This is a genomic window from Alterirhizorhabdus solaris (assembly GCF_007785815.1).
GTDB classification, from domain to species: Bacteria; Pseudomonadota; Alphaproteobacteria; order Sphingomonadales; family Sphingomonadaceae; genus Alterirhizorhabdus; species Alterirhizorhabdus solaris.
Map to the genome: position 1 here is coordinate 1 of NZ_VNIM01000008.1, position 56,234 is coordinate 56,234.

General features: G+C 68.9%; 53 protein-coding genes (1 of these 53 running past the window's edge). 26 read left to right on the forward strand and 27 right to left on the reverse strand.

The annotated features are described in order from the left end of the window. Positions 1–51 precede the first annotated feature (51 nt). Complete coding sequence (locus FOY91_RS03475; protein WP_145148176.1) at positions 52–555, forward strand: MarR family winged helix-turn-helix transcriptional regulator; 504 nt, start codon at positions 52–54, stop codon at positions 553–555. 3 nt (positions 556–558) lie between these two features. On the opposite strand, the gene FOY91_RS03480 is transcribed toward FOY91_RS03475, so the two are convergent. Beyond that, a complete protein-coding gene (locus FOY91_RS03480) occupies positions 559–822 on the reverse strand; it encodes a hypothetical protein (protein ID WP_145148178.1) in 264 nt (87 codons plus the stop codon). Between the two features lie 150 nt (positions 823–972). Between FOY91_RS03480 and FOY91_RS03485 the strand changes: the two genes are divergently transcribed. Next, positions 973–2,568, forward strand: a complete 1,596-nt coding sequence (locus tag FOY91_RS03485) for a phospholipase D family protein (RefSeq protein ID WP_238995219.1) — start codon at positions 973–975, stop codon at positions 2,566–2,568. A 19-nt stretch (positions 2,569–2,587) separates the two neighbouring features. On the opposite strand, the gene FOY91_RS03490 is transcribed toward FOY91_RS03485, so the two are convergent. From FOY91_RS03490 to FOY91_RS03525, 8 genes are all read right to left on the reverse strand, one after another. Then, positions 2,588–3,517, reverse strand: a complete 930-nt coding sequence (locus FOY91_RS03490; protein WP_275265929.1) for a Gfo/Idh/MocA family protein — start codon at positions 3,515–3,517, stop codon at positions 2,588–2,590. Continuing rightward, positions 3,514–4,506 carry an AraD1 family protein gene (gene araD1 / locus FOY91_RS03495; RefSeq protein WP_145148182.1) on the reverse strand — a complete coding sequence of 331 codons (993 nt, stop codon included), beginning with the start codon at positions 4,504–4,506 and terminating at the stop codon, positions 3,514–3,516. The genes FOY91_RS03490 and araD1 overlap by 4 nt, the downstream gene beginning before the upstream one ends. Next, the gene (locus FOY91_RS03500) at positions 4,503–6,035 is read right to left on the reverse strand and encodes an aldehyde dehydrogenase (NADP(+)) (RefSeq protein WP_145148184.1); all 1,533 of its coding nucleotides are present in this window, start codon (positions 6,033–6,035) and stop codon (positions 4,503–4,505) included. Before FOY91_RS03500 ends, araD1 begins: the two co-directional genes overlap by 4 nt. Positions 6,036–6,045: 10 nt before the next feature. Next, positions 6,046–7,353, reverse strand: coding sequence for a sugar MFS transporter (locus tag FOY91_RS03505; RefSeq protein WP_145148186.1), 1,308 nt, complete (start codon positions 7,351–7,353; stop codon positions 6,046–6,048). Positions 7,354–7,514: 161 nt separating this feature from the next. Then, positions 7,515–9,857: a glycoside hydrolase family 3 N-terminal domain-containing protein gene (locus tag FOY91_RS03510; RefSeq protein ID WP_238995220.1), complete on the reverse strand. Its 2,343-nt coding sequence runs from the start codon at positions 9,855–9,857 to the stop codon at positions 7,515–7,517. A gap of 40 nt (positions 9,858–9,897) precedes the next feature. After that, positions 9,898–12,564, reverse strand: coding sequence for a glycoside hydrolase family 2 TIM barrel-domain containing protein (locus FOY91_RS03515; RefSeq protein ID WP_145148188.1), 2,667 nt, complete (start codon positions 12,562–12,564; stop codon positions 9,898–9,900). Positions 12,565–12,634: 70 nt separating this feature from the next. Continuing rightward, on the reverse strand, positions 12,635–14,332 hold the full coding sequence (locus FOY91_RS03520) for an alpha-N-arabinofuranosidase (RefSeq protein WP_238995221.1): 1,698 nt from the start codon (positions 14,330–14,332) through the stop codon (positions 12,635–12,637). Positions 14,333–14,535: 203 nt separating this feature from the next. Beyond that, on the reverse strand, positions 14,536–15,456 hold the full coding sequence (locus tag FOY91_RS03525; RefSeq protein ID WP_145148190.1) for an alpha/beta hydrolase: 921 nt from the start codon (positions 15,454–15,456) through the stop codon (positions 14,536–14,538). Between the two features lie 167 nt (positions 15,457–15,623). Between FOY91_RS03525 and FOY91_RS03530 the strand changes: the two genes are divergently transcribed. Continuing rightward, complete coding sequence (locus tag FOY91_RS03530) at positions 15,624–16,421, forward strand: sugar phosphate isomerase/epimerase family protein (protein WP_145148192.1); 798 nt, start codon at positions 15,624–15,626, stop codon at positions 16,419–16,421. 23 nt (positions 16,422–16,444) lie between these two features. On the opposite strand, the gene FOY91_RS03535 is transcribed toward FOY91_RS03530, so the two are convergent. Beyond that, the gene (locus FOY91_RS03535; RefSeq protein WP_145148194.1) at positions 16,445–17,245 is read right to left on the reverse strand and encodes an enoyl-CoA hydratase/isomerase family protein; all 801 of its coding nucleotides are present in this window, start codon (positions 17,243–17,245) and stop codon (positions 16,445–16,447) included. 316 nt (positions 17,246–17,561) lie between these two features. Between FOY91_RS03535 and FOY91_RS03540 the strand changes: the two genes are divergently transcribed. From FOY91_RS03540 to FOY91_RS03550, 3 genes are all read left to right on the forward strand, one after another. Continuing rightward, positions 17,562–17,855 carry a hypothetical protein gene (locus FOY91_RS03540; RefSeq protein WP_145148196.1) on the forward strand — a complete coding sequence of 98 codons (294 nt, stop codon included), beginning with the start codon at positions 17,562–17,564 and terminating at the stop codon, positions 17,853–17,855. 111 nt (positions 17,856–17,966) lie between these two features. Then, the gene (gene msrB, locus FOY91_RS03545) at positions 17,967–18,467 is read left to right on the forward strand and encodes a peptide-methionine (R)-S-oxide reductase MsrB (protein ID WP_145148198.1); all 501 of its coding nucleotides are present in this window, start codon (positions 17,967–17,969) and stop codon (positions 18,465–18,467) included. 23 nt (positions 18,468–18,490) lie between these two features. Beyond that, positions 18,491–18,718 (forward strand): hypothetical protein, encoded by a 228-nt coding sequence (locus tag FOY91_RS03550; protein ID WP_238995222.1) that lies wholly within the window; start codon positions 18,491–18,493, stop codon positions 18,716–18,718. 51 nt (positions 18,719–18,769) lie between these two features. Here FOY91_RS03550 and FOY91_RS03555 read toward each other — a convergent pair whose 3' ends face one another. Then, positions 18,770–18,964, reverse strand: coding sequence for a hypothetical protein (locus FOY91_RS03555; protein ID WP_145148200.1), 195 nt, complete (start codon positions 18,962–18,964; stop codon positions 18,770–18,772). Positions 18,965–19,234: 270 nt separating this feature from the next. Between FOY91_RS03555 and FOY91_RS03560 the strand changes: the two genes are divergently transcribed. Then, positions 19,235–20,473 carry an MFS transporter gene (locus tag FOY91_RS03560; protein ID WP_145148202.1) on the forward strand — a complete coding sequence of 413 codons (1,239 nt, stop codon included), beginning with the start codon at positions 19,235–19,237 and terminating at the stop codon, positions 20,471–20,473. Between the two features lie 4 nt (positions 20,474–20,477). Here the strand turns inward: FOY91_RS03560 and FOY91_RS03565 are convergent, their stop codons facing one another. The 5 genes from FOY91_RS03565 to FOY91_RS03585 form a co-directional block, all read right to left on the reverse strand. Further along, positions 20,478–21,296 carry a coniferyl-alcohol dehydrogenase gene (locus tag FOY91_RS03565; protein WP_145148204.1) on the reverse strand — a complete coding sequence of 273 codons (819 nt, stop codon included), beginning with the start codon at positions 21,294–21,296 and terminating at the stop codon, positions 20,478–20,480. 16 nt (positions 21,297–21,312) lie between these two features. Next, positions 21,313–22,218, reverse strand: a complete 906-nt coding sequence (locus FOY91_RS03570; RefSeq protein WP_162527114.1) for a TIGR03619 family F420-dependent LLM class oxidoreductase — start codon at positions 22,216–22,218, stop codon at positions 21,313–21,315. Between the two features lie 159 nt (positions 22,219–22,377). Beyond that, positions 22,378–23,223 carry a sugar phosphate isomerase/epimerase family protein gene (locus FOY91_RS03575; RefSeq protein ID WP_145148208.1) on the reverse strand — a complete coding sequence of 282 codons (846 nt, stop codon included), beginning with the start codon at positions 23,221–23,223 and terminating at the stop codon, positions 22,378–22,380. A 29-nt stretch (positions 23,224–23,252) separates the two neighbouring features. Then, positions 23,253–24,392: a thiolase C-terminal domain-containing protein gene (locus FOY91_RS03580; RefSeq protein ID WP_145148210.1), complete on the reverse strand. Its 1,140-nt coding sequence runs from the start codon at positions 24,390–24,392 to the stop codon at positions 23,253–23,255. Positions 24,393–24,395: 3 nt separating this feature from the next. Beyond that, on the reverse strand, positions 24,396–24,800 hold the full coding sequence (locus FOY91_RS03585; protein ID WP_145148212.1) for a Zn-ribbon domain-containing OB-fold protein: 405 nt from the start codon (positions 24,798–24,800) through the stop codon (positions 24,396–24,398). Positions 24,801–25,130: 330 nt separating this feature from the next. On the opposite strand from FOY91_RS03585, the gene FOY91_RS03590 reads away from it, so the two are divergent. Then, positions 25,131–26,183 carry an aromatic ring-hydroxylating oxygenase subunit alpha gene (locus FOY91_RS03590; RefSeq protein ID WP_145148214.1) on the forward strand — a complete coding sequence of 351 codons (1,053 nt, stop codon included), beginning with the start codon at positions 25,131–25,133 and terminating at the stop codon, positions 26,181–26,183. 153 nt (positions 26,184–26,336) lie between these two features. Next, entirely contained in the window at positions 26,337–26,894 is a 558-nt protein-coding gene (locus tag FOY91_RS03595) for a nuclear transport factor 2 family protein (RefSeq protein WP_145148216.1), read from the forward strand. A gap of 6 nt (positions 26,895–26,900) precedes the next feature. On the opposite strand, the gene FOY91_RS03600 is transcribed toward FOY91_RS03595, so the two are convergent. Together FOY91_RS03600 and FOY91_RS03605 are read right to left on the reverse strand one after the other, a co-directional pair. Further along, complete coding sequence (locus FOY91_RS03600) at positions 26,901–28,148, reverse strand: MFS transporter (RefSeq protein ID WP_162527115.1); 1,248 nt, start codon at positions 28,146–28,148, stop codon at positions 26,901–26,903. Positions 28,149–28,182: 34 nt separating this feature from the next. Further along, positions 28,183–29,427 carry an MFS transporter gene (locus FOY91_RS03605; RefSeq protein WP_145148220.1) on the reverse strand — a complete coding sequence of 415 codons (1,245 nt, stop codon included), beginning with the start codon at positions 29,425–29,427 and terminating at the stop codon, positions 28,183–28,185. A 202-nt stretch (positions 29,428–29,629) separates the two neighbouring features. On the opposite strand from FOY91_RS03605, the gene FOY91_RS03610 reads away from it, so the two are divergent. Further along, positions 29,630–30,106, forward strand: coding sequence for a nuclear transport factor 2 family protein (locus FOY91_RS03610; RefSeq protein WP_162527116.1), 477 nt, complete (start codon positions 29,630–29,632; stop codon positions 30,104–30,106). Positions 30,107–30,146: 40 nt separating this feature from the next. Continuing rightward, complete coding sequence (locus FOY91_RS03615) at positions 30,147–30,599, forward strand: nuclear transport factor 2 family protein (protein WP_145148224.1); 453 nt, start codon at positions 30,147–30,149, stop codon at positions 30,597–30,599. 422 nt (positions 30,600–31,021) lie between these two features. Here FOY91_RS03615 and FOY91_RS03620 read toward each other — a convergent pair whose 3' ends face one another. Further along, a complete protein-coding gene (locus tag FOY91_RS03620; RefSeq protein ID WP_145148226.1) occupies positions 31,022–32,464 on the reverse strand; it encodes an aromatic ring-hydroxylating oxygenase subunit alpha in 1,443 nt (480 codons plus the stop codon). 305 nt (positions 32,465–32,769) lie between these two features. On the opposite strand from FOY91_RS03620, the gene FOY91_RS03625 reads away from it, so the two are divergent. Then, positions 32,770–34,974, forward strand: a complete 2,205-nt coding sequence (locus tag FOY91_RS03625) for an acyl-CoA dehydrogenase family protein (protein WP_145148229.1) — start codon at positions 32,770–32,772, stop codon at positions 34,972–34,974. Between the two features lie 42 nt (positions 34,975–35,016). On the opposite strand, the gene FOY91_RS03630 is transcribed toward FOY91_RS03625, so the two are convergent. Genes FOY91_RS03630 through FOY91_RS03650 form a run of 5 tightly spaced genes read right to left on the reverse strand, consistent with a single transcriptional unit; the run spans position 35,017 to position 38,845 of the window. Beyond that, complete coding sequence (locus tag FOY91_RS03630) at positions 35,017–36,099, reverse strand: cyclase family protein (RefSeq protein WP_203234483.1); 1,083 nt, start codon at positions 36,097–36,099, stop codon at positions 35,017–35,019. Then, positions 36,096–36,671 carry a hypothetical protein gene (locus tag FOY91_RS03635; protein WP_145148231.1) on the reverse strand — a complete coding sequence of 192 codons (576 nt, stop codon included), beginning with the start codon at positions 36,669–36,671 and terminating at the stop codon, positions 36,096–36,098. Before FOY91_RS03635 ends, FOY91_RS03630 begins: the two co-directional genes overlap by 4 nt. Continuing rightward, entirely contained in the window at positions 36,649–37,605 is a 957-nt protein-coding gene (locus FOY91_RS03640; protein ID WP_145148234.1) for an alpha/beta hydrolase, read from the reverse strand. Before FOY91_RS03640 ends, FOY91_RS03635 begins: the two co-directional genes overlap by 23 nt. Beyond that, complete coding sequence (gene budC / locus FOY91_RS03645; RefSeq protein ID WP_145148236.1) at positions 37,602–38,396, reverse strand: meso-2,3-butanediol dehydrogenase; 795 nt, start codon at positions 38,394–38,396, stop codon at positions 37,602–37,604. The genes FOY91_RS03640 and budC overlap by 4 nt, the downstream gene beginning before the upstream one ends. A gap of 20 nt (positions 38,397–38,416) precedes the next feature. Then, complete coding sequence (locus FOY91_RS03650; protein ID WP_162527117.1) at positions 38,417–38,845, reverse strand: acyl-CoA thioesterase; 429 nt, start codon at positions 38,843–38,845, stop codon at positions 38,417–38,419. Between the two features lie 110 nt (positions 38,846–38,955). On the opposite strand from FOY91_RS03650, the gene FOY91_RS03655 reads away from it, so the two are divergent. Beyond that, positions 38,956–39,834 (forward strand): MaoC/PaaZ C-terminal domain-containing protein, encoded by an 879-nt coding sequence (locus FOY91_RS03655; RefSeq protein WP_145148240.1) that lies wholly within the window; start codon positions 38,956–38,958, stop codon positions 39,832–39,834. A gap of 20 nt (positions 39,835–39,854) precedes the next feature. On the opposite strand, the gene FOY91_RS03660 is transcribed toward FOY91_RS03655, so the two are convergent. Further along, positions 39,855–41,252: an FAD-binding oxidoreductase gene (locus FOY91_RS03660; RefSeq protein WP_145148242.1), complete on the reverse strand. Its 1,398-nt coding sequence runs from the start codon at positions 41,250–41,252 to the stop codon at positions 39,855–39,857. Between the two features lie 225 nt (positions 41,253–41,477). Between FOY91_RS03660 and FOY91_RS03665 the strand changes: the two genes are divergently transcribed. The 8 genes from FOY91_RS03665 to FOY91_RS03700 all read left to right on the forward strand — a co-directional run bounded on the left by FOY91_RS03665 (position 41,478) and on the right by FOY91_RS03700 (position 49,409). Further along, positions 41,478–41,858, forward strand: a complete 381-nt coding sequence (locus FOY91_RS03665; protein WP_145148244.1) for a nuclear transport factor 2 family protein — start codon at positions 41,478–41,480, stop codon at positions 41,856–41,858. A gap of 36 nt (positions 41,859–41,894) precedes the next feature. After that, positions 41,895–42,776, forward strand: coding sequence for an SMP-30/gluconolactonase/LRE family protein (locus tag FOY91_RS03670; protein ID WP_162527118.1), 882 nt, complete (start codon positions 41,895–41,897; stop codon positions 42,774–42,776). Between the two features lie 154 nt (positions 42,777–42,930). Further along, complete coding sequence (locus FOY91_RS03675; RefSeq protein ID WP_145148249.1) at positions 42,931–43,905, forward strand: acyl-CoA dehydrogenase family protein; 975 nt, start codon at positions 42,931–42,933, stop codon at positions 43,903–43,905. 1 nt (position 43,906) lies between these two features. Next, positions 43,907–45,085, forward strand: a complete 1,179-nt coding sequence (locus FOY91_RS03680) for an acyl-CoA dehydrogenase family protein (RefSeq protein ID WP_145148251.1) — start codon at positions 43,907–43,909, stop codon at positions 45,083–45,085. Continuing rightward, a complete protein-coding gene (locus FOY91_RS03685; protein WP_145148253.1) occupies positions 45,082–46,188 on the forward strand; it encodes a Gfo/Idh/MocA family protein in 1,107 nt (368 codons plus the stop codon). Before FOY91_RS03680 ends, FOY91_RS03685 begins: the two co-directional genes overlap by 4 nt. A gap of 19 nt (positions 46,189–46,207) precedes the next feature. Continuing rightward, entirely contained in the window at positions 46,208–46,900 is a 693-nt protein-coding gene (locus tag FOY91_RS03690) for a hypothetical protein (RefSeq protein WP_145148255.1), read from the forward strand. 8 nt (positions 46,901–46,908) lie between these two features. Further along, positions 46,909–48,552, forward strand: a complete 1,644-nt coding sequence (locus FOY91_RS03695) for an AMP-binding protein (RefSeq protein WP_162527119.1) — start codon at positions 46,909–46,911, stop codon at positions 48,550–48,552. After that, entirely contained in the window at positions 48,549–49,409 is an 861-nt protein-coding gene (locus FOY91_RS03700) for an enoyl-CoA hydratase (RefSeq protein WP_145148259.1), read from the forward strand. Before FOY91_RS03695 ends, FOY91_RS03700 begins: the two co-directional genes overlap by 4 nt. Positions 49,410–49,451: 42 nt before the next feature. On the opposite strand, the gene FOY91_RS03705 is transcribed toward FOY91_RS03700, so the two are convergent. Further along, positions 49,452–50,189: an SDR family NAD(P)-dependent oxidoreductase gene (locus FOY91_RS03705; protein WP_162527120.1), complete on the reverse strand. Its 738-nt coding sequence runs from the start codon at positions 50,187–50,189 to the stop codon at positions 49,452–49,454. Between the two features lie 169 nt (positions 50,190–50,358). On the opposite strand from FOY91_RS03705, the gene FOY91_RS03710 reads away from it, so the two are divergent. After that, the gene (locus tag FOY91_RS03710) at positions 50,359–51,282 is read left to right on the forward strand and encodes a LysR substrate-binding domain-containing protein (protein WP_162527121.1); all 924 of its coding nucleotides are present in this window, start codon (positions 50,359–50,361) and stop codon (positions 51,280–51,282) included. 33 nt (positions 51,283–51,315) lie between these two features. Here the strand turns inward: FOY91_RS03710 and FOY91_RS03715 are convergent, their stop codons facing one another. Then, on the reverse strand, positions 51,316–52,653 hold the full coding sequence (locus FOY91_RS03715) for an alpha/beta fold hydrolase (protein ID WP_145148265.1): 1,338 nt from the start codon (positions 52,651–52,653) through the stop codon (positions 51,316–51,318). A 129-nt stretch (positions 52,654–52,782) separates the two neighbouring features. Between FOY91_RS03715 and FOY91_RS03720 the strand changes: the two genes are divergently transcribed. The 4 genes from FOY91_RS03720 to FOY91_RS03735 form a co-directional block, all read left to right on the forward strand. Next, entirely contained in the window at positions 52,783–53,118 is a 336-nt protein-coding gene (locus tag FOY91_RS03720) for a hypothetical protein (protein ID WP_145148267.1), read from the forward strand. A gap of 109 nt (positions 53,119–53,227) precedes the next feature. Beyond that, positions 53,228–54,409, forward strand: coding sequence for an amidohydrolase family protein (locus tag FOY91_RS03725; protein WP_145148269.1), 1,182 nt, complete (start codon positions 53,228–53,230; stop codon positions 54,407–54,409). Positions 54,410–54,481: 72 nt separating this feature from the next. Next, positions 54,482–55,561 carry an NADP-dependent oxidoreductase gene (locus tag FOY91_RS03730; RefSeq protein WP_145148271.1) on the forward strand — a complete coding sequence of 360 codons (1,080 nt, stop codon included), beginning with the start codon at positions 54,482–54,484 and terminating at the stop codon, positions 55,559–55,561. After that, positions 55,561–56,234, forward strand: partial view of an aldehyde dehydrogenase family protein gene (locus FOY91_RS03735; protein WP_145148309.1) — the 5' portion only. 823 nt of this gene lie beyond the right edge of the window; 674 of the gene's 1,497 nt are visible here — the first part of the coding sequence; the start codon lies at positions 55,561–55,563; its stop codon lies beyond the right edge, outside the window. The genes FOY91_RS03730 and FOY91_RS03735 overlap by 1 nt, the downstream gene beginning before the upstream one ends.

The following is a 56,234-nucleotide window of genomic DNA, read 5'->3' on the forward strand; positions in this document are numbered from 1 at the left end:
GCACCCCACCGCGCCCCCGCCCGGCCCCTTCCCGACCGGCGCGGCTGAACGATGGCCGCGCTTCCGCCCGCCGTCGAGGATGCCCCGGAACAGGTGCTTCCCGACAATCGCCACCCGCGCTCGATCGGTCTGAAGATCACGGTGCTCGCACGCCAGATGCGCCAATGCTTCGACGAGCGCGTCGGGGAGATCGGCGTGACGCGCGCGCAATGGTCGCTGATCGCGGCGGTGGCGCGCAATCCCGGTGCCACCCAACGCACCATCGCCACCCAGCTCGAAGTCACCGACGTGACCGCGGGCCGGATGATCGACCGGATCTGTTCCGACGGCCTGCTCGAACGGCGCGAGCATCCGACTGACCGGCGGGCCTATTGCGTCTACCTCACCCCGGCGGCGCAGCCGGTGCTGCAGAAACTGATGGCCGTGGCCGAGGAGCATGAACAGGCCCTGTTCGCCTCACTGGAGAAGGCGGACGTCGATCGGCTCAACGAACTGCTCGATACGCTGTCGCACAATGTGGCCATGCTGCGCGGCATCGGCCGGCCCCGGCCATAGCGCCTATTGCAGTGCCGTCACCTCGCGCCGGGACAGCGAGGTCCGCAGCCTGCCGTCCAGCGCGGAGACGGTTGCGACCGGGATCGTGACCAGCCGGCCCGCGATGATGATCTGCGGCGATCCGTCCACCGCCACGCGGTACACCGGGGCAAGCCGCGCGGCGGTGACGCTGCGGAGCATCTCGCCGCGCATGGGCGCAACGGTCGGCAGGGCAAGTGCAGGCGTCGCGACGAAGGCCAGCACGGCGGCGAGGAAGACCCTGTTCATGCGAAACTCCACAATGGCGCAACAAATGTATTACGTCGCTTATACTAAGCAGCGTTACTGTTTGATGAACAGGCTCGTGGCTCGTTCGGCCGGATGCGGTAGCGGACGCCGGATCATCCCGGCTCGCGAGGCGTCGCCACGGAGATGTCGATGATGATCGTGAAGATACTGGCCGGCTTGCTGGCGGCGGTGGCCGTCGCGGGCGTCTCGATCAGGCTGCTCTATCCGCTGCCCGCGCTCGAACCGCGTCCCGTATCGCAGGCGTTCACCGATACCGCCGACACCCCGCTCGGTCGCGGGGCGCAATGGCAGAACCGCGCGCACCCCGGCCTCAGCGGCCTCCACCTGCTGAACGACGGCCGCACCGCTTTCGCCGCGCGCGTCCTGCTGGCCCGCGCCGCCACCCGCAGCCTCGATGTGCAATATTACATCTGGCACGGCGATCTTTCCGGATCACTGATGCTGGAGGAGATGCACCGCGCTGCCGATCGCGGCGTCCGCGTGCGGATGCTGCTGGACGACAACGGCATCACCGGCCTCGATGCGACACTGGCGGCGCTGGACGCGCACCCCAATGTCGAGATCCGGCTATTCAACCCCTTTACCGTCCGCTGGCCCAAGCAGATCGGCTATCTCGCCGATTTCGCCCGGCTGAACCGGCGTATGCACAACAAGAGCCTCACCGCAGACAATCAGGCGACCATCATCGGCGGCCGCAACGTGGGCGACGAATATTTCGGTGCGCGCGACGAGGGGCTGTTCGCCGACCTCGACGTGCTGGCGGTCGGCCCCGTGGTGGCCGACGTGTCGAGCGACTTCGATCGCTACTGGCGCAGCGGCTCGGCCTATCCCGCCGCGCGCATCCTGCCGCCGGTCCTGCCCGAGCGCATGGCCGAACTCGCCGCCGCCGCCGCGACCGCCGAGCGTGATCCGCAGGCCCGCGACTATCTGGAGGCGGTGCGATCGCTGCCGATCATCCGGCAGGTGCAGGACGGCTCGCTGCGGTTCGAGTGGGCGCGCGTGAAGATGGTGAGCGACAACCCCGCCAAGGGCCTGGGCAACGCGCCGGAGGATGGAACGCTCTGGGCCAAGCTGACGGCGGCCATCGGCGTGCCGCACCGCGCGGTCGACCTCGTCTCGGGCTATTTCGTGCCGACCGCGGCCGGCACCGCCGCCTTTGCCGACCTCGCCCGCAAGGGGCTGGCGATCACGATCCTGACGAACGCCTACGAAGCGACGGACGTGGGCATCGTTCATGCCGGCTACGCCCAGTATCGCAAGGCGCTGCTGCGGGCCGGGGTGACGCTGTACGAGCTGCGCTCGCCCGCCGGTGGATCGATCACCCCGCCCGCCCGCCGCCTGATCGGAACGGGATCGGGATCGAAGACGGGGTCGGGGCGGGTGCTGCGCTCGTCCGGCTCGACGCTCCACGCCAAGACCTTCGCGGTCGACGGGCGCCGGCTGTTCGTCGGCTCGTTCAACTTCGATCCGCGCTCGATGCACCTGAATACCGAGCTTGGTTTCCTGATCGACAGCCCGCCCCTCGCCGCCTCGCTCGACCGGGCGTTCGCGCAAGGGGTGCCGCAGCGGGCCTATCAGGTGGTGCTGACGCCGACGGGCGACCTCGCGTGGATCGAGCGGACCGGGGAGCGCACGATCACCCACCACACCGAGCCGGGCACGTCGCGAGTGAGTCGCGCGACGATATGGCTGCTGTCGAAACTGCCGATCGAGTGGATGCTGTAGCACCGTCGAACGACCGCGATCAGTCCTCGAACGCCTCGACCGTCTCGCGCTGGCCGCGCAGGAAGGCATCGGCCACCAGCCGGAACGGCGCGATATCGACATCGCTCGTCCCCGCTTCCACCAGCTCGGCGAAGCGGCGATAGAGACCCGGATACTCGCGATCCTCGTCGTGCCGCGTCTCGCCCGGCACGGTGAACACCGCGCCGCCGGACGACAGAGCGAGCATGCCCCCGTCGGTCTCGACGGTGATGTCCCAAGTTTGCGTGCCGGTCTGGCGCCAGTCGAGGTCCATCGTCATGGCGGTGCCGGTGGCGTCGCGAAGGGTCAGGTCGGCGGCGATCGGCGCGGCGCGGTTGGCCGGCAGCGACAGGGTGGCGCTTTCGAGGAACAACGGCCGCGGCCAGATCCGCGTCGCGATCGACAGCGCGTTGATCCCCGGATCGAACACGCCAAGGCCACCCGCCTCCCAGATCCACGCCTGCCCCGGATGCCAGTGGCGCACATCCTCGCGCCAGACGATGCGGCCGCCCAGAATGCGCTTGCCGGCAAGCCAGGCGCGCGCCGGCTCTACCCCGGCGGCGTAGCGCGAATGCCAGCTCGCGAACAGCGTGACCCCGGCCGCCCCGGCCAATGCCTCCAGCGCCGCGACCTCGCTCAGCGTCGCGCCCGGCGGCTTTTCGAGGAACACATGCTTGCCGGCCGCGATGGCCGTGGCGGCCAGCCCGTAACGCACCTGCGGCGACGAGCAGAGCGCGACCGCATCGACCTCCGCCTCCGCAAGCAGCGCCTCCAGCGTGCGGAAATGCGGCACGCCCTCGACACCCGGGCTGTTCGGGCTGCTCGTGGCGGCCAGCACCAGCCCGGCATCGGCGGCGATGGCGGGCAGATGCTGGTCGCGGGCGATCTTGCCCATGCCCACCAGGCCGATCCGCAGCGGGGCCGCGCTCACAGCGTTTTCACCGCCACCGTCTCCCCGGCGGCGCGGGCGAGCGGGTTGCGCAGCGGCAGGGTGAACGGCGCCGCCTCGATCTCGAACACGTCGCCCTGCTCGGTGCGGATCCCGTCGCTGAACGACAGCGTGGCCGTACCGAAGAAGTGGACGTGAATGTCACCGGGACGACGGAACTGGCCGTATTTGAAGTGATGCGCCTCGAGGTTGGCAAGGCTGTGCGACATGTTGGCCTCGCCCGAGAGAAACGGCTTTTCCCACAGCACCGCGTCGCCCCGGCGGATGCGGCTGCTGCCCTCGACGTGCGCCGGGGGTTCGCCGACCAGCAGTTCCGGGCCGAGCGCCGCCTGACGCAGCTTGGAATGCGCCAGCCACAGGTAGTTGTGGCGCTCGGTGACATGATCGCTGAACTCGTTGGCGAGCGCGATGCCCAGCCGGAACGGCGTGCCGTCCGGCCCGATCAGATAGATGCCGGCCAGTTCCGGCTCCTCGCCGCCATCCTGCGCGAAGGCGGGCATGGTCAGTGCCTCGCCGGGGCCGACGAGATGCGCGCCATCCCCCTTGTAGAACCATTCGGGCTGCTGGCCGGTCTCGCCGGCTGCGGGCTTCCCGCCCTCGACACCTTCGAGAAACATCCGCATCGAGTCGGTCTGCTGCGCGGCGGCGGCGGCATCGCGATGCATCTTGTCACGTCCTTCGGCAGAGCCGAGGTGGGTGAGGCCGGTGCCGGCCAGCGTCAGATGCGCCGGGTCGGCATGATCGATCGGTGCGATCAGCCGGCCGGCGGCGAGTTCTGCGACAATATCGACCGCCGCCCCCTCGCCGCAGGCCGCGGCCGCTTCGGCAAGCCCGGTGCCGGCGGCGATGGCGCGTTCGGCGAGCGCGCGGACGCTTTCCACGCCGGGCAGGATGTGCGCGCGATCACCATTGGCGGCGATCACGGCGCGGCGGCCGTCGGCATCACGGTGCTGGAGGAGACGCAACGTCATCGTGCGCCGCCAGCCGGCTTGCCGTCGACAAGCCGGGGCCAGCCGGCCGCGCCATCGTCGCGCAATGCTGGCGGCAGCAGGTCGGCCGGCAGGTTCTGGTAGGAGACGGGCCGCAGGAAACGATCGATCGCGAGGCTGCCGACCGAGGTGGTGCGCGCATCCGACGTGGCCGGATAAGGGCCGCCGTGCACCATCGCATGCGTCACCTCGACCCCCGTGGGCCAGCCGTTGGCGAGGATGCGCCCGGTCTTGCGTTCGAGCAGCGGGATCAGCCGGGCCGCGAGGGGCGTATCGCCGGCATCCAACTGCAACGTCACGGTCAACTGGCCCTCGAGGTGCGCCAGCACATCGAGCAGCTCGGCCTCGTCGCGGCAGCGCACCAGCAGCGAGGCGGCACCGAACACCTCGTGGCCAAGCGTGGCGTCGGCGATGAAGGAGGCGGCATCGGTGGAGAACAGCGCCGCCTGCCCGCGCGCGAATGCCTCGTCGACGGTGCCCTGCGCGACAGCTTCGACCTTGGGGTGGCCGGCCAGTGCGGCGACGCCCTTTTCGTAGGCGGCGTGGATGCCGCCGGTCAGCATCGGCGCCGGCGCGTGGCCGGACAGCGCCTCGCCGGCAGCGGCGAGGAAAGCATCCAGCCCCGCCCCCTCGATCGCCAGCGCGAGGCCGGGATTGGTGCAGAACTGCCCCGCGCCCAGCGTGAGCGAACCGATGAAGGCGGTGCCCATCTCGGCACCGCGCGCGGCGAGTGCCCCGGGCAGCATGATGACCGGGTTGATGCTCGCCATTTCGGCATAGACCGGGATCGGCACGGGCCGCGCCTGCGCCAGCGCGACCAGCGCCAGGCCACCGCCGCGCGATCCGGTGAAGCCCACCGCCGCGATGCGCGGATCCTGCACCAGTGCGGCGCCGAGGTCGTTGCCGCTGCCGACGAGGTGGTTGAACGTACCCTCCGGCATGCCGGTGGCCGCGATCGCCGCGCGGATCGCCCGTGCCACCATCGCGCCGGTCGCCGGATGCGCCGGATGCCCCTTCACGACGACCGGGCAGCCCGCCGCCAGCGCCGAGGCGGTGTCGCCGCCGGCGGTGGAAAAGGCGAGCGGGAAGTTGGACGCGCCGAACACCGCGACCGGGCCGAGCGGGATCATCCGCAGCCGCAAATCGGGGCGCGGCGGCGTGCGATCGGGCAGCGCGGGGTCGATCCGCAGGCCCGCCCAGCCGCCCTGCCGGACGACATCGGCGAACAGCCGGAGCTGGCCGACGGTGCGCCCGCGCTCCCCCTCCAGCCGCATGCGGGGCAGGCCGCTCTCGCGCATCGCGGTCACGATCAGGTCGTCGCCGAGCGCGACGATCTCCTCGCCGATGCGCTCGAGGAAGTCGGCGCGTCGGGCGGGGTCGATCGCGCGATAGGCGTCGAACGCGCCCTCGGCGGCAAGACAGGCGGCGGCGACCTCGCCGATGCCGTGGTTCTCGAACGGTTCGCCGAAAGGCTCGCCCGTCGCGGCGTCGATCGAACGGAGTGACGTCATCATATCTTCCTCAGGCAACCGGGCGCTCGTCGGGCAGCGGGTGCGTGACCCGCGATCCCCAGACGGCATAGAACAGGACGTAGAGTTCACAGGCGGCGGTCAGCAGGAACGACCACTGCAGCCCGTACATGTCCGCCAGCTTGCCCTGCACCACCACCAGCGCGCCACCGGCGATCGCCATGATGAGCAGGCCCGCCCCCTCCTCGGTCAACGGCCCCAGGCCGCGAATGCCGAGCGAGAAGATCGTCGGGAACATGATCGAGTGGCACAGGCCGACCAGGATCAGCGCCCACATCGCCGCCGGCCCCTGCGCGAAGGTCGCCACGATCATCACCACGAAGGCGGCGATGCTGAAGCCGGCCAGCACCTTTTCGGCGGGCATGCGGCGCATCAGATAGCTGCCGGCAAAGCGCCCCACCATCATTCCGCCCCACAGCAGGGCGAGATAGCGCGACGCCTGTTCGCGGGTGATGTTCGCGATATCGGGCTGCGACACGAAGTTGATGAACAGGTTGGCGACGCCGATCTCGGCGATCAGGTAGATGAAGATTGCAGGGATGCCGAACACCAGGTTGCGATGCTTCCAGAGCGACAGCCCGGCCCGGTCCGCCTGCGAGGCGCGCTGCGTCGACTGGCCGATGGTGGGCAGCGGAAACCGCGCGATGACGATGGCGAGCAGCACCAGCACGACCGCGACGATCACATAGGGCAGGATCACCGACTGGGCATCGGCGTACCGCTCGGCCGCGGTGAGCGTGGTGCCGACCGCCGCCGTGCCCCCCTTCGACCGGCCGAGGATGAGATAACCGGCGAACAGCGGCGCCAGCGTGGTGCCCAGCGAGTTGAACGCCTGCACCAGGTTGAGCCGCGACGATCCCGTCTCGGGCGGGCCGATCACCGTGACATACGGGTTGGCCGCCACCTGCAGCAGGGTGATGCCGCTGGCGATGATGAACAGCGCGGTGAGCACCAGACCGTATGACGGCACCTTGGCGGCAGGCACCATCAGCAGCGCGCCACCGGCCATGACGAGCAGCCCGACGACGATCGCGCGCTGATAGCCGACCCGCCGGATCAGCCGGGCGGAGGGAATGGATGCGAAGAAATAGGCGATGAACCACACGCTCTCGATCAGCGTGGTCTGGGTATAATCCAGCTCGAACACGCTGCGCAGATGCGGCAGCAGCGTGTTGTTGATGACGGTGATGAAGCCCCACATGAAGAACAGGCTCGCCAGCAGCGTCAGCGCCGGCCCGTATCGTGTGGGTGCGCCGCCCGTGGCCTCGATCCCCGCCGTCTGTCCTGCCGGTCCCGCCATCGCTGCCCCCGCCTGCCCATGCCGCCCGATGCCGGGCGATCTTCTCCGCTTGCTTTAGTCCGGGTAGGGGGCAACCGCGCCATCGTCAACGCCGCCACCCGCGCCCGGGGGAAAAACATCAGGTCGGGGCATCAGGCCGGACGCTCCGACCTGAAGCCGGATCAGCGCGCCGCGCGCGGCTTGCCGCCGACGGTGAAGGTGGCGTGGGCCTGCGCCGTCGAGCTGTTGCCGACCCACAGGTCGAATGCCCCCGGATCGATCACCCAGCCGCGTTCCACCGAGTTCCAGTAGCGCACGTTGGCTTCGTCGAGGGTGAAGCGGACCTGCCTGCTCTCGCCGGGTGCCAGCGTCACCCGCTCGAACCCCTGGAGCAGGCGGATCGGCCGCGATTGCCGTCCCGCCCGTTGGTGGATGTAGAGCTGCACCACCTCGTCTCCGGCGCGCTTGCCGGTGTTGGTGACGGTCGTCGAGACGACGATCCTGCCGGCCGGCGCCAGTTCCGCCTTGTCGAGCGTGGGCGGGGCGATGGTGAAGCTGGTGTAGCTGAGCCCGAAGCCGAACGGGATCAGCGGCGTGGACGGCGCATCCCAGTAACGCTTGTCGGCCGTGTCGGGGTTGTGGGTGAGGTTGCGGGCATAATAGGTCGGCACCTGCCCCACGCTGCGCGGCCATGTGACCGGCGTCTTGCCACCCGGATTGACGTCGCCGAACAGCGCGCGCGCCACCGCCGCCCCGCCGCGCGACCCCGGATACCATGCCTCCAATATGGCCGGCACCTTGTCGTACACGCCCGTCAGGTCCAGCGGCCGCCCGTTCATCAGCACGACGACCACCGGCTTGCCTGTGGCGAGCACCGCATCGAGCAGCTTGCGCTGGTCGCCCGGCAAGGTGAGATCGGACCGCGAGGCCTGTTCCGAGCTCATCTCGATCTTCTCGCCCAGCGTCAGGATCACGACGTCCGACCGGCGGGCCAGATCGACCGCCTTCTTCAGTTCGTCGGCGGTCTGCGCCGGGGTCCACAGCTTCGCCGGGCCGCGCAGCCCGGCCAGCGGCGACGGCACCAGCCGGGAAAGCTGGACGCCCGGTGTCGTCTCGACGGTGGCGACGCCGTTCAGGCGCTCGCTTATTCCCTTGAAGATCGTCACCGCCTTGGCCGCATCCTGCGGGAAGGCCAGCGACACCGTGGTATCGCCCGGCGAATCCGCCATCGCGCCGATCACCGCCACCCGCTTCTGCGCGCCGGCCACCAGCGGCAGGGCGTTGCCCTCGTTCCTGAGCAGCACCAGCGAGCGTTCGGCCGCGACCTGCGCCGCGGCGGCATGCGCCGGATCGTCGAGCACGCGCTGTGCCGCCGCCGCATCGACATAGGGGTTCTCGAACAGGCCCAGCCGATACTTGACCGTGAGGATGCGGCGCACCGCCTCGTCGATCCGCTTCATCGGCACCTTGCTGGCGCGCACGGCGCCGACCAGCGTCGAAAAGGCGTTCGGCGACATGGACATCTCCATGTCCACCCCCGCCATGAGCGCGCGGATCGATGCATCGGTCTTGTCCTCGGCGAACCCCTGCTTGACCAGGTTGTGGACGGCGCTGGCATCGGTGACGACCCAGCCCTTGAAGCCCAGCTCGCCGCGCAGGATGTCGGTCAGCAGCGTCCGGTTGGCCGAGGCCGGCACATCGTTGAGATCCATGTAGGCGCTCATGATGTTGCCGGCGCCGGCATCGATCGCCGCCGCGAACGGCGGCAGGTAGACGTTGTGCAGTTCGCTGTCGGACAGGTAGGCGGAGTCATAATCCCGCCCGCCCATCGAGGCGCCATAGCCGACGAAATGCTTGGGGCCGGCGATGATATGCCCCGGCGTCCCGATGCCGGCGCCCTGGAACCCCCGCACCTGCGCGGCCGCCATCGCAGCACCCAGGTACGGATCCTCGCCCGCCCCCTCAACGATACGGCCCCAGCGCGGATCGCGGGCGATGTCGATCATCGGCGCGAAGGTCCAGTGGATGCCGAGCGCGCGGGCTTCGCTGGCGGCGACACCGCGCGCCTGCTCCACCATCGCGGGGTCGAAACTGGAGGCGGTGGCGATCGGCACCGGGAACATCGTCCGCATGCCCCAGATCACGTCATAGCCCAGCAGCAGCGGGATCTTCAGCCGCGTCTGCTCGACCGCGAGCTTCTGATACTTGTTGGCGACGGCGGGATCGTGGACGAACAGCACGGCGCCGAGTTCGGCCTTGCGCACATTGTCATCCAGCGGCGTCATCGGCGGCATGCCGGGAGGCGCCACCGCCCCGGTCGGGAACAGCGAGGCGATATCGAAACGCTGGCTAAGCTGCCCGACCTTCTCCTCCAGCGTCATCTTCGCCAGCAGCCGGTCGGCGCGCGCCTCGGCATCCTTCTCCGAGACAGGCGCCGCCGCCGCCGGTGGCGCGGGCCGGGACAGGACCGGCCCGGCCGACGCCAGCGCGATCGCCGCGCCGGCGAGAAGATGGGACATCCGCATTCGTATCAACTCCCTATCCGTTGCCGGATCGCCGCTTCGTTCAGCCCACCTGGATCGAAAGCGATGCGCTTTGCAACCCCGGGCTGGAGACGCGCACCTGCGCGTCGCCACGCCGGCCGGTGGGTTGCAGGATCGCCAGCGCGGTGCCGTGGAAGCTTCGCGTCAGGCCGTCCTGGAAGCTCTCGATGCCATAGGGGTTGGCCGATCCCGCCGCGCGCAGCATGGCCTTGCCGGCGACCTCGAACGTCAGCGGCACGGCAGCGTCCGGCACCGGCCGGCCCTGCGCATCGCACACCTCGGCAAAGACATAGCCGAGGTCCGCCGCCGATCCGGCGATCCGGCTGCGTTCCGCCCGCAGTTTCAGCCGCGCGGGCGCGCCGACGGTTTCGAGCGTGCGGCGGCCGATCTCCCTGCCGCCCTTGTACGCGACGGCCACCAGCTTGCCCGGCTGGTACGGCACTTTCAGCACGACCTTGCACTTGTCGGCCGGCGCCAGCGCCTTGCGGCCCACTTCCTTGCCGTTGAGCAGCAACGCCACCTCGTCGCCTGTCGAATAGACGTGGACCGCCATCGGCCGCGCATCGCCAGCCGGCCACGTCCAGCTTTCCAGCACGTCGGGCCAGCCCCACGCGGTCTGCTCCTCGTGGTAGCCCTGCGGCACCGGGCGCTGGACGAACAGCGCCAGCGGCGTGCGCCCCCACACCACGTCGCGATACACGCTCGGCGGCTTCTTGAGGCCGATGAGGTCGATCTCGCCGGAGCCTGCCTGATAGGCCGGATAATCCCAGACGTAGAAGTTCAGCATGCTCACATCCATGCCGAAGATGATCTTCTTCTCGCTGTCGGGCGGCGCGGTATCGGAGCGCAGGCGCGAGGAGCCGGAGCCGACCTCGCCAATATAATCCATGCCGGTCCACACGAACTCGCCCATATAGGCCGGGATGCGCTCCATATGCTCGCGGATGTCGTAGGCATCGGCGCTATGCGTCTCGGTCGTCAGGAAGGACAGGTCCGGGTAGGTCGCATGGTCCTTCTCCACCGCGTTGAACGAGTAGTTGTAGCTCGTTACGTCAAGCTGCGCGCGCGCGCCCTTGCCCTTCTCGCCGGCATAGGAAGCGGTGAGCGCCTGCGTGATGAAGCGCGTGGTGTCCTGCGCGCGGATCACGCCGCGCATCTGCGTGGCGATCTCCACGCCGCGCGGCGAGATCGCCTCGTTGATCTCGTTGCCGATGCTCCAGAAGGCGATGCTGGCATGGTTGCGATCGCGCCGGATCATGCTGGTCAGGTCGGCGCGCCAGTGATCCTTGAAGTACAGGTGGTAGGCGTCCTTCATCAACTTGGGTTTTTCCCACATGTCGAACGCCTCATCCATGACGATCATGCCGAGTTCGTCGCAGACATCGAGGAAGTAGGGCGAGGGCGGATTGTGCGAGCAGCGGATCGCGTTGAAGCCGTTCGCCTTCATCAGTTCCACCTTGCGCCGCTCGGCCCGGTCGATCGCCACCGCGCCCAGCATCCCATGGTCGTGATGCACGCACGCGCCCTGCAACTGGTACGTCTTGCCGTTCACCTGGAAGCCGGCCTTCGGCGACACCGCGATCGTGCGGATGCCGAACCGCTCGCTGATCCGGTCGGTGGTCTTGCCGCCCGCCGTCAGCGTGATGTCGGCGTGGTGCAGGTTCGGCGCGTCGGGGGACCACAGCGCCGGGCGCGGCACGGAAAGCTCGACGTCCACCCGGCCCGCCTGCCCGGCCGCCAGCGACACCGGCTTCACCGCCGTGGCGACCACGCGGCCCGCCGTATCGCGCAGCGCGACCTGACACGTCACCGTCTCGGGCCGGGTCGCGCGGTTCTCCACCTCCACCCCGACCAGCACCGTGGCGGCGTCGGCGGCCACCTTCGGCGTGGTGATCGCGGTGCCCGAATACGGCACGCGCACCGCCCCGGTACGGCTCAGCCAGACGTGGCGATAAAGCCCCGATCCCGAATACCAGCGCGCCGTCTCGCCCACGTTGGAGACACGCACCGCCAGCACGTTGGCGCCATCGGCGCGCAGGTGCGGCGTCAGGTCGAACACGAAGCCGAGGTATCCGTTCACGTTGCGGCCGAGCGACACGCCGTTGATCCACGCCTCGGCGATCATGTACGCGCCGTCGAAGCGGATCTCCACCTGCTCGCCGGGCACGAGCGGGGTGAGCGTGAAGTGTTTGCGATACCAGCCGATCCCGCCGACCGTCCAGCCGGTGCCCCAGCCGAAGGCGGTGGCGTCGGTATCGAACGGGCCCACCTTGTGCGGCGGCCCGTCGGGGCTGGCCGGCGGCACCGATGCCATGACGATCGGCACCTCCGGCGAGACCACCGGGGCCCCCTTGGGATGCGGGCCGGGGTTCCACAGCGCGACCGGCGGCACCCACGGATCGGTCGTCTTCGGCGCGCCGGGACGGTCCTCGATGCTCCAGTCGTGCGGCAGGTCCAGCTTTCGCCAGCCGGTGTCGTCGAACGTCGGGTTCTGCGCCTGCGCGGCATCCCCCAGGAAGAAGCGCCAGTCGGTGTCGAACAACAGGTCGCGCGCCGGCCCGCCCGCCGTGTCCGCGCGGACGGTGGCGGCCGTGGCATCGACGGCGTTGCCAAGCGTCAGGGCGACGCCGCCGAGCGCGGCGGCCTTGAGCACGTGGCGGCGGGGGAGTTCGGAATCCTGCTGGGTCATGCGGGCACTTTCCTGTCTTCTCGATATCGACGGCCCCGCGCGGCGCGCGACGGGGCCGTTTCATGTTGTGTCAGGGTTCGAGGCGAACCACCGTCACGGACTTGGGCGGCAGCGTCAGCTTGAGCGTACCGCCGCTCGCGCGGGCGGTAACAGGGCGGGGGGTGACGGTATCCGGCGCCGCGAAGCTGTTGATGCTGTCTACCCGCGGCGCGGTCAGCACCTCGCCCACCGCCGAGGTGGCGGAGACGCCGGCCACGCTGGTCGAGATATCCGCCGGGCTGTTCGGGTCGAGGTTGACCAGCGACAGCCACACCTTGCCGTCCTTGCCGCGCGCGGCGATGGCATCCACCTTGGGCAGCGTGATCGTGCCGACCTTGTATTCGCCGGCGTTGAACGTGACCGGCAGCAGCGTGGCATCTTGGAACGGCACGTACATCTTGTACACGTGGTAGGTCGGCGTCAGGACCATCTTCGGCCCCTCGGTCATGATCATCGCCTGCAGCACGTTCACCATCTGGGCGATGTTCGTCATGCGGACGCGGTCGGCATGGCGGGCGAAGATGTTGAGGTTCATCGCCGCCGCGATGCCGTCGCGCAGCGAGCTGTCCTGGATCAGGAACAGCGATTCCGTGCCGGCGCGCGGCTTCAGCCAGACGCCCCACTCGTCGACCACCAGCGCGACGTGCTTCTTGGGATCATATTTGTCCATGATGGCCGAATGCTTGGTGACGGTGCGGTCCATCCACTGCGTCTGCATCAGGACGTTGGCATATTCCTTCTCGCCGAAGCCGGTCCCCGGCTCGTTGAACGGCAGCGACCCCCAGGTGTACTGGTGCAGCGAGATGCCGTCGATGTCCCAGTAGATCGGGCTGCGGGCCTTCCACGCCTTCATGACGACTTCGGTGTAGGACGCATCCGAACTGTTCGGCCCGGCGGCGATGCGCTTCATGCCGTTGGGGTTGCTGGGCAGCGAATCCATCGGCTTGCCCGACATCAGATCCTTGGCGATCACCGAGTAATCGATCTTCGGCGGCGCCTGATCCGGGTTCTGGTTGTGAACGAAATGCGCGAAGGTCTTCATCTTCGTCACATATTCTTCGCCGGTGTAGGGGCCACCGCAGCCCCACATCTCGTTGCCGAGGCCGAGATACTTCACCTTGTAGGGCGCCTTGTGACCGTTGGCGGCGCGCTCGGCGGCGGCGGACGACGGCGCGACGGCGGTCATGTAGGCCAGCCAGTCGGACGCCTCCTGCACCGTGCCGGAGCCGACGTTGACGGAGATGTACGCCTCGGAACCGATCTGCGCGGCGAAATCCATGAACTCGTCGGTGCCGAACGTGTTCGGCTCGATCGCGCCGGCCCAGTTGGTGTTCACCGTCGTCACGCGCTTGGCCGCCGGGCCGATGCCGTCGCGCCAGTGATATTCATCGGCGAAGCAGCCGCCCGGCCAGCGGACGACGGGCACCTTGATCGCCTTCAGCGCCGCCACGACATCGCTGCGGATGCCGCGCACGTTGGGGATGCGCGATCCCTTGCCGACCCAGACGCCGTCGTAGATGCCGAGGCCGAGATGCTCGGCGAACTGGCCGAAGATGTCGCGGTTGATGACGGCGCCGGGCTTGTCCGCCTGCACGACGAGACCGCCGGGTGCGGTTGCCGGGGCCACGGGCGTTGCCGCCTGGGCGCGAACCGACACCGGCATGGCGACAGCCATGATCGCGGCCAGCCCCCCGAAGACAACCGAGCGGCGACGAGACGTGTCGAGCATGTAGACTCCCTCCTGCGGTTTCACGGGCTTGTGGCGTTTCGTGCCATCGCGCGTTTGAAATCCGAACACCGGACGCATTGCATATTACTCCGGGCAGTGAAAGCGGCCGCGGGCCCGATCGCACCGACGTGCCCGGCGCGGGGTCGCCGACCGTGGCGCGGGAGGCGTGGCCTCGCTACCCGGCGACGGCCGTCGTCGAAGGCTCATCGCGCCGCACCGGGCACCAGCTTGCGCATCGTCATCCAGCCATGAAAACTGGCGAGCCAGTCCCCGGTGGTGGTGCCGGGCCGGCCCATGCCGAAGCCGTGCCCGCCGGTCTCGTAGAGATGGAACTCGACCGGCCGCTTCGCCTTGCGCCACGCGTCGATCAGGCCGAAGCCCTTGCCGGCGAACAGCGGGTCGTCCAGCGCGATCGCGCCGAACAACGGCGGCGCGTCGGCCGGCACCGCCACCGCTTCCAGCGGTGGATAGATCGCGGCGACGAAATCCGGACGGTCCGTGATCCCCGCGTCGGTCGCCACCCTGACGGTGGAGATCGCCCCGGCCGAAAAGCCCATGAGGCCGATGCGTCGGGGATCGACGCCCCACTCCCCCGCGCGGCGCCGCACCAACCGCACCGCATTGGCCGCATCGGCGACTGCAGGCGGATAGTCGAAGGTGACATAGGCGCTCTGGCTGGCCGGCGGCATGTTCGCCACCGCCTGCTTCGCCATGTCAGCGAGGCTGCCGGTGACGGGCATGACCCGGTATTTGAGCACGAACGCGCTGATGCCGCGCGCGGCCAGCCACCGCGCCTCCTGATAACCCTCGATATCGATCGCGAGGATGCGATAGCCGCCGCCGGGGGCGATGACGACCGCCGCGCCATTGGCCTTGCCGGGCGCGGGCAGCACCGGCGTCACCGTCGGCACGCTCACGTTCCGCAGCACCGTCAGCGGCCCCATCCGGTCCTCCGCCTCCGCCTGCGTGGCCGGGGGCGTGCCGGGTGCCGCGCCCGGATAGAGCCGGATCGGCGCGAGGGTGCGGACACCGTTCGCCGCCGGAACGTCCTGCGCAGCGGCCGCGACCGGCGCGAACGCCGCCGGCACCATGCACAAGGCGGCGGCGGGCATCAGCCGCGACATCAGGCCACGGGCCTGCCGGATCGAGAACAAGATACGGACCCTCCCCCTCACCGCCTCGCGCCGATACTGGCACCGCCGGTTTTAGTCTTAGTAGCGACAATGCAGTGGCCCCGTTTCAATTGCAACCGCGCCCCGCTATCTCCGGGGAAAAGGGCGGAGAGGCCGGAATGCACCCCAGATTGTCGATCAACAGCCTTTCGCTGGGCGAGGCCGGGCTTGCGAGCCATGTGGACACGACTGCCCGGCTCGGCGCGGCGGCGATCGGGCCGACGCTGGAGGAGGTCGTCGAATACGGGCCGGTCGCGGCGGCGCGACTGATCGACGACGCGGGGCTGGCCGTCGCCACGCTCACCCACCGCGCCTTCGGTTTCGCGACACCCGATATCGCGGCGGCGGCGCGCGCGCGTCTGGACGACACCATCGCCGTCGCCGGGGCGATCGGCGCGCGGACCATCACCATGACGACCGGCGGCCGCGAACAACTGGCGTGGCACGCCGCCGCCGCCCGCTTCGCCGAGGCGGTCGCCCCGTGCGCGGCGCACGCGCGCGATGCCGGCGTCCGCCTGTCGCTGGAGCCGACCTCGCACCTGTATGCCGACGTCTCGATCGCACATCGCCTGACGGAGACGGTGGCGTTGGCCCGCGCCGCCGGCATCGGCGTGGGGATTGACCTGTTCGCCTGCTGGACCGATGCCGACATCGAGGCGGCGATCGCCGACGCGGGCGAGGTGATCGCGCTGGTGCAGGTGAGCGACCATGTGCCGGGCGACCGCGCCCTGCCCTGCCGCGCGGTGCCGGGCGACGGCGCGATCCCGCTCGCCCGGCTGCTGCCGCTGATCGAGCGCGCGGGCTTTCGCGGCTTCTACGACATCGAGGTGATCGGTCCCCGGCTCTGGTCCGGCGACATCGACGCGGGGCTGCGGCGAGGGGCGGCGTGGCTGGCCGGCATCCTGCCCCCCGCCTGAACCAGCCGCCCCGCCGCGGCGCGCTACGCCTTCTTGCGGCCGATGCTGGCGATGTGGCGCTTCATGCCTTCCTGATAGTCCGGCGACAGCATCAGCGTGCTGTTGGCCATCCGCTCCACCGCGGCGGCCTGATCCGCCCCGAGATCGGCGGCGAGTTCGATGGTGAGCTTGGCGGCGCCCATCATCTCGCCGTTCTGCTGGGTGAGGTGGCGGCAGAAGGCCATCACGTCCGCCTCGAAGCTCTCGTCGGGATAGACCTTGTGGACGAGCCCCATCGTCAGCGCTTCCTGCGCGCTGGCCGGCAGGTTCGCCATGATGAGCAGCCGTGCCCAGTGCGCGCCGACGACGCGGGTCAGCCGGCTCACTCCGTTGGTGGCGGGCAGCACGCCGAACTTGGCCTCTGGAAAGGCATAGCCGGCCGAGGCGGCGGCGAGGCGGAAATCACACGACAGCGACATCTCCAGGCTGCCACCCACGCACATGCCCTGATGCGCCACGACGAACGGCTTCTCGATATGCTCCATCTCGTCCCAGATCTGGCGCATCCGGTTGGGCAGGCGGCGATGCATCTCGCGGATGCCGGAGCCGGTGGTGGGCAGCGCGCCGCCGCCCCCTTCCTTCAGATCCGCACCGGACGAGAAATACTTGCCCTTCGCCCGGATCAGCATGACCCGCAGCCTGGGCGTGTCGCGGAAGCGGTACACCGCCTCCTCCAGCCCGGCCATCAGGCTGGAACTGAGCGCATTGTACTTCTCGGGGCGGTTGAACGTCGCGATGAGGATGCCGTCCTCCTCGTCGACCAGAAGATGGGGGGCGTCGGTCATCGTGCTGTCCTCCTCGATCGCGTCTGTGCGCGCCGTGCGTGCGGCGGCCCCTCTGGAGCGCCGCACCGGCGTCGCCGTATAGGGCAATGGCGAAGTCCGGCGATAGGGGCGGCTGCCACGCGGGCCGGCACCGGGCATTGCCTCGTCGCCGTGACAATATATTGCCACGGCCTCGCCTGCCCGGTATCGACAAAAGTCGGACCAGACCCGACCTGCCTCCGTTCGCCCCCGGCAGCCTTGCCCGGGTCGGCCGGATACGGTGCGCGGGCGGCCCCTGGGTTTCCAGACCGGACATCATTCGCCACAGGAGCGTCGCATGAAGAAACTGACCGCATTGTTCGCCGGCATGGCCATCGCCCTGGCCGCCCCGACGATGGCGCTGGCCGCCGGCTACACCACCGCCGTTACGACGATCGGCACGCTGAAGGCCGATCCTGCCGCCCATGCGATCGTCGAGAAGCATCTGCCTGGCCTGCTCGACAACCCCCAGATGGACATGGCCGCCGGCATGACCTTCCGCGCGATCCAGCCGATGGCCGGCGACAAGGTGCCCGAGGAAGCGTTGAACAAGATCGACGCCGATCTGGCAAAGCTGCCCGCCAAGAAGTGATCCGGCACCGGGCGCCCGCCGGCCTGCAGGCCGGTGCGGCCCCGGGCGGGCCGTGTGCCCGTGATATCGGATGAAGGACCAGACTCCCATGCAGACCAACGGGGATCATCGATGACGCGACGTGAACTGTTCGGCATGGGGGCGGTCGGCGCCGTGGCGGTCGCCATCGGTGGCCGTATCGCGATGACGCGCAAGGCGCCCGAGACGGCGACCGCGACCTTCCCGATCCAGCATACCGACGCCGAGTGGCGCGCCATGCTGAAGCCGGCCAGCTACGACGTGCTGCGCAAGGGCGCGACCGAAGCGCCGTTCTCCAGCCCGCTGCTGGCGGAGCATCGCGCGGGCGGGTTCGCCTGCGCGGGCTGCGCCACGCCGCTGTTCGACTCGGCGACCAAGTTCGACAGCCACACCGGCTGGCCAAGCTTCTGGCAGTCTCTGCCGGACGCCACCGTGCGGAAGGAAGACCGTTCGATCGGCATGTCGCGGACGGAGATCGTCTGCGCGCAGTGTGGCGGCCATCTCGGCCACGTCTTCACCGACGGGCCGAAGCCGACGGGGCTGCGCTATTGCATGAACGGGGTGGCGCTGGCGTTCCGGCCGGCCGCCGCCTGACGCGACAGACAAGGGAACGGGCGATGACCGAATTCTTCAACGGCGTGATGCGTGCCATCAGCAGCCTGCTGGGCGTCGCGATGGTGCTGATGGGCGGGATCTGGATCCTGCAGGGCTTCAATATCGCCTTCCTCGACAGCTTCATGGCCGACGACAAGCAATGGGCACTGTGGGGCGCGTTGCTGGCGCTGGTCGGCGTAGGCCAGATCGTGTGGAGCAATACGCGCGAAAACTACTACCGGCGCCGATAGCCTCGCTGACGCCGGCCCCCCTGGCAACGGGGCGGCCGGCGCAACCGCGCCTCAGTGATCCTCCTCGTCGTCGGGCGGAACGCACAGGATCGTCCACGCCTCGAACAGCGCCGTGCGCGCCTGACGCACCGCGCGCGCTGCAGCCTTGTCGAAATCGTCGAGCGAATCGAGCAGTTCGGCCAGATCGTCGTTCACGGCGTGGGTCCGCCGGCGAAGGGTGAGCCGGCTGGAGTCTGGATCGGGCATTGGCGCACTCCACGGGTGTTGTCGGGCACCGGCCATCGACGCGGTGTCTCGCCTTTCTGGTTAGCCGTTCTCCCGGCCAGGAAACAAGCGGCGGGTGCCGCGAACCGCGAAGCCCCTCCATTTTACGACGCGACCGCCCCGGCGCGGCCACCACGCGAGACCCCCGGGGCCGGCGGGGCTTGCGTTGCCCGGCCCCCGCCTGCATGAATGCGTCACGCGTGATGCAATAGACCGGCGGAAAGCCGGTGGCGCGCGGCGGGAGAGACGGTCTTGAGCTATCGGATGGAATTCCGCGCGCACTGGCGCCCGCTGCTGGCCGCCACCGTCGGCATGTCGCTCGGGCTGGCGCTCAACCATTATGTGATGAGCCTGTTCGCGCCGGCGATCATCGCCGAATTCGGCTGGTCCCGCGCGCAATATGCGCTGATCGGGATCGCGCCGTTCGTGACGATGTTCTTCATCCCGCTGGCCGGGCGCTTTACCGACCGGGTCGGGCCGCGCATCGCCGCCACGGTCGGCTTCGTCTCGCTGCCGCTGGGCTATCTGGCGCTCAGCTTCATGAACGGCAGTTTCTACCTGTTTCTGGCGATCCTGATCGTGAAGGCCACGTTCGGCACGCTGACCACCACGATGGTGTTCGCCCGTGTCGTGGTGGAACGATTCGACCGGGCGCGCGGGATCGGGCTGTCGATCGTCATGTCCGGCGCGCCGCTGGTGGCGGCGGTCGCGGTGCCGTTCGTCGCGGAGATCATCGCCGACTACGGGTGGCGCAATGGTTTTCGCGCACTGGGGCTGCTCTCGATCCTGGGCGGCGTCATCACGGTCATCCTGCTGGGCAGGGGCAAGGGGGCGGCACCCGTCGTGTCTGAACGTCATGTCGCCTATTCGCGCAACGATGTCGTGCAGCTGTTCCGCTCGCCGCTGTTCCTGCTCACGATCGGCGGCATGCTCCTCGTCAACGTGCCACAATTGCTGGTCGCTTCGCAGCTAAAGCTCGTGCTGGCGGAGAACGGGGCATCCGGGGCCGCTGCGACCGGGATCATCGCGCTTTATGCCGGCGGCGTGGCGGTGGGGCGGTTCATCAGCGGCCTCGCGCTGGACCGGATCGCAGTGCACAAGGTGGCGATCTTCGCGCTGGGGCTGCCCGCGCTGGGGCTGGCGGCGCTCGCCTCGCCGTTCGATGCGGTATGGCTGCTGGGCGGATCGGTGCTGCTGATGGCGCTGGCGCAAGGCGCGGAAGGCGACATCGGCGCCTACCTCGTCTCGCGCAAGTTCGCACTCAGGAACTACAGCCTGATCCTCAGCTTCCTCACCGTCTCGCTCACGCTCGGCGCGGCCACCGGACCGCTGATCCTGAGCTACACGCTGCGCCTTGCCGACCGCTACGACAGTTTCCTGCTGATCAGCGCCGGGGCCACGCTGGTCGGCGCGGTCCTGTTCTACCTGACCGGCAAGCATCCGGGCGAGCGTGAGGTAGCACCCGCGCTCGGTCGCCCCGCGCTCGCCTGACGGGTCAGCGGCGGCCGGGACTGGCCGGCGCGCCGCGCTGCGCGATCGCCTGCGCCGCCAGGAAGCCGCCGTCGACGGGCAGCACCACGCCGTTCCCGTAGGATGCGGCATCGCTGTTGAGGAACACCAGCGGCACCGCCTGTTCCGCCGCATCGGAGCGCCGCCCGATCGGTTGCGCCATCACGTCGATGAGTTCGCTCGGCGTCACGCGCTCGATCTCGTCCAGCATCGGCGTCTGCACCGCGCCCGGGCTGGTGCAGTTCACCCGGATGCCCTGCTTTATCAGCGTCGAAGAAAGCGACAGCGTCCAGACGATGATCGCTTCCTTGGAAAAGCTGTAGGCGGCCGGCACGTCGTCGCCGTTCGCCCCGAACCACGCCGCCGCCGTATCGAACGAGTCCGTGCCGATCAGGTCGAGCAGGCGCGGTACGTTGCGGCTCCACCCGGCGCCTCCGTTCGACGCCACGTTCGCGATCGCGCCGCCCGACCCCATGCGCGGCACCAACAGCTCCGTCAGGTGCCGCGTCCCGATGAAGTTGACCTTCATCACGTCGAGCGGCGGTGGCCCGGGCGGGATGCCCGCACAGTTGAACAGCGCATCCACCCGCCCCTCGACCGCCTCGGCCGCCGCCTCGATCGACGCCACGTCGCGCAGATCGAGCGGGGTGAAGCCGTCCAGCGGCAGGTCGTTGGGCCGCAGGTCCAGCCCGTGCACCCGCGCGCCCAGATCGAGCAGCAACCGCGCGGTCGCCTGCCCGATCCCCGAATAGCAGCCGGTCACGACGACGCGCTTGCCCGCGTAGCTCAGCGTCTCGCCCGTCATCGTACCGTCCCTTCGCTTACAGGCGCGCGATCACTTCCTCGCCGAACCACTGGACGTTCTCGATGAAGCCCTGACGGCTCGGATGCGCCGGCTCGACCATCGCCCAGGTCACGCCCACGGCGGCCAGTTCGTTCAGCGCCTCGATATACTGGTCGGCGCTGTCGCGGGTCTTGTAGTCCGGCTTCTTGCGCGGGCCGATGGCGATGTCGAAATGCCCGGTCTTGTCCTGCGCCGCACGCATCTCGTGCAGTTCCTTGATCTTCTCGCCGAGCTGCTCGACCGACTGGATGCCCGAATCTTGGTTGGACTGGCTCATCGTCGGCGCGGCGAAGAACGGGCACCAGCCGTCGCCCCAGCGTGCCGCGCGCTCCACCGCCTTGCCGCTGCCGCCGCCGATCCAGATCAGCGGCGGGGTTTCCGGCGCCGGGCGCGGCTCGTTGCCGGCCGCGTTGAAGTTGCGGCCCTGCTTCACGACCGGGCCGCCGGCCCATGCCATGCGCATCACCTCCAGCGCCTCGTCGAACAGCGCGCCGCGCTTGGTGAAATCGACGCCGAGCGCCTCGAACTCACCCTTCTGGTAGCCGCCGCCCGCGCCCAGGATCAGCCGCCCGCCGGACAGCACCTGCAGCGTCGCCGCCGCCTTGGCCGTGAGGAACGGATTGCGATACGGCAGGACGAGGATGTTGGTGTGGAACATCAGCTTCGTGGTCGCCGCGGCGACGAAGGCGAAGGCGGTGAACGGGTCGAGCGCGTCATGTCCGTTGGCGTGCAGCCAAGCCGCCGAAGGAGCCGGATGATCGGTGAGGAAGCAGGCATCCATGTTGGCGGATTCCATAGCGACCGCCATTTCCTTCACCGCCGCCGCCGTCTGAAACTCGCCGGGCGTGATGTCGCCAAGCGGGATCTGCACTGTAAACTTCATCGACCGACTCCCAGACCTCGCCGGCGAAGCGCCGGACTGACTCTCCAATTCGCCTGCCCCGCTGAACGGATTGCAATGGACGGCGACTATTTCAACCATCGCCCGCTAACCCGGCGCCACCGCGATGGCAAGGCGCGGGCGGGCCGAAGCCGGCAGCGGCTAAAGCCCCCGCCCCTCCCGCTCGCGCCAGCGCGCGATCGCGGCGGCGACGCGCGCCGCCGCCGCATCCACGGTCATGTCGCGCAGTTCGGCGCTGAACACCTCGATCTCGGCGGTCAGCGCCGGGTTGTTCAGGCGCGCCGCCGCACAGATCGGGCCGAGTGGAAGTTGCCCCTCGCCGGGCAGATCGCGCCCCGTCATCGGCACATAGGGCGTCCCCGGCGGCGGCGGCGTCCGGTCGCAGATTTGCAGGCTGCCGATCGCACCGGGGGGCAACGCCGCCACGTCGGCGAGCGTCCCGCCGGAGCGCGCGAGATGCCAGGTATCGAGCAGGATCGAGCAATTGGCCGCCCCGGACGCCTGCGCGACGGCGTGGGCCGCCGTGATATCCGGCATGGCGGTGCCGGGAATGAATTCCAGGATCAAGGCGATCCCGCGCGCGCGGGCGCGTTCGGCGACCGCGCCGATGGCCTCGGCGATCGCCGCCAGCGGCGCCGGCTGGCCACCGTACAGCGCCACGTTGACGATCGGCGCGCCCACCGCCTCCGCGACGCGGAAACAGGCGTCCGCATCGGGCCGCGCGACCACCTGCCCGCCCAGATCGACCGTGGCGGGCATGCCCGGCAGGCCGGCGGTGAGCGCGTCGATCACGCGCACGCGCACGCCCGCATCGGCCAGCCTGCGTCGTAACGCCGCCTCGCTCATCTCCGCATCGAGCGTGGCCTGCACCATGTCCGGCCGGATCGACAGCGTGGGGAAGCCGTGGCGACCCGCCGCCTCGATCAGATCGGGCAGGTCCGCCTTTTCGAGCGTGCCCCAGCACAGGCCGATTTCCAGCGCGTTCATCTCAGCGGCTCGCCATCGTCGGGTGCCCGTCAGGCTTCGTTGGTGAAGATGATGGTGCCGGCCGCGCTGAACATGCTGCCGATGCCGTGGCACACCGAAACCTTCGCCCCCTCGATCTGCGCGGCGGCGATGCCACGCATCTGCCGCACGCTCTCCTGCAGGGCGAACATGCCGTACATGCCCGAATGCTGGTAGGAGAGGCCGCCGCCGCTGGTGTTGACCGGCAGCCGGCCGCCCGGCGCGGTGTGGCGTTCGCGATAGAGGTACTTCGCCTCGCCGCGCCCGCAGAACCCCAGATCCTCCAGCGCATAGAAGGGGACGTGCGCGAACGGATCGTAGAGCATCACATGGTCGACATCGGCGTGGGTGATGCCGGCCGAGGCGAACGCCGCCTCGCCCGACAGCCGGAACGCGCCCGACGTCGACATGTCGGCCATCATGCTGACGATCGAATGCTCGATGCCCTCGCCGGTGCCCATGATGTAGACCGGCTTCGTCGGAAAGTCCTTCGCCCGGTCGGCGCTGGTCAGGATGAGCGCGCCGCCGCCATCGGTGACGAGGCAGCACAGCAGCTTGCGGAACGGATAGGCGATCATCGAGGAGGACAGCACCTGATCCACCGTGATCGGATCACGGGCGAAGGCACGCGGGTTCTTCGCCGCCCATTCGCGCTGGATCACCGCCAGCAGCGCCAGATCCTCCTCGGTGGTGTCCGTCTCCTTCATGAAGCGCAGCGCCGGCAGCGTCACCTGCGTGACCGGCGCACCGAGGCCGTAGGGCGACTCGAACTGCCCGAACAGCGTGCCCGGATTGGGCGCGTAGCGCGCGGGCGCCACCTGCGACCGGCCCGACTCACCGTGGGTGATGAGCACGGTGGTGCAATAGCCCGCCGCGATCGCCGCCGCCGCGTGGCGCACATGCACCATGTACGAGCAGCCGCCGACATTGGTGCTGTCGATCCATTTCGGCTTGATGCCGAGCATCGTGGAAACGGTCCAAGGATGCTCGCCGGCCGTCGCGATGCCGTCGATGTCCTGCGGGGTCAGCCCGGCATCGGCCATCGCGTTGAGCGCGGCATCCAGGTTGAGGCCGAGGTTGGACAGTTCGGGCACCGCGCCCATCCGCGTGGTCTCGGCGGCGCCGACGACGGCGATCGATTTCGATTTCATGGCTCAGCCCTCCACCGGCCGGAAGAAGGGCAGCGTGATGTCGTCGTTCTGCGGCTCGAACCGCACCTCCAGCGGCATGTCGAGCACCAGCGCCTCGGGCGTCTGCGGGCAGTCGACGATGTTGGTCATCATGCGCGGCCCCTCCGCGAGCGTCACTACCGCGATCGAGTGCGGCTCCTTGCCCATGTCGGGGCGCGGGCGATGGTTGATGACGTAGGAATAGAGCGTGGCGCGGCCGCTGGCGACGACCACCTCGACGTCCCGGCTCACGCACTGCGGGCAGAACGGGCGCGGCGGGAAATAGGTGTGGGTGCAAGCCCGGCAGCGTTGCAGGCGCAGCTCGCCCGCCTTGCAGCCATCCCAGAAATGCCGCGTCTCCGGTGTCGGCTGTGGCAACGCTCTCTGCATCCGGTCCCCTCCCCTTCCAGTACCGGCCCCGCGCCGCCGGGGATCGGCGATCTTCGCCGTCGCCCCGCGGGCCACGCGGATGATCCGCAATGCATCCATCGCATTGCGTCCCCGCTACCGCATCGACAGCATCGCGACAATCGCCATAAGCCGCCGCCCGGGGGACCGGCCGCCGGCGCGTTCCGCATTGCATTTCGGCCTGTCCGGGAATAGTATGCTACGTAACCGTGCGTCCCGATTTGCGATGAGCGTGAGGCGCTGGCGATGAGATGGATCGGCCCGGCGCCCGCGCGGTGACGACCTGGGCGAAGTTGAGGAGAGTCCGCCGTTATGCCCTTCCTGAAGAACACCTGGTATGTCGCCGCCAACGCCTACGAGCTGGACGAGGCGATGGTCAGCCGCAAGATCTGCGACGAGCAGATCGTGATGTTCCGCACCTCGACCGGCGCGGTCGCCGCGATCCACGATCGTTGCCCGCACCGCTTCGTGCCGCTCTCGATGGGCAAGCGCGTGGGTGACTCGCTGCAGTGCGGCTACCACGGCCTGCGCTTCGACGGCACCGGCGCCTGCGTGGAAGCCCCGAACGACGACGAGACCCAGCGCGCGCGCACCTGCGTGAAGGCGTATGTCGCGGTCGAGCGCTATTCGGTGATCTGGTTGTGGTTGGGCGATGCGGCGCTGGCCGACCCCGACCTGATCCCGGATTTCGGCTTCATGAGCGACAGCCAGTTCACGCTCGCGCAGGGCTATACCTACATCAAGGGCAACTATCAGCTCATCGCCGACAACCTGCTGGATCTCAGCCACATCCACTATCTGCACCCGGGCATCCATGAAGGGTCCAACTTCGCGGACTTCACCAACAAGGTGGAACGCGACGGCGACAACGTTTTCTCGATGCTGTGGCGCCACCACTATCACCTCGCCGCCGCGCAGCGTCCGTTCCACGGCCGCGAGAACGAGGATGTCGAGGGCCAGGGCCATGCGCGCTGGACCGTGCCGGGCGTGCTGTTCGTCGACACCGCCTTCTGGGATCACGGCAAGGACATCACCGAGGCGTACCGCACGCCCAACGCGCACCTCATCACGCCGGAAACCGAGTTCACCAGCCATTATTTCTGGGCGGCGGGCCGCAACGTGCTGCTCGACAACGAGGCGATCACCGCACAGACGGCCGCCACGATGAAGAACGTGTTCGAGACGCAGGACGGCCCGATGATCGAGGCGCAGCAGCGCGACATGGGCGAGTCCACCAACTTCCTCGATCACAAGCCGATCATCCTGAAGGCGGACGCGGCGGGCGTGCTGGCGCGCCGCGTGCTCAAGCAGCGGATCAAGGCCGAGCAGACCCTGACCGGCGCCGAGGCGCAGGCGGCGGAATAGTACCGCGCCCGGCCGGTGCCCGGCGGGCATCGGCCGGCACCCGCCGCGTTCGATCCGTCAGGGCCGGACGCACGCGGGTGGAGCCGCCCCCGGGTGCGCCAAGGGCAAGGCCCACGCTCCGGGCGAACACGAAGCCCGGCGCCGGAGGATGCCATGATCGACGACGCCCTTGAGAAGAAGCTGCGCGAACTCGTCGACCGGCAGGAGATCTGGGAAGTCCTGCTGCGCTACGGGCGCGGCGTCGACCGTCTCGACCGCGAGCTCCTGCGCTCCTGTTATCACGATGATGCGATCGACGACCATCATGTGTTCGCCGGCTCCCCCGACGGCTTCATCGACTGGGCCTTCGAGGATGCCCGCGCCACCACCGTCAGCTATCACCACGGGGTGAACAACCACAGCTGCGAACTCGATGGCGACGACGCGCACACCGAAACCTATTACACCTATATCGGCCGCAACAAGCAGCCGCCTCACCTGCTGTCGATCGGCCGCTACCTCGATCATTTCCAGCGGCGCGACGGCGTGTGGAAGATCGCGAACCGGGTCTGCGTGATCGAGGAGCTGTTCGAGCTGACCGCGTATCCGTATCCGGTCGGCGAGGGCCGCGAGTATGCCGAGGGGGCACGCGCCCCGGCGACCCGCGACCGCAACGACCCCAGCTATCAGCGGCCGATCAGGCCGCGCCGGCCGATCGACAGCCCGCGCTAGCGGCGATCATTCCGGTTCGCCGTGCGCGTCCGGATAGGCCCCCAGCGTGAAGAACAGCCCCGCCGCGATCAGGCAGAGCGGCACATAGGCCCACAGCACGGGCATGTACGAACCAGTGGTGTCGTACACTGCGCTGACCAGCAGCGGGCCAACGCCCGTCGCCAGCGCCAGCAGCCCCGAGATCGTCCCGAACAGGACGCCGAAGCTGCGCATGCCGAAATGCCGGGTGGCCAGATAGGCGACCGCATCGAGCTCCGAGCCGAGGCACAGACCGAGAATGATCGCGGCGACGAACGACACCGGGGCGCTGCCGGGCGCCATCAGTAGCAGCGCGCACGACGCGATCGGCAGCAGCACGCTCACCCCGGCGATGATGTTGCCGTTCAGCCGGTCGAGCAGCAGGCCCGCGGTGATCCGCCCGACGATCGAACTGATGCCGATGGTGCCGGCGATCGCGGCGGCATTGTCGCGCGTCAGGCCGGTGAACGACAGGATCGGCACCATGTTGACCGTGAACGACACCGCCACCAGTGCGATCAGGAATGCGCCGGCCGCCAGCTTGTAGAAACGCGGGGAGCGGAACCCCTCGCGCGCCGACATGCCGGTGAGTGCGGCCGGAACCGCCACCGTCTCGGCCCGCGACACGCGGTGGCGGTCCTTGGCGCTGCTGAAGAAGAAGAACAGGAGCGGCAGCACGAGCACCGCCCAGAATCCTGCCAGCCCGAGATAGGCCGTGCGCCAGCCATAATCCTTGATGAGCAGGTTGCAGATCAGCGGCGTCAGCGACGACCCCAGCCCCGTGCCGCACAGCATCAGCGACAAGGCGAGGCCGCGCCCGCGTGCGAACAGGCTGGAGACGGCGGCCGTCCACACCGTCGGCTTGATGCCGGTGGTGGTGCAGGCGAGCAGCAGCCACAGCGCCCACCAGTTCCAGATCGACGATCCGACGGTGGAGAGCAAAGCGAACACGATGCAGAAGGCGGTGCAGCACCACAGGCCGATCCGGCGCGGCCCGAGCCGATCGATCGCCAGCCCGACGAACGGCGCGGTGAGCACGCCGACCACCGCCGAGATCGTCAGCCCGGCGGAAATCGCCGTCCGGCTCCAGCCGAATTCCTGCTCGAGCGGGGCCATGAACAGCCCGGTCGAATAGACGTGGGTGGTGGCCAGCGCCATGCCCATCGCACCGGCCAGCACGACCGGCCAGCCCTTGCGCCACTCCGCCGCAGCGTCTCCGTCAAGCCGTGCCGCCACGCCGTATCCTTTCATCCACCGCCGAGCGCGGGACCTAACGCGTGCCGCGCTCCGCTGCGGAAAGCGGCGGGATCAGTGCCACCAGAACCACGCTCGCCAGCGCCATGGGCACGATCGCGAGCAGGAAATAATCGTAGGAGCCGAAGCGGTCGAACAGTCCGCCGGCCAGCAACGGCCCCACGCTGGCGCTCACCGCGATGAACGAGGCGCCGGTCGCGTAGATCGAGGCGAACATCGAATGGGGGAAACGACGCGAGATGATGTAGGCGATCACGTCCGTCTCGGCACCGTTGGCTAGGCCGAAGATCGCGGCGGCAGTCAGCGCCACGGCCAGATTGTTGTCGGCGCGCCACAGCAAGAGCGCCACCAGCAACGGCAGGGCGAACACGCAGATGCTGATGACCCGGGTGGACATCCGGTCCAGCATCAGGCCGATCGAGAGCCGGCCGATGATCGCGGAAATCCCGGTGACGCTGATGACGCCGGCGGCGACCCCGAGGCCCAGCCCCTTCTGCCGCAGCAACGGCACGAGGTGGATCGAGGTGCCGTAGGAGATGCAGGCGAACAGGCTGCCCGCCACCATGAGGCAGATGAACGTCCGCGTGGCGAACGCCTTGCGGTACGCGCCCTTCTCGACGGTGCGCGCCGGATCGGCCGACGCGGCCGCGCCGGCGCCCGGCGCGTCGCTCTCGGTGCGGTCGCGGAAGAACAGCAGCGCCAGGATCAACATCGGCACCGCCCAGGTGAGGGCCAGCGCGGCGAAGGCCAGCCGCCAGCCGAACGCGCCGATATAGACCGTGGCGAGCGGCGGCCAGATCGTCTGCGAGACGCCGATGCCGGCCAGCGCGACCGCGAGCGCCAACCCGCGCGAGGCCTGGAAGCGACCGACCACCGGCGTGATCCATACCGGGGTGGAAACGCAGCAGGTGAACAGCGCGAACGCGAAGGCTAGCGCCCACCACTGCCAGATCGGGCCGTTGACCAGCCCCAACGCGGCAAGACACAGGGCGAACGGCACGATCCCGAACAGGGCGACCTTGCGCGCCCCGAACGCGTCGACGCATCGCCCGGCGATCGGCGCGCCGACCAGACCCGTGACCATCATCACGGTGAAGGCCGACGAGAACTCCACCCGGCTCCAGCCGAAGGCCGCCGTCATCGGCTCCATGAAGATACCGCTGGAGTAAGCGAACAGCGAGACACCGGCGATCCCGAACATGGCGGTAAGGGGCAGCGGCCACATCGCCGCCCACTCCTGCTTCGCCGAACGCATACCCATGAACTCTCCTGACTTCGCGCTGCGACGCGACCGTGTTTGGGGCTGTATCCCGATTAATGCCCGTCGGCGCTAGCATTTTCGCCCGCGCCGGCCTCTCCCTCTGGACGAACCCCGCCAAGTTGTTCATTCAGCAGCCACCCCGCGCGGTGCGCCGGGATCTCGAACGCCCGACACGCGGCGGAGAACCTTGGGAGAGGTCGCCTTGGATCACCTGACAGGTCTTGCCCTGCTCGACGCGCTCGATGAGATCAGGCTGCTCAAGGCACGCCGCGATCGCGCCGCCGACACCAAGGACTGGGCACTCTACGAGTCCCTTCACGCCCCCGATCACCGCTCGCTCAACGGCGATTATCCGCCGTGGACCACCGCGGCGGAGATGATCGCCAACGTCAGCCGGATCATGGCGAACATGCACACGATGCATCATTCGCACACGCCCGAGATCAGCTTCGACTCCCCCACCCGTGCCAGCGGCATCTGGGCCATGAAGGGGCTGTCGGTATGGCGGCAGGGCGAGGACGAACACTGGTTCGTCGGCTTCGGCCATTATTTCGAGACGTACGAGAAGCGCGAGGGGCGCTGGGTCTTCACCAGCCGCCGGCTCACCTACATCCATACCCGGCAGTCGCCCGGCGCCATCTTCCCGCCGCCTCCGCCCGATCTCGCCGACGCGGCCTGACCGGGCGGGCGAACCCCACGACGACAGACAGGACAGACCCATGGACGGCATGACGGACCTCGAACGGCTGCTCGCACTGGAGGAGATCAAGCTGCTGAAGGCGCGGCGCGATCGTGCGGTCGATACCAAGGACTGGGACACGTATCTCGCCCTCCACGCGCCCGATCACGAATCGCACAACGACGGCTTCGACCATTGGAAGACCGCGGAGGAGATGATCACCAACGTGCGCCGGCTGCTGGATGAGACGCGGATCTCGGTCCACCACTCACACACGCCCGAGATCACCTTCGAGTCCCCTACCAGCGCCAAGGGCATCTGGGCGATGGAGGACAATATCTTCTGGAAGCAGGGTGACGAGGAGCATTGGCTCAACGGCTTCGGCTTCTACCCCGAAAGCTACGAGAAGCGGGACGGGACATGGGTGTTCACCCGCCGCCAGCTCAAGCGCACCCACGTCCGCCTGTCCCCCGGCGCCAACGCCCGCACCTGAGCGGGACGACGGGTTGATACGCCGGTCATCTGCGACGATGACCGGGAGTGCAGGCCTGTCGCGATCACGTCGTAGCGGCGCGACCGGGCACCGCGCCGCTCGTCCGGTCGGTATTTTCGAGCGGCGAAGAATGGGCCGCCGATCCTGATATCCCGTACGCGACCAAGGCGCGCCGGCCGTATCTGACGCGTCGTGCCTTGCGTCGCCCGATACTCGCGCGGTTCGAAACAGGGATACCCCAGCGTCGCCCTACGGACCATCGTCCTAGCCCGTGCGAGACGGTCCGTTCCGTCGACGCGTGTCTGCCACATGCGGCCGGGCCAGCAAGAAAAAGACTTCGGAGGAAGGTTCACCCCTCCTCCGAAGTCTCATTCAGTTAAACGGCACGGCGGCGATCCGCCGCGCGTGCCGTCCGTTTTCGCTCACTCGGCCGGCGAAAGCTCCGGCTCTGCCTTTTCGGCCGGGACCTTGGGTCCGGGACCGAAGCCGATGTCGCGGATCGGCGCCTCGAAACCGCAATTCACGATCGCCTGCCCCTTGGCGAGCACCTGCGGGTCCAGCTCCGCCAGATAGCCGTCGATGAGGCGCTGGTAGTTGCTGATCATGCCCTCGACCTGGTTGGACAGACGCATGTGATCGAATCCGCCGGCGTGCAGGCCGAGCTGCTGCAACGGCAGGTTGTCGTAATCCTGCCGCGGAATCTCCGGGAAGTCCGGGCTTTCATGCGGCAGCACGATCGGCCGCACCGGCGCGCGATTCTCGTCGTCCGGCAGGAATGCCAGCGAGAAGATCTCGAAGATGCAGGTTTCCGGCGTCAGCGGCCGGATGCGATAGGACGACATCGCGCCGAACATCGGCAGCAGGAAGTAGTGCGGGAACATATATTCCACGGCGTGGAATTCGTGCGACACCGCCAGTTCGTTCAGGTCCGGCACCGGCAGGCCGCGCGCTTGGCCCTGCGTGGTGATCTCCTCGCGCAGCTTGGTATAGAAGGCGCCGGCCGCGCCCATCATGTCGTCCGGCAGCTCCATGTTGCGCAGGCTGTGGGCGATCTCGACCTCGCTGGAGTGGACCATGCCGGCCATGCCCGAGCTCAGCCGGTCGAGGAAGCGGATGGTCACGTCGACGAACTCGTCCGGCGTGGTCTTGTTCGTCGGCAGCATCACGCCTGCATCCGGGCCGTACGGGTTCATCTCCGGCGTGGAGAGCGCCTGCAGCTGCGGATGCGTCTTCATGGTGTGATAGCCTTCCATGAAGGCTTCCATCGCGAGCTTCCAGTTGGTCGGCAGCACGGTGGCGTACCACCATTCCATCTTGAGATCCTCGACGTTGCGCGCCGAAAGCCGCTCCGCGACCGGGCCGAGGCATTCGAGCAGCGGCGGTGCGTTATCGTCGAAGTTGATGAAGGCGCTGCCGCCCCACAGCTCCACCCGGCACGGCGCGAGATCGAGCTCGGCCTGCTCGATGACGGAGGGATCGAACACCTGCTTGGCGAACACGAAGGTGTTCTTGCCGTCCATGTTGAAGCGCCAGCCGTGGAACGGGCAGATCAGCCCCTTCACCTTGCAGTTGCCGTGCCCGCTCGCCAGCTGCACGCCGCGATGGCGGCAGGCGTTGTGGAACGCCTTGATCCCGGATTTCGTCCGGATCACGAGCACCGATTTGTCGAGGATGCGATATTCGGCATAATCGCCGACGTTCGGGATCTCTTCCAGCCGGCAGGCCATCTGCCAGACGTGCGGCCACAGCTTGTCCCGCTCCAGCTTGAAGAATTCCTCGTCGTAATAACGCTGCGACGGAATACGCTGGGGGTCCGTGACCCTCAGCGGCACCGCATCGAGATTGCCCGCTGCACCAGCCGTCATACAACTCTCCCACGCATCCTGCCTCGCGACGCGGCGGGGAGGATGGAAACGATTGACCATGGCGCGGACAGGCCGCCTTGGGGGACTCAGACCCGCGCCAAACCATTAATGCGTGTCGACACTAGCATTTCATACCGTCATGTCGAGGCATTCCCGCCCGCCACCGGCTTTTGGAATGCGATGCGCCTCGTTCATTGCGAAAAGCCGTGCTAAACGGAAGGCGGGCCACCATATCGCCCATAACGATCACCACGATAATCGCAGGGCCACCTCCCGGTCCGACGCGACGGCTGGAGGAGTTTCCGATGCAGTTGAGCCTGCCTGACGACAGCGTGCCGGTAAAGGAAATGTTCGAGCGCTTCTTCGCGACCGAATCGACCACGGCCCGCGTCCGAGCCGCCGAGCCGGTGGGGTTCGATCGGGCGCTCTGGAATGAACTCGTCGCCCTCGAGGCGCCGTTCATGCGGCTGTCCGCCGATGCCGGCGGCGGCGAGATGAGCCTGTTCGATGCGTGCCTGATGATGGAGCAGGCAGGTCGCCGTCTCGCCCCCGCCCCGCTTGCCGAATCGCTGGTGGCGCTGCGCGTGCTGGGCGAGGTGGGCGGCGACGTCGCCCGCGCGTGGATCGCCAAAGTGCGTGACGAGGGGGCCATCCTCACGCTCGCGCTGCGCAACGTGGCGGACGGCAAGCCGCAGCTCGTGCCCGGCGGCGCGGTCGCCAATGGCATCCTGACCTTCGACGGCACCGAACTGGCGATCGAGATCCCCGCTGCGGCCGACGCGCCGGAGACGCTGGGCGGCGCGGCGCTGGGCAACTTCACCCCCGGCAAGGGCGAGCGGCTCATACTGTCCGGCAATGCCGATACCGCCCGCATCTGGGCGGCGGGCATCGAGGAGTGGAAGCTGCTGACCGCCGCCGCGCTCGTCGGCCTGTCGCGCGAGGCGACCGAGATGGCCGCGGCCTATGCGTGCGAGCGGACCGCCTTCGGCACGCCGATCGGCGCCAACCAGGGCATCGCCCACCCGCTCGCCGTCGACGTGATCGATGCCGATGGCGCCTCGCTGCTGCTGTGGTGGACGCTGCGGGCGATCGCCGATGGCAAGGCGGATGCGGGCGCGCTCGTCTCCACCTGCTTCTGGTGGGCCAGCCGCACCGCGACGAACAGCGTGGCCCATGCGATCCACACCTTCGGCGGCTACGGCCTGAGTACCGAATACGACATCCAGCTCTATCATCGCCGCGCCAAGGCGTGGGCGCTGCCGCTGGGCGATCCCGCCGCCGAACTGGAGCGCGGCGGGCGGCGGCTGCTGCTGAACGAGGCGACGAGCCTTCCCGAACCCGGCGCGGTGGAGATCGACTTCGAGGCGCCGGACGCGGACAACACGCTCGCGGGCGAGGTGCGCGCGCTGTTCGACTCGATCCTCGATCCGAACCGGGCGGATCGCGGCGAGCAGAATTTCGAGTCGCACAACTGGGATGTCCACCGCGCGATGGGCAAGGCGGGTCTCCTCTATCCGGACTGGCCGGCCAAGTGGGGCGGCCGCGATGCGGACGTGAACAGCACCCGTGCTGCCAATGCGATCTGGATGGATGTCGGCTATGCCGGCCTGGCCCGCGGCGTCACCGGCATGGCCGGCGCGCTCGTCCAGAAGGTCGGCACGCCCGAGCTGCAGGAGGAAGTGCTGCCGGGCTTCGCGCGGGGCGATTTCGTCTCCTGCCTCGGCTTCACCGAGCCGTCGGGCGGATCGGACGTGTTCGCCGCCAAGACGCGCGCGGTGCGCGACGGTGACGAATGGGTCATCAACGGGCAGAAGATGTTCACCTCCGGCGCGGAGTTGTCCGACTATGTGCTGCTGCTGACGCGAACCGACCCCGACGTCGCCAAGCACAAGGGGCTGACGCTGTTCCTCGTGCCGCTGAAGGTGAAGGGGGTGGAGATCCACCCCGTCCACACCTTCATGGACGAGCGCACCAACGCCACCTTCTACGAGGACGTGCGGATCCCGGATCGCTACCGGCTGGGCGACGTCAACGGCGGCGTCAAGGTGATGGCGGCGGCGCTCTCGATGGAGCAGGGCGGCAGCTACTACTTCCACCAGCTGCGCGAGATGGTCGACGCGGTTGCCGAATGGGCGCGCGACGAGGATCGCGGCGGCACCCTGGTGATCGAGCATCCGGGCACGCTCGCCCGGCTGGCCAAGGTGCACACCCACGCCGCCATCAGCGAGGCGCTGTCGGCGCGGGCGCTGTGGACCCGGCTGGCGGGCGAACCGGACCTCGCCTACGGCCCGGCCTCCAAGGTGTTCACCACCGAGGCGTTCATCGTCGACTCGGCCGACCTGCTCGACCTGTCGTCGCCGGGATCGCTCGTGCGCGGCAAGAACGGGCTGGGCGTGGTGGAGATCGGCTACCGCCACTCCACCGCCACCTCGATCTATGGCGGCACCAGCGAGGTGTTGCGCAGCATGGTCGCGGAAAAGCGCCTCGGCCTGCCGCGCAGCCGCGCCTGACCCGATGCGCCGGCCGGGACAGCCCGGCCGGCGCATCGCCATTCAGACCGTACCTACCCCCGTCACCGGTGCGCCGACCGCGCGCGGCAGCCGCAGCGGCGGCGCGGTGAACAGGAAGCGCGACCGGCCGTTGGCACGCAGCCAGTCGGCGAGGTCGGACAGCAGGAACATCTCGCCCAGCGGGATGCCCAGCTTGAACAGGCACAAGTGGTGCAGCGGGATGTGCGTGCCGTGGCCGTGCGGCACATGGCTTGTCGGCAGCAGTTCCACCGCCTCGTTGTCCGAAGCGATCGCCACGATGCCGCTGTCGGTGATCCAGCGCTGCAATAGCGGATCGCCGCCATCCAGCCCCGAACAACGCTGCTGGTCGAACGGCGCCGCCGGATCGGCATAGCGCGCCAACAGCGCACGATCGAAACCGGTCCGCACGCACAGCGCATCGCCCTCCCCCACCTCCACCCGGTCCGCGTCGAGGATCCGCATCAGCCGGTCGTAGCCGACCGCGACGCGTTCCAGCCCGACATGGGCGAACAGGTCGATCATCACGCCGCGCGTCTGGAGGCCCGTCTCGGCGATCGTCTCGATGCCCAGCGCGTGCGCGCCATACGGCCCGTCCTTCGCGATTCCGCCGCGCAGGTGATCGACCGGGCCACGGATATGATCGTTGGCGCGGTAGCCGTTGTAATAGGTCGCCTCGCGCTCGCCGTCGCCATGGCCGTCGTACAGCGCGCCGATGTGGCACAGGCTGTCCCACTGGGTCGAGAATTGCAGGCTGATCGCGGCCTTGTCGTCGCACACCACATCGTCCTGCCCCGGCGCGACGCGGCCCATCGGATAGTTCATCGTCGGATCCTCGCCGCGTAGAAACCAGCCCAGTTCGGGCGGCTTGCGGCGCGGGTGCAGCTCCACGTTGGCCGGGCAGTCGAGCGGCAGCGACAGGCAGAAGGCGATCCCCTCGCGCACCTCGGCGGCGGCGGCACGACGATGCGCCGGGGTGATGAGATTCAACCGGCCGATCTGGTCGTCCGCGCCGAAGTCACCCCAGTTCGAGCCGTCCGGGCGAACCGCCCAGCGGTCCTGCGATCCGGTCGTCATGGTTTCGCTGCCGGTGCTGCCTTCGGTCATCCGCGCGTGTCCTTCGTCTGCAGTTCGATGAGCTGGCCCAGCATGAACGATCCGGCGACGATCACGTCCTGATGGACAAAGCCCTGGATCAGCCGGCCGCGCGCCGAGTCCGCTTCCTCCGGGCGGAAGATCCGCAGGTGCAGCCGCTCGCCCAGGCCGGCGGCGGCAAGCCTTTCCAAACGGGCGGCGACCGCCTCGACGGCATCGACCGAGGGGTAGCGCAACGCGAAGTGGGGGATACCGAACGGCCGCCCGTGCGCCTTGCCACGATAGGCCGACACGCCGTCACGCAACGACGCGTCGGCGGCGACGTGGTGCGCCAGCCGCGTCTCGATCGCCTCCTGCTCCGCCGTCATCGGCGACATGTAGAAGACGTTGCTCTCGCGATCGCGGTCGTCGGCATTGGGGTGGACGGCGAGGAACGTCTCGCCCCGGTCGCTGGCGAAGCCGGTGTCGGTGATCGTGCAGCCGAGCGCCTCCACCAGCGCGATCGCGACGTCGCGCTCGCCCGGGCGATACACCGTCTCCAGATGGTTCAGGAGCGTGCCCTTATAGGTTGCGATCGCGTCCATCGTTCGGGCCCTCCGCTGCCAGTCGCTCACGAACCCACGCCCCGGCGGCGGACAGCGCCTCGGCCGCCAGCGGCACCGCACCGGCCGCGCCGAGATAGCCGTGCAGCATTGCCGCATCGCACCGGGTCACGACCGGCACGCCGGCCGCATCGAGCCTGCGGGCGAAGGCAAGCCCCTCCTCGCGCAGCGGATCGAGCTCGGCCACCGCGATGAAGGCGGGCGGCAGGCCGGCGGCATCGGCCACGCGCAGCGGCGACAGCAGCGGATCGCCGCGATCCACGCCGGCGGGCGCGTAGAGATCCCAGAACCAGCGCATGTCGTTAGCCGACAGCAGCCAGTTGCGGTCGCCGATGTCGCGGTAGGAGGCGGTGTCCATCGCATGATCGGTGACGGGGTAGGCCAGCGCCAGCCCCGCGACCGCCGGCCCGCCCGCATCGCGCGCCCGGATGGCGCAGGCCGCCGCCAGATTGCCGCCCGCGCTCTCGCCGAACAGCACCAGCGGCCCCGGCCGGTTCGCGGCCGCCCATTCGAGCGCGGCGAAACAGTCGTCGAGCGGCTGCGGATAAGGATGCTCTGGCGCCAGCCGGTAATCGACGCTGACGATCTCGCATCCGGCAGCGCCGGCCAGCCGGCGGCAGGTGGCATCGGCGAAGGCGAGATCGCCGATCACCCAGCCGCCCGAATGCAAATAGACGACGGTGCCCGCAGATGCCCCCTTCGGCACGTAACGGCGGATCGGGATCGCGCCATGCGGGCCGTCGATCGATTCGTCCGCCACCTCGGCCAGATCGGGCAGGTTGGCGGGCGGCGGCGCGGCGGCCAGCCCCGCCGCCAGCATCGCGCGCGCCTCCGGCGGCGTCACCTGATGGAAGTAAGGCCGGCCGGCGGCGGCGAAGGCATCGATGATCGCCTGATAATAAGGGTGCGGCGTCATGCGCCGGCCGCCTGTTCGGCGCGGCGGCGGTTGCGCTGGGTGATGACGTCCGGCAGGCCGGTGCAGGCGGTGGTGCCGCCATCGGCGGTGACGATCGAGCCGGTCATGAACGATGCCTCGTCGGAGGCGAGGAAGGCGACGACGTTGGCCATCTCCTCCGGCGTGCCGAGCCGGCCGAGCGGCACGGCATCGATCCAGCTCTGCTGATCCGCCGCCGAGCCGAACGAGCCGACCCCCATCGCCGTGCGGGCGATCGCCCCCGGGCACAGCGCGTTGACGCGGATGCCGTCGCGCGCGCAATCGAGCGCGAGCGAACGGGTATAATTGACCGCCGCCGCCTTGGAGGCGTTGTACACGCCCATGCCATGGTCGGCCCCCAGCCCGGATACCGAGGCGACGTTGACGATCGCACCGCCGCCGCCCTCGCGCATCGCCGGGATGGCGGCGCGGCAGGCGTAGAAGATCGACGACACGTTGACCGCCATCACCTTGTCCCACACCGCGTCGGCCATGTCGGGGGTTTCGTCGAGCGCGCCGATGCCGGCGTTGTTGACGAGGATGTCGAGCCGGCCGAACCGCTCGACCGCCGCCGCCACCATCGCCGCGCAGGCGGCCGCATCGGTCACGTCGGTCCGGTGGAACGCCAGTCGCTCGTCCGCCACGGCCGGCGGATTGAGGTCGGTCACCAGCACGCGCGCGCCCTCCGCCGCCAGCCGCGACGCGATCGCCGCGCCGATGCCCGATGTTCCCCCGGTGACGATCGCCACCTTGCCGTCGAACCGTCCAGCCATGTCTTCCTCTCCCCTTCGCCTCAGGCGATACTCAACCGTTCGAACGCGGCACGCAGGTCGTCCGGTATCGGCACCGGCCCCGTCTCGTCCGCCACCACCATCACCGCCTGCGCGAAGATCGCCGGGGTGCCGTTCTGCCGGGCACACTGCCCGATCGTGAAGGACGTGCGCCCGATCGCGAGGATGCCGCTGCCGATCTCGACCGGATCGGGATGGTGCATCTCCGCGACATATTCGATCGTGAGCGAGGCGACCATCGTGCGCAGCCGCCCCATCATCGCGGGCAGCCCGGCGGCGCGGTTGAACAGCACGCGCCCCTCCTGCAGGATCACGGTGGCGGCGGCGTTGTTCACATGGCCCTGCGTGTCCAGATCGTCGAACCGGGTGGGGATCTCGACCACGACGGGGAGGGGCGCGGCAGCCAGCCGCTGCCGGTCGATCCGGGCCATCACAGGGTTCCTTCGCATGAATGCGTCGTTCGCCGGCGCGTCGCTTGACCGGCGGGGCGATCGACCGATAGCGTTTCCAAAACAGGGCGCCACGGCGCGGGAGGAGAGCGATGGACGACAGGCGACCCGCAGGCGCGCGCGTGACGCTCGACATGATCGGTTCGACCAGCGGCGACCAGCCCGTCGCCTGGGACGAGCGCGCGACGATGCTCTACGCGCTGGGCGTGGGCGCCGGGCTGGACGCACCGGCCGAAGACCTCGCGCTCACCACGGAGAACAGCGAGGGCGTCGCGTTGCAGGCGCTGCCGAGCTTTCTCACGATCGTCACGGTCGGCCACAAACCGCCAGCGCTGGAGGCGCTGGACCCGGGCCGCTTCCTCCACGCCGAGCAGCGGATCGAGCTGCTGCGCCCGCTTCCCCCGCGCGGCCGCGGCATCGTGCGTACCACGGTCGATTCCGTGCTGGACAAGGGCGAGGGCGCCATCGTGACGAGCGTCTCCACCCTCCACGGCGAGGGGCCTGGCGCCCCGCTGATCGGACGCGGGACGATGAGCATCTTCGTGCGCGGTGGCGGCGGCTTCGGCGGCCCGCGCGGCCCCGGCCGCCCGGCCGCCGCGCCGGTTCGCCCGGCGGACGCCACGATCGTCCACCACAGCCGGCCGGAACAGGCGCTGCTCTACCGCCTGTCGGGCGATCGCCACCCGCTGCACAGCGACCCGGCGTTCGCTCGCGCGCGCGGCTTCGACCGGCCGATTCTGCACGGCCTGTGCACCTACGGCTTCGCCTGCCGCGCGCTGGTGGCGGGCGCGGCGGGTGGCGATCCGGCCCGGTTGACGCAAATGGCCGGGCGCTTCCGCAAGCCCGTCTATCCCGGCGACACGCTGACCACCCACATCTGGCTGGACGGGGGCGGCGCGGTGCGGTTCGAGACGCGCGACGGGGCCGGCGACGCGGGGATCGAGCACGGCACTGCCGCGATCGCCTCCTAATCGGCTCATCCCCGCCCGCCTCACATCGCGTCGAGCAGCTTGCCCGGGTTGAGGATGTGCTTCGGATCGATCGCGTCCTTCAGCGTCCGCATCAATGCCAGTTCGCTTTCCGACCGCGTCCACTTCAGGAACGGTGCGCGCGACACCCCGATGCCGTGCTCGGCCGCGATCGACCCGCCGACATCGCGCACCGCGCCGAACACCGCCGTATCGAAGCCGTGCTGGATGGTCTTGTCCATCTGCCCGATGCTGACGATCGCGTGGAGGTTGCCGTCGCCGGCATGGCCGTAGAACAGCATCGTCGCATCGGGATAGGCCGCCGCCATGTTGGCCCGCGCCTTCTCCACGAAGGCCGGCATGTCCGCCACGCCCATGCTCACGTCATATGACGAGAAAGGCCGCAGCGGCGCCAGCCCCGGCGCCAGATCCTCGCGCACCGCCCAGATCGCCTCGCGCTGGGAATCGGACTGGGCGATGACCGCGTCCTTTATCGTCCCGTCCTCGATCAGCGCCATCAGCGCGCGCTCGAACTGGGCGATGTCGGCCTCCTCATCGCCGCCCATCGCCTCGACCAGCGCGTAGAAGCCGTGTTCCGCCGACATCGCGCGCGGCCGCTGCACCAGCAGCGCCTCGCTCATCGCCGTGTAGAAATCGCCCCACATCAGCTCGAACGAGGAGAGCCGGCCGGACACCATCACCTCCATCCGCCGCAGCACCGCGATGATGTCCTCGAACGAGTCGGTCGCCACCAGCGCGGTCTGGCGCGAGGTGGGCAGCGGGCGCAGCCGCAGCACCGCCCGCGTCACGATGCCGAGCGTGCCCTCGCTGCCGACCAGCAGGTGCTTCCAGTTGTAACCGGCATTGTCCTTGAGCATCTTGGTGAGCGACGAGACGATCGTGCCGTCTGCCAGCACCGCCTCCAGCCCGATCACCATGTCGCGCATCATGCCCCAGCGCAGCACGCGGTTGCCGCCGGCGTTGGTGCCGATCACGCCGCCGATCGTGGCCGAGCCGCGCGCGCCCAGATCGAGCGGCAGCAGCGCGCCCCTGGCCTCCGCCGCCTCGTGCGCCAGTTGCAGGATGCAGCCGGCCTCCACCGTCATCGTCATCGACAGCTCGTCGATCTCGACGATGCGGTTCATCCGCTCCAGCGACAGCGCGATGCCGCCGTCGGCCGGCACGGCACTGCCCACGGTGCCGGTCTGCCCGCCGACCACGGTGATCGATACGCCCTCGGCCGAGGCCAGCCGGACGATCGCGGCGACCTCCTCGGTATCGGCCGGCTTCAGCAGGAAGGCGGGGCGCGACTGGTATTTGCGCGACACGTCGATGCGATAATGCTCGCCGATCGCCTCGTCCGCGTGGAGGTGCCGGTCGCCGACGATCGCGGCGAGGCGCGCTGCCAGGGTTTCGCTCATCCCATGCTCCTCTCGCGGCCCGTGCCGGGCCTTGCGGCACCCGGGCCGCTGACCGACCTAATGTATCTCGCCTTGTGCATTCGGGCTAGGCGGCTGTCGCGGCGGCGTCAACCGGGCGTGCGTGCCGATGCGCGCGCCGATCTGTTGACAGCCCCCGTTCGCGCCACCTAGCGAATGCATCGACCGCGCTGAATTGCGCAAGGGCACCGGCGAGAGGATGATCCGATGGGCGACGACACCAGCAGCGCCGTGATGGCGGCGGAAAAGGCGCGGTGCGCGGCGATGCTGGCGAACGATGCCGCCGCGCTCGACGCGCTGCTCGATCCGCGCCTGTCGTTCAGCCACGCCACGGGGCAGGTGGACGACAAGGCGGCCTATTGCACCAAGATGGCCGCCGGGCGGATCGACTATCTGTCGATCGATTGGAGCGAGGACCGGGTGATCGTGCTCGGCGACGGCGCCGCGCTGCTTACCGGCCGGATGACCTCCTCGGTGCGCGTCGAGGGCGTCGAGAAGCGCCTCGACAACCGGGTGCTCGCCGGCTGGGCCGAGACGGACGGGGCGTGGCGGCTCGTCGCGTTCCAGTCCACCCCGCTGAAGGGCTGACCGGGCGGGTCTTGCCGACACAAAAGGGAGATGACGATGACAGTGACCCGCGTGCTGGATGCCGACAATTACCTTGGCGAGGGGCCGATCTGGTCGCCGGAGGATCAGGCGCTCTGGTGGATCAACTGCGAGCAGCCGGCCGCCCTCCACCGCTGGTCGCCCGACAGCGGCGCGCACGATAGCTGGCCGATGCCGAGCCGCATCGGCGGCTTCGTGCCCAAGGCGGCGGGCGGCCTGCTGGTGGCGCTGGCCGACGGGCTGTACGATTTTGACGTGGAAAGCGGCGCCGTCACGCTGCGCGTCGCCGCCGACCAGCCGGCCCACATCAAGCTGCACGAATGCCATTGCGACCGGCAGGGCCGTTTCTGGATCGGCGCCTACGATCACCATTTCCCGGCCGACCGCAACGCGGCGGGTGGCGCGTTTCACCGGCTGGACGGCGACCGGCTGACCCCGGTGATCGACGGGATCGCGGTCGCCAACGGCCTCGCCTTCAGCCCCGACGGACGGACGATGTACGCGGCCAGCACGCCCAGCCGGAAGGTGGAGGCGTTCGACCTCGACCCCGCGACGGGCGACATCTCGAACCGCCGCACCTTCCTCACGCTGGAGCCAGAGCTGAAGGGCCATCTCGACGGCGCCACGGTGGATGCCGAAGGCGGCTACTGGCTCACGATCGTGGGCGTGGGGCAGTTGCGGCGCTACCGGCCGGACGGCACGCTCGACCGGATCGTCGCCCTCCCCTTCTCGAACCCGACCAAGCCGGCGTTCGGCGGGCCGGACATGGCGACGCTGTATGTCACGTCGACGAAGATGGCGATCAACTCGGACGCGCCCGGCAACGACGCCAACGGCGGCCTTTTCGCGCTCACGCCGGGGGAAAAGGGCGTGGCGGAGACACCCCTGGCGGCGGGCTGACGCCGGCATCCCGCTGCCGGCCCCCTGCCGGCGGCGGCATATAATGTGCTTCGGGTGTTGCATTATGTCCGCCGCCGCCTAACAAGGTCAGCAGCAGCATAAGCGACCGGGGCGGTCATAGCCGTCCGGTGGTTCCAAGGGAGAGTTTAGCGCCATGTTTCTGGCACCTGACGGTGATGAGGTCGCGATCGCGAGCGCGGCGGCCGAATTCCTGGCGGACGCGATGCCGATCGACCGCCTGCACGGTGCCGATGGCGGCGACATGGGCGCGCCGCTGCGCCAGTCGCTCGGCGAGATGGGCTGGTTCGCGCTGGCACTGCCGGAAAACCAGGGCGGCAGCGGCCTGAGCGCCGTCGAGCACGTCCTGTTCTTCCGCGAGGTGGGCCGCCAGTGCGGCCCGGTCGACGTGCTGGCACAAAGCCTCGCGGCGATGGTCGCGACCGACGACACGATGCGCGCGGCGATCCTTTCGGGCGAGGCCGGCGTGGCGCTGGCGGTGAACGACGGCGCGGGCCTGCGCCTGCTCGGTTCGCCCGATGCAACCTATGCGCTGCACGTCAGCCGCGAACAGGCGCGCCTGCTCTCGATCACGGACATCGTCGCGCCGGCCCGCCCCGCGCTCGATCCCGCCACCTCGATGCGGGTCGCCGAGGGCGCCGCGCAGGCGCCGGTTGCAGAGACGACGGGCGAGCATGTCTGGCGGATGGGCGAGCTCGGCGCGGCCGCGATGCTGGTCGGCATCGCCGAGGCCGCGCTCGACCTGATCGTCGATTACGCCAAGGTGCGCGAGACGTTCGGCCGCAAGATCGGCGCTTATCAGGCCGTGCGCCACCCCTGCGCCGACATGGCGCTGCGGGCCGAGGCGGCGCGCTGCCAGCTCTGGTATGCGGCCGCCGCGATCAAGGAGGAGCGTGGCGATGCCGCCGTCCACCTCGACGCGGCCAAGCATCTGGCCAATCAGGCGGCGATCGCGAATGCCGATACCAACATCCAGCTGCATGGCGGCATCGGCGTGACCGACGAGCATCATGCCCACCTGATGCTCAAGCACGCGCTGGTGCTGGGCAAGCTGTTCGGGTCGAAGCGCACGCTGCTCGGCCGCCTCGTGAACTCGAAGGTCGAGGACTGAGATGGACCTGCAATATTCCGACGCCGACCGCGCCTTCCGGGAGCGCGCCCGCAGCTGGCTCGCCACCGCCGTGCCGCGCGAACCGCGCCCGGCGCACGGTGCCGCCGCCGCGCAGTTCGACCGCGACTGGCAGCGCAAGCAGTATGAGCATGGCTGGGCCGGCGTCGCCTGGCCCAAGGAGTTCGGCGGCCTCGGCCTGACCGGCCTGCAACAGGTGATCTGGTACGAGGAACTCGCGCGCGCGCGTGCACCGCACTACATCAACACCACCTACATCGCGCTGATGCACGCCGGCCCGACCCTGATCGCGCGCGGCACCGAGGAGCAGAAGGCGTTCCACCTGCCCAAGATCCTCTCGGGCGAGGCGCTGTGGTGCCAGGGCTTCTCGGAGCCGAACGCCGGGTCGGACCTCGCCTCGCTCAAGACGCGGGGCCGGGTGGAAGGCGACGCCATCTTCGTCAACGGCTCCAAGATGTGGACCACCGACGCCAAATATGCCGACTATCAGGAACTGCTGATCCGCACCGATCCGGCATCCGAACGGCACAAGGGGCTGACGTGGCTGATCGGCGACATGAAGGCGCCGGGCATCGACATCAAGCCGATCCGCACGATGTTGCAGGACGAGCATGTCAACCTCGTGTTCTACGACGAGGTGCGCATCCCGCTTGCCGACGTGGTGGGCGAGGTGAACAAGGGCTGGTCCACCGCGCTGTCGACCCTCTCGTTCGAGCGTGGCCTCGGCTTCATCGGCGACCAGCTCGACCTCTACGAGCGCGTGTGCCGGGCGATCGATCTTGCCGGCAAGGTACGCCTCGAAACCGGCAAGCTGGCGATCGAGGACGACGGCATCGCCCAGAAGCTGGCGTCGCTGAAGGCGGACGCGCTCGCCATTCGTTCGATGACGCTGGCGCACATCACCGAAAGCGACCGCACCGGCGACCCCGGCCCCAAGGGTTCGCTGATGAAGCTGATCGTCACCGCCACCCACAAGGGCCTGAGCGAGACGGTGGGCGAGATGCTCGGCTGGGATTTCCTCGAGTTCGACGGCGATCGCAGCACGCATCCGTGGACCTACGACTACCTGTGGAGCTGGGTGTTCACCATCTCGGGCGGGACGAGCGAGATCCAGCGCGAGATCACCGCCGACCGCCTGCTGGAACTGCCGAGGGCACGATGACCGATACATCCCCGAACACCGGCCCGAACACCGGCCCGCTCAGGATCGGTTTCGCCGGCGGCAACGCCACGCGCGGCTGGGCCAGAGACGCCCACCTGCCCGCCATCCGCGCCTTGCCGGGGCTGGCGGTCGGCGCCGTCTCCGCACGCGATCAGTCGCTGGCGGACGAGGCGGCGGCCGTGTTCGGGGCGCCGGTTGCCTATGGCGACACGCTGGCGATGGTCCGCGATCCCGGCATCGATATCGTCGCGGTGACGGTGAAGGTGCCGGAGCACCGCGCGATCGTGCTGGCCGCGATCGCGGCAGGCAAGCATGTCTATTGCGAGTGGCCGCTGGGCCGCGATCTCGCCGAGGCCGAGGAATTGGCCGCCGCCGCGCGCGCCAGCGACGTCCACGTCGCGATCGGGCTTCAGGGTACGCACGCGCCGGCCATCCGCCATGCCGCCCGGCTGGTGCGGGAAGGGGCGATCGGCCGTCCGCTCAACCTGCGCGTGGTGTCCCCCACCGCCGGATGGGCGAACGAGGCGCCGCCGTTCTACGCCTATCTCCAGGACAAGCGGAACGGCGCCACCCTCTCCAGCATCGCCGGCGGACATACCATCGCCGTGATCGAGGCGATCGTCGGGCCATATGCGGACCTGAGCGCGATCAACAGCATCCTGCGCGATACCGTGCGGATCAGCGGCACCGACGAGGTGGTGCAGCGTACCTGCCCCGATCATGTGCTCGCGATCGGCCGGCACGCGAACGGCTGCGTCTCCTCGCTCGAGGTGCTCGGCGGCCTGCCGAACACCCCCTTCCTGTTCGAGCTGCGCGGCACCGAGGGCGCGCTGACGGTCAGTGGCCACCACGCCGGCGGATTCCAGGTCAGCGACCTGACCGTCACCGCGACGCCGGCCGCCGCGCCGCAGTCGGCGCATGTCGTCGCGGGCCTTGCCGGCGGGCCGATCAACGTCGCCGAATCGTGGGCCGCGTTCGAGGCGGATATCCGCGCCGGTACGCGCACCGTTCCCGATTTCGAGACCGCCGTCCGCCTGACCCGCGTGCTCGACGCGATCGATACCGCCGCCGACACCGGCGGGCGCGTGACGATCGCCGACTGAACCTCCCAGGAGACCGACGATGTCGAATGCCCTCCAGCTCGTCCTGTCCCAGCCAACGGCGGGCATGGATGCGGAATTCAACGAATGGTATGGCGGCAGCCACATGCTGCACCGCGTGGAGGCGCCCGGCGTGCTCGCCGGCCAGCGTTTCCGCCGCGCGGACGGGCCGTGGCCGTCGGGCAAGCATGACTATCTGATGATCTGGGAGCTGGACGATCCCGCCTTCACGCTGGCGGCGCTCGCCAAGGTGAAGGGCACCGCCGACATGCCGATCAGCCCCGCGATCAACATGGACACGGTGCAGCCGCCGACGATGTGGCGCCGCGCCGAGGTACGCAACGCCGCGCGCGTGCCGGTCGATACCGAGGCCCGGCGCCCGGTGGTGTTCGCCCTCTACAGCGCGGCGACGGGCGAGGACGCGGCGCTGGCCGACAGCCTGCTGGACGGTGGCCTGCGCGCGCTGGCGGACCGGTCCGGCGTCCTCTCGGCACAGTATCTCACGCTGGCGGACGAGCAGATCCGGGGCAACTGCCGCAAATACCCGCACGGGCTGCTGATCGAGCTGCACGACGAGGCGGCCGGCGTCGCCGCGCTGACCGGCGTGCTGGCGGCCCTGCCCCATACCGATCCCGATCGCTGGATGCCCATCCTGTTCCGCCCGGTCGGCGAACGGGTGACCCGCCACGACGCCAAACGAATGGCCCACGCATGAGCGCGATCATGAAGACGGACCCGAGCGGTTTCCGCATCCGCTGGTCGGACGAGATGGCCGCGCGCTACCGGCGTGAAGGCTACTGGCGCGAGAGCACGCTCGTCGACGCGGCGCGCGCCGCCGTCGCCGAGGATCCCGCGCGGGTGCTGCTGATCGAGGGCGAGACGCGGCTGACGCGCGGGCAGGCATGGGACCAGTCGCTGCGGCTGGCCGCCTTCTTCCTGTCGCGCGGGCTGAAGCCGGGCGACGTGGTGGCCTTCCAGCTGCCCAACTGGATCGAGGCGTCGATCATCGCGCTGGCCGCGCGGATGACGGGGCTGATCGTCAACCCGATTCCGCCGATCTATCGCGGGTCCGAACTCGGCTACATCCTGGCCGATTGCGGGGCCAAGCTGATCTTCGTGCCGCACGTCTTCCGCAAGCACGACCACAAGGCGACGGTCGAGGCATTGCGCGGCGATCTGCCCGCGCTGCGCGACATCGTGGTGGTACGCGGCGCCGGTGATCCGGGCTGGGACGAGGCGATCGCCTTCCCGCCGGCGGACGAGGCCGATCTGCCTGCCGTCGATCCCTCGGCGGTGATGATGGTGATGTACACCTCGGGCACCACCGGCAAACCCAAGGGCGTGCTCCACACCCATTACGGTTTCGACCATCGCGTGCGCGGTATGGGCGAGGCGTGGGGCATCGGGCCGGACGACGTGGTGTTCATGCCCTCGCCGGTCACCCACATCACCGGCGCCTTCTGGGCGTTCGACATGCCGTGGGTGTTCGGTTCGCAAAGCGTGCTGATCGACGTGTGGCAGGCGGACGACGGCATCGCCTGCATCGCGCGCAACCGCTGCACCGTGTCGGGCGGGGCCACGCCGTTTCTCCAGCAGTTCCTCGATGTCGCGCAGTCGACGCCGGATGCGCTGTCGAGCCTGCGCCTGTTCTTCTGCGGCGGCACCACCGTTTCGCCCGATCTGATCCGCGAGGCGAGCGCGGCCTTCCCCGACTGTTTGTTCTTCCGCGCCTACGGCTCGACCGAGATGACCACCGCGACGCTCGGCATCCGCAGCCGCGACCAGGTGGCGCTGGGCGCGGAGACGGATGGCGAGATCGTCTATCCGACCGAGATCAGGATCGTCGATCCCGAGGGCGATGCGCCCGTGGCCGACGGCACCGAGGGCGAGATCCTGATCCGCGGGCCGGAAGGCTTCGTCGGCTACCTCCACCCGGCCGACAACGAGGGCGCGTTCGACGACGACGGCTTCTTCCGCATGGGCGATCTGGGCGTGCGGGTGCACGGCGATTATCTGGTCATCACCGGGCGCAAGAAGGACATCATCATCCGCTCGGGCGAGAACATCAGCCCGAAGGAGGTGGAGGACCTGCTGTTCACCCACCCGGCGGTGGCCGAGGTAGCGATCGTGGCGATGCCGAGCGCGGCCACCGGCGAGAAGGGCTGCGCCTTCATCATCCCGCGCCCCGGCCAGACGATCGACCTGCCCGAGATCCGCCGTTTCCTCGATACGGCGGGCCTCGCCCGGCAGAAATATCCCGAGCATGTCGTACTGGTCGACGACCTGCCGCGCGTGCCCTCGGGCAAGGTGAAGAAGGACGTGCTGCGCATCCGCGCGCGCGAGATCGCAGAAGGTGAGAGCGCATGACCGAGCCCGAACTCGTCCGTTACGAGCAGCCGGCGCCCGGCGTCGCGCGCATCGTGCTGGCGCGCGCCGAGAAGCATAATTCGATCAACCCGCAGATGATCTTCGAGGTCAACGACCTGTTCAACCGCGCGCTGGCGGACAACGGCGTCAAGGTGATCGTGCTCGCCGCCGACGGTCGCAACTTCTCCGCCGGGCACGATATCGCCGATACCTGCGAGCAGTATCAGGCGGCGGTGACGGCATCCGGGCGGCAGGTGGGCCACTGGAGCGACTTCGAGGCGGAGGGCACCGCCGGCTGGTATGCCGCCGAGAAGGAGGCCTATTTCGAGACGGCCAAGCGCTGGCGCAACATTTCCAAGCCCACCATCTGCGCGGTGCAGGGCAAGTGCATCGCCGGCGCGCTGATCTTCGCCTGGGTGTGCGACATCATCGTCGCCTCGAGCGATGCGGTGTTCTCCGATCCGGTGATGACGTTCGGCATGCCCGGCGTCGAATGGTTCGGCCATCCGTGGGAACTGGGGCCGCGCAAGGCCAAGGAATTCCTGTTCACCGCCGACGCCTGGAACGCCGAGGAAGCGCACCGGCTGGGCATGGTCAACCATGTCGTCGAACGCGATGCGCTGGAGGACTTCACCCTCGCCATGGCGAAGAAGATCGCGACCAAGCCGGCCTTTGCGCTGAAGCTGGCCAAGGAGGCCGTCAACAAGACGCTGGACATCCAGGGTCAGGCAAATGCGATGGATGCGGCCTTCTACATCCACCATCTGGGCCACAGCCAGAATTTTCGCGTGTTCGGCTGGGGTATGGACCCGACCAACGTGCCGAGCCTCGCCACCGTACCGAAGAAGCCGGGCTGATCCCGCGCAAACCGGGGCGGCGCGTGCCGCCCCGTGCCGGCATCAGCGCCAGGCGAAACCGCCGTCCACCGGCAGCATCGCGCCCGTGGTGAACGCCGAATCCGCCGTGGAGAAGAACAGCGCGGCCTGCGCCACGTCCTCCACCGTCCCCAGCCGCTTCAGCGCGACGCGATCGGCGGCGCGGGCGCTGTGCTCGGGATTTTCCCACAGGTAGCGCGTCATCTCGGTCTGGATCACGCCCGGGCAGATCACATTGGCGCGGATCGACGGGCCGAGGTCCATGCCGAGGCAGCGGGTGAACATCAGCAGCCCGGCCTTGCTCGCCGAATAGCCGGTCGTGCCGGGCAGCGGCATGATCGCGCTGGTCGAGGCGATGTTGACGATCGTCGCGTCCCCGGCCGCCTGCATCAGCGGCAGCGCGGCGTGGACGACGTTGTACGGGCCGGTCAGGTTCACCGCGATCATGCGGTCCCAGCTGGCGGGATCGAGGTCGGCGAACGGCTTGATGTCGAGAATACCGGCGGCGTTGACGATGCCGTCGATGCCACCCAGCGCCTCGTCCGCCCGCGTCACGACCTCGTTCACCGCCTCACGCAGGGTGACGTCGCAGCCGTAGCCCTGCGCGCCGATCGCCCCGGCCGCCGCCTCGACCCCGGCCGCATTGCGGTCGAGCAGCGCCAGCGCCGCGCCCTCGGCGGCGAACTTCTCGGCGATCGCGAGGCCCATGCCGCTCGCCGCGCCCGTAATCAGGATCTTCCGACCCGTCAGCCTGCCTGCCACCCCATACTCCTCTCGATTTTTCTCGGACCGCCGGCGATGCACCGGCGCGCCGCGCAAACATGGCCCAGCCATTTGCCTATCCTGCCAAGGCCGTCCAATATCACATCGACGAAAATTGATATCACCGCCACAGGCAAAGCGCATCGTCGCGCCGGATCGGGAGACTGCGATGGATCTGCGGCACATGCGCCATTTCGTGGCGGTCGCCGAGGAGCTTCACTTCGGCCGCGCCGCGCGGCGGCTGAACATCGCGCAGCCGCCGCTCAGCCAGTCGATCCGGCGGCTGGAGGTCGATCTCGGCGTCGAGCTGTTCGACCGGTCACGCCGCAGCGTGGAGCTGACGTCCGCCGGACGGGTGTTTCTGGACGAGGCCCGCCGCACGCTGATGCATGCCGACCTGGCCCGCAAGATGGCGCAGCGCGAGGCGCAGAAGGCGCCCGAGGTGCGGGTGAGTTTCGTCGGGCCGGCGCTCTATCGCGTGCTGCCGGATCTGCTGGTGCGGTATCGCGCCACGGCGCCAGAGGTGAACGTCCGCCTGTTCGAGATGTCGTCCCCCGATCAGATGCACGGAATCATGGCGGGTGATTTCGACGTCGGCTTCATCACCGGCGGCACCGCGCTGGATGGCGCGCTGCGCCGCGTGCTGATGGAGCGGGCGCCGTTCGTCGCCGCCGTGCCCGCCGATTCGCCACTGGCCGAGCAGACCTCGATCAGCCTCGCCGCGCTTGCAGAGCAGCCGTTCATCCGCCCGCCACAGAAATATGCGGCGCAGTCCTCCGAGACGATGAGCATGTTCCGGGATGTCGGCGCGATCCCGCAGGTGACGCAGGAGGCAACGCAGACGAACACCACGCTCAGCCTCGTCGGGGTGGGCCTCGGGTGCAGCATCGTGACGGCGACGGCAGCGCTCACCCAGCCGCGCAACGTGAAGTTCCTGGAGATCGAGGACCCCGCCCCCCACGCCCGCTGGGAACTGGTGATGGCCTGGCATCCCGATCAGGTCGGCCGCATCGCCGCCGATTTCGTCGCGATCGGCCAGGCCTATGCCCGCGACGACGCGCATCTGCTGGAGACGCCGAAGCGGCCGGGCTGACCACCCGGCCCGGCCGCTTCGGGCAACAGAACGTCAGGCGAAGTGAAGCCGGCGGTATTTACCGCGGAAGTAGAGCAAGGGATCGCGGTGCGGCTCGAACCAGGCGTGCTTCACCTCGCCGATGAAGATCAGGTGATCGCCGCCCTCGTGCACCGCGTAGGTGCTGCAATCGAACGAGGCGAGCGCGCCGCCCAGGATCGGCGAGCCGCCCTCGGCCGCGATAGACCAGTCGATCGTGTCGAACCGCGCGACATCGCGCGTGGCGAAACGCCCGGCCACCGGCTGCTGGCCGATGTGCAGCACGTTGACCGCGAAACGCCCGGCATCGACGAAGGTCTGGAGGCTCGCCGATTTTTTGAGCAGCGAAAACAGGATCAGCGGCGGATCGAGCGACACCGAGGTGAAGCTGTTCGCGGTCAGCCCGATCGGCTCGCCGTTCGCGTCGATCGTGGTGACGACGGTGACGCCGGTGCCGAAGCAGCCGAGCGCGTCGCGCAGCACCCTCGGCTCCGAGCCGCCCATGTAGGTGAGCGGCTGGCGCGGCGCCTTGCGTTCGAGGAACTCGACGAGGATGGCGTTGAGCGCGTCCTCGCGGTCGGACGCGGCATAATGGCCGGCGCCCTCGATCTCGGCGATCTGGGAACCGGGGATGATCGCCTGCAGGCGCTGGACGACGTCGCTCGATATCGTCTGGTTGAGCGAGCCGCGGATCAGCGTGACCGGCGTGGCGATCTTGCCCGCCGCCTCCACCAGCCGCGTCTGGCTGAGCAGCGGGCTGGCCGCGGCGACGGCGCGCGGATCGCCCCGCCACTCGAACTTGCCGTCCTCGCGGCGGGTGTAGGCGCTCATCAGACGCTCGGTAAGCGCTGGGCGCGGTTCGTCCGGGGGGAAGGCGGCGAACGCCTCGACGATGGTCGCCGGGTCGTCGAACAATGCAGTGCGCCTGTGCAGCGCCTCGCGCAGGCGATCGGTGTCGATCTCGTCGAACCAGATGTTCACGTCGAGCAGCACGGCGCCGGACACGAGCGGCGTCTGCGTCTCGCCCAGCGTCGTGATCGCGATCAGCGCGCCCAGCCCGGAGGCCACCACGAACGCGCGCGTCGGCAAGGCAGCGAGGATGGCCCGGAGATCGCACACCTGCGCGTCGAGGTCGTAGCGCCCGTCCGGCGCGTGGCCGCTGTCGCCGTGCCCGCGCAGGTCGACGCAGATGGCGTAGCGACCCGCCTCCGCCAGCGCCTCGGCCGATCCGTGCCAGAAGTCGCGCACGTTGCCGGCCGAGGGCAACAGCACCACCGCGGGGTTGTCCGGCGATCCGAATGCGTCGGCCACGAGGCGAACGCCGCCAAATCCCTCGAACTCTAGCCTCTCCATGCCGTCCTGCCCTTATATTCGCCAGCCTGTCGGTGATATCACAATAATATCAAAGCGGGCGGTTCTCATCATAGAAGCGATGGACTAGGAGGCAAGCCAACCCGGAAAAATCCGTGACGGAGAGCGATTTTGCACAAGATGATGGTGCTGGCGAAGGCCGCGTCCGGCAGGACCGAAGAACTCGCGCGCTGGTATGACGAGCAGCACATGAAGGACCTGCTCGCCGTCCCCGGCTTCGTGAGCGCCGAGCGCCACAACGTCATTCCGGTCAAGCGCGCGGACGGCATTCCCGAGTGGGACTTCATGCTGGTCTATGAGATTGCCGGCGACGATCCCTTCACCGTCCTGCGGACGATGGGGGGCCTGATGGGGACCGAGAAGATGCCCGTGAGCGACGCGCTGGAAAGCAGCCAGACGCTGTCACTGGTGGGCCTGTCGCAGTCCCGTCAGGAGAAGGCGGCCTAGCCACGGCCGCCGTGCCCATATCCCCCACGTATCAAGACCGTGCCAATTGATATTTGATTTGAGCATGAAACAGGCTCAATCTCGGTGCCAGTTCGAAGGAGAGATCGACATGTCGGATCAGTTGGAAGCGGTGCGTGAGGACAGCGTGAAGGCATCGGCCAAGCCGCTGATCGTGGACGCCGACGCGCATGTGAACCCGTCGCATGACATGTGGGCGGATTACCTGCCCGAGGCGCTGCGCCCGCTGGCGCCGCAGCTGGAGCATGGCGAGGACTGCGACTACATCGTTTTCGAGGGCAAGCGCCGCAAGCTGAACCTCATCAGCGCGCTGGGCGGCCGCAAGGGCGAGGACTTCAAGATGCACGGCCGTGCATCCGATGCGCGCCAGGGCGGCTGGATGCCCAAGGCGCGGCTGAACGACATGGACGAGGACGGCATGGACAAGGCCATCCTGTTCGGCGGCGGCCCGCTCGGGACGACCAACAGCGAGCTCTACATGGCGAGCTTCGGCGCCTATAACCGCTGGCTCGCCGATTTCTGCTCGGCAGCACCCGATCGCCTGGCCGGTATCGGCTATGTGCCGATGCAGAATGTGGACGAGGCGATCCGCATGATGCGCGAGTGCGTGAAGCTGGGCCTCAAGGGCATCAACATCCCCGCCTTCCCGATGTCCCCCGTGGCATCGCTGAACGGCGGCGACGCGCAGACGATGGCGCTGACCGGCGACGTCAACAGCGAGCGTTCCTACGCCGACGCCGAGTTCGATCCGTTCTGGAAGACGGCATGCGAGCTGGGCGTGCCGATCACCATTCACCTCGGCGGCCGCGCGGTGCGTTTCACCAACAAGAAGTTCTTCCTGTCCGACCTGCTGATGAGCAAGTTCGGCATGGGCGAGCCGATCGCGATCATGATCTACGGCGGCGTGTTCCAGCGCTTCCCCGATCTGAAGCTCGTCTCGGTCGAGAGCGGCGTGGGCTGGTTCGCGTTCGCGGCCAACTACATGGACGAGACGTGGCACAAGCAGCGCCACTGGACCGACAGCGTGCTCGAGCATGCGCCCAGCTACTTCATGGAGCGCAACATCTACGGCTCGTTCATCCATGACCGCGCCGGCATCCTGATGCGCGACTTCCCCGGCGCCGGCAACATCATGTGGTCGTCTGACTATCCGCATTCGGAGACGACCTATCCGCACTCGCTCGACAAGATCGACGAGCTGTTCGAGGGCGTATCCGAGGCCGATCGCAACATGATTATCGGCGGGCGGGCCAACAAACTGTTTAAACTGTAAAGGCGGGGGGCCGGTCGCGCATCGACGCGACCGGCCCCTTTTGCATGCGTGATACGTGAAGGAGAGAAATCGATGACGTCCGATGCGGCAACCGCACGGCGCGTAGTGCTGCGCCACCATCCCGAGGGCGCGCTGCAGCCATCGGACTTCACCATCGAGACGGGCACCATCCCGACACCGGCGGAGGGCCAGTTCCTCGTCCGCAACCGCTTCGTCTCGGTCGATCCGATGCTGCGCCTGTTCGTCGATCGCGATCCCCTGGGCGGCGGGATGCCCTCGATGCCGGTCGGCACCACCATTCCGGGCGCGGCGGTCGGCGAGATCGTCGCGTCGCATCACCCCGATCATGCGGTCGGTGACCTGGTCGAGGGCCGCTTCGGCTGGCAGGAGTATGCCGTGTCGAACGGCGCCGGGGTCAATCGCGTCGATCCGCGCCTCGGCGGGCCGGAGAATGCGCTCGGCATCGGCGGCCTGCCCGGCTTCACCGCTTATGTCGGCCTGCATGCGGCGGGCGGGATCAAGCCGGGCGAGACGGTGCTCGTCAGCGGCGCGGCCGGCGCGGTCGGCTCGGCCGTGGGCGGCTTCGTGCGCGCGCGCGGCGGCCGGGCGGTCGGCATCGCGGGGGGCGCGGACAAGCGCCGCTACCTGATCGAGGAGGCGGGCTACGACGCGGTCGCCGATCGCCATGCCCCCGATTTCCTCGACCAACTCGCCAAGGCGCTGCCCGATGGCGCGAACGTGTATTTCGACAATGTCGGCGGGCCGATGCTCGCCGATGTGGTGCCGTTGATGGCGCGCGGCGGCCTCGTGTTGATCTGCGGCCTGATGGCGCAATATCAGGGCGATGAGGGCGACGGCACCGATCACCTGCCCGCCGTGCTGCGCGCGGTGATGGGCAAGGGCGTCCGTATCCAGAGCTTCACCCAGTTCGGGCAGGATGCGCTGCGCCCCGCCTTCCAGGATGAGCTGGCCGGGCTTGTCGCCAGCGGCGGCATCGCCTCGCGTGTCCATATCGAGGACGGCCTCGATCGACTGCCGCACGCGCTGGCCGGTCTGTTCGCCCACAGCGTACCCGGCAAGGTCGTCGTCCGCGTCGCGCCCGATACGGCGGCACCGGCGGACTCCACCCGTACCCTTCAGGAGAGTGAATGATGGCCACGGCTGTAAAGGCGCCGCTTCAGGCCGCGCTGGCGACCGACATGCTGATCGACGGCCAGCTCGTGCCCGGCGAGGGCGCACCCATGACGGTGTACAACCCGTCGACCGGCGGCGTCACCGTCACCGTGCCCGGTGCCTCGGTCGCGCAGTTCGCGCAGGCGATCGCCGCCGCGCGCGCCGCCGCCGACAAGGGGGAATGGGCCGGCCTGCCGCAGGCCGACCGCATCGCCGCCGTCCGCCGCTATGTGGACCTGCTGGTCGCACGCAGCGACGAGCTGAAGGCGCTGATCGTCACCGAGACCGGCATCCCGGTGAAGTCGATGGTGCTCGGCGCGCAGGTCGACGGGCCGTTGAACCAGATGAAGCAGATGCTCGATCTCTACGCCCGGCTGCCCGAGGTGGAGGAGAACCCGCTGTCGATGGACGAGCGGATCAACCCGATGGGCGGCTTCATCCAGAGCCTGCGGCTGCATGTGCCGGTCGGCGTGGTCGCGGCGGTATCGGCCTATAATTTCCCGCTGCACATCAGCCTGTGGAAGCTGATGACCGCGCTCGTGACGGGCAACAGCGTTATCCTGCGGCCCAGCCCGCTCACCCCGCTCAGCGCGCTCGCGCTCGGCGAGTCCGCGATCGAGGCCGGCATTCCGGCGGGCGTGGTGCACATCCT

Excerpts from the sequence above, each read along its gene's own strand:
- FOY91_RS03525 (WP_145148190.1), bottom strand. The coding sequence starts at position 15,456 with ATGTCGCGGCTGATGCCCGCCGCCGCCTTGTGCATGGTGCCGGCGGCG.
- FOY91_RS03725 (WP_145148269.1), top strand. The coding sequence starts at position 53,228 with ATGTCGGATCAGTTGGAAGCGGTGCGTGAGGACAGCGTGAAGGCATCG.
- FOY91_RS03660 (WP_145148242.1), bottom strand. The coding sequence starts at position 41,252 with ATGAGCGAAACCCTGGCAGCGCGCCTCGCCGCGATCGTCGGCGACCGG.
- FOY91_RS03640 (WP_145148234.1), bottom strand. The coding sequence starts at position 37,605 with ATGACGCCGCACCCTTATTATCAGGCGATCATCGATGCCTTCGCCGCC.
- FOY91_RS03655 (WP_145148240.1), top strand. The coding sequence starts at position 38,956 with ATGGACGACAGGCGACCCGCAGGCGCGCGCGTGACGCTCGACATGATC.
- FOY91_RS03675 (WP_145148249.1), top strand. The coding sequence starts at position 42,931 with ATGTTTCTGGCACCTGACGGTGATGAGGTCGCGATCGCGAGCGCGGCG.
- FOY91_RS03635 (WP_145148231.1), bottom strand. The coding sequence starts at position 36,671 with ATGGACGCGATCGCAACCTATAAGGGCACGCTCCTGAACCATCTGGAG.
- FOY91_RS03565 (WP_145148204.1), bottom strand. The coding sequence starts at position 21,296 with ATGACGGGCGAGACGCTGAGCTACGCGGGCAAGCGCGTCGTCGTGACC.
- araD1 (WP_145148182.1), bottom strand. The coding sequence starts at position 4,506 with ATGACGTTGCGTCTCCTCCAGCACCGTGATGCCGACGGCCGCCGCGCC.
- FOY91_RS03715 (WP_145148265.1), bottom strand. The coding sequence starts at position 52,653 with ATGGAGAGGCTAGAGTTCGAGGGATTTGGCGGCGTTCGCCTCGTGGCC.
- FOY91_RS03680 (WP_145148251.1), top strand. The coding sequence starts at position 43,907 with ATGGACCTGCAATATTCCGACGCCGACCGCGCCTTCCGGGAGCGCGCC.
- FOY91_RS03570 (WP_162527114.1), bottom strand. The coding sequence starts at position 22,218 with ATGAAGTTTACAGTGCAGATCCCGCTTGGCGACATCACGCCCGGCGAG.
- FOY91_RS03540 (WP_145148196.1), top strand. The coding sequence starts at position 17,562 with ATGAAGAAACTGACCGCATTGTTCGCCGGCATGGCCATCGCCCTGGCC.
- FOY91_RS03535 (WP_145148194.1), bottom strand. The coding sequence starts at position 17,245 with ATGACCGACGCCCCCCATCTTCTGGTCGACGAGGAGGACGGCATCCTC.
- FOY91_RS03695 (WP_162527119.1), top strand. The coding sequence starts at position 46,909 with ATGAAGACGGACCCGAGCGGTTTCCGCATCCGCTGGTCGGACGAGATG.
- FOY91_RS03625 (WP_145148229.1), top strand. The coding sequence starts at position 32,770 with ATGCAGTTGAGCCTGCCTGACGACAGCGTGCCGGTAAAGGAAATGTTC.
- FOY91_RS03500 (WP_145148184.1), bottom strand. The coding sequence starts at position 6,035 with ATGACGTCACTCCGTTCGATCGACGCCGCGACGGGCGAGCCTTTCGGC.
- FOY91_RS03690 (WP_145148255.1), top strand. The coding sequence starts at position 46,208 with ATGTCGAATGCCCTCCAGCTCGTCCTGTCCCAGCCAACGGCGGGCATG.
- FOY91_RS03700 (WP_145148259.1), top strand. The coding sequence starts at position 48,549 with ATGACCGAGCCCGAACTCGTCCGTTACGAGCAGCCGGCGCCCGGCGTC.
- FOY91_RS03630 (WP_203234483.1), bottom strand. The coding sequence starts at position 36,099 with ATGACCGAAGGCAGCACCGGCAGCGAAACCATGACGACCGGATCGCAG.
- FOY91_RS03510 (WP_238995220.1), bottom strand. The coding sequence starts at position 9,857 with ATGCGGATGTCCCATCTTCTCGCCGGCGCGGCGATCGCGCTGGCGTCG.
- FOY91_RS03480 (WP_145148178.1), bottom strand. The coding sequence starts at position 822 with ATGAACAGGGTCTTCCTCGCCGCCGTGCTGGCCTTCGTCGCGACGCCT.
- FOY91_RS03530 (WP_145148192.1), top strand. The coding sequence starts at position 15,624 with ATGCACCCCAGATTGTCGATCAACAGCCTTTCGCTGGGCGAGGCCGGG.
- FOY91_RS03670 (WP_162527118.1), top strand. The coding sequence starts at position 41,895 with ATGACAGTGACCCGCGTGCTGGATGCCGACAATTACCTTGGCGAGGGG.
- FOY91_RS03710 (WP_162527121.1), top strand. The coding sequence starts at position 50,359 with ATGGATCTGCGGCACATGCGCCATTTCGTGGCGGTCGCCGAGGAGCTT.
- FOY91_RS03575 (WP_145148208.1), bottom strand. The coding sequence starts at position 23,223 with ATGAACGCGCTGGAAATCGGCCTGTGCTGGGGCACGCTCGAAAAGGCG.
- FOY91_RS03650 (WP_162527117.1), bottom strand. The coding sequence starts at position 38,845 with ATGGCCCGGATCGACCGGCAGCGGCTGGCTGCCGCGCCCCTCCCCGTC.
- FOY91_RS03555 (WP_145148200.1), bottom strand. The coding sequence starts at position 18,964 with ATGCCCGATCCAGACTCCAGCCGGCTCACCCTTCGCCGGCGGACCCAC.
- FOY91_RS03620 (WP_145148226.1), bottom strand. The coding sequence starts at position 32,464 with ATGACGGCTGGTGCAGCGGGCAATCTCGATGCGGTGCCGCTGAGGGTC.
- FOY91_RS03475 (WP_145148176.1), top strand. The coding sequence starts at position 52 with ATGGCCGCGCTTCCGCCCGCCGTCGAGGATGCCCCGGAACAGGTGCTT.
- FOY91_RS03585 (WP_145148212.1), bottom strand. The coding sequence starts at position 24,800 with ATGCAGAGAGCGTTGCCACAGCCGACACCGGAGACGCGGCATTTCTGG.
- FOY91_RS03550 (WP_238995222.1), top strand. The coding sequence starts at position 18,491 with ATGACCGAATTCTTCAACGGCGTGATGCGTGCCATCAGCAGCCTGCTG.
- FOY91_RS03605 (WP_145148220.1), bottom strand. The coding sequence starts at position 29,427 with ATGGGTATGCGTTCGGCGAAGCAGGAGTGGGCGGCGATGTGGCCGCTG.
- FOY91_RS03580 (WP_145148210.1), bottom strand. The coding sequence starts at position 24,392 with ATGAAATCGAAATCGATCGCCGTCGTCGGCGCCGCCGAGACCACGCGG.
- FOY91_RS03515 (WP_145148188.1), bottom strand. The coding sequence starts at position 12,564 with ATGACCCAGCAGGATTCCGAACTCCCCCGCCGCCACGTGCTCAAGGCC.
- msrB (WP_145148198.1), top strand. The coding sequence starts at position 17,967 with ATGACGCGACGTGAACTGTTCGGCATGGGGGCGGTCGGCGCCGTGGCG.
- FOY91_RS03505 (WP_145148186.1), bottom strand. The coding sequence starts at position 7,353 with ATGGCGGGACCGGCAGGACAGACGGCGGGGATCGAGGCCACGGGCGGC.
- FOY91_RS03595 (WP_145148216.1), top strand. The coding sequence starts at position 26,337 with ATGATCGACGACGCCCTTGAGAAGAAGCTGCGCGAACTCGTCGACCGG.
- FOY91_RS03590 (WP_145148214.1), top strand. The coding sequence starts at position 25,131 with ATGCCCTTCCTGAAGAACACCTGGTATGTCGCCGCCAACGCCTACGAG.
- FOY91_RS03730 (WP_145148271.1), top strand. The coding sequence starts at position 54,482 with ATGACGTCCGATGCGGCAACCGCACGGCGCGTAGTGCTGCGCCACCAT.
- budC (WP_145148236.1), bottom strand. The coding sequence starts at position 38,396 with ATGGCTGGACGGTTCGACGGCAAGGTGGCGATCGTCACCGGGGGAACA.
- FOY91_RS03615 (WP_145148224.1), top strand. The coding sequence starts at position 30,147 with ATGGACGGCATGACGGACCTCGAACGGCTGCTCGCACTGGAGGAGATC.
- FOY91_RS03685 (WP_145148253.1), top strand. The coding sequence starts at position 45,082 with ATGACCGATACATCCCCGAACACCGGCCCGAACACCGGCCCGCTCAGG.
- FOY91_RS03520 (WP_238995221.1), bottom strand. The coding sequence starts at position 14,332 with ATGCTCGACACGTCTCGTCGCCGCTCGGTTGTCTTCGGGGGGCTGGCC.
- FOY91_RS03665 (WP_145148244.1), top strand. The coding sequence starts at position 41,478 with ATGGGCGACGACACCAGCAGCGCCGTGATGGCGGCGGAAAAGGCGCGG.
- FOY91_RS03485 (WP_238995219.1), top strand. The coding sequence starts at position 973 with ATGATGATCGTGAAGATACTGGCCGGCTTGCTGGCGGCGGTGGCCGTC.